This is a genomic window from Actinomadura madurae (assembly GCF_900115095.1).
Lineage (GTDB): Bacteria > Actinomycetota > Actinomycetes > Streptosporangiales > Streptosporangiaceae > Spirillospora > Spirillospora madurae.
The window spans coordinates 572,812-630,482 of the sequence record NZ_FOVH01000003.1 but is presented as its reverse complement, the minus strand read 5'-3'; the positions used below and the strand labels follow the sequence as shown (position 1 = coordinate 630,482).

The following is a 57,671-nucleotide window of genomic DNA, read 5'->3' as shown; positions in this document are numbered from 1 at the left end:
GGTCGTGGAGCGCCTCGTCGACCGACTGCCCGAGCCGCAGCGCGTCCGCGGTGCGGCGCAGCTCCTCTCCGGCCGGGTCCGCCAGCTCGTCCGCCGCGATCTCGATGGCGGTGCGCATGACGAGACCGGCGTGCGTGGCGTTGGACAGCACGCGCGCGAGCTCCGGGAGCTGGGCGATGAACTCCTCCTTGCGCCGCTCCTCCCGGCGCCGGACGTAGGACAGGAAGGCGAAGCCGACGCCGATCGCGGCGGCGATCCCGAAGAGCGGCGCCATCCACTTGCCGATGAGGAAGATCGCGAAGGCGCCGGTCGCGGACATCAGCAGCACGAACGTGGACACCCGGATCCGCATCCCGGACGCCGCCAGCCGCCGGGCGAGCGTCTTGCCCATCGCCGTGCGGCGGATGATCAGCTCCAGCCGTCCGAGCAGGCCGGTCACCTTCTCGTCGGTGACCATCGCGGACCGGGCCACCAGGCGGCTGCGCTGGCCCCAACCGATCACCAGGTCGCCGATCCCCCAGACCGCGAGGGCCAGCGTCAGTACCAGCAGCGCCAGGATCACGGGCAGTGGAAGGCTCACCGCGCACACTCCCTCGTCGGTTCGTCGATGCGGGTCATGGGCTCACCCGCGGTCCGCTGCCGTTCAGGCCGCCCCCGTGGACGTGACCGCCGCCGTTCCCGCGCTGCGCGAACATCGGCGGGACGCTCTCCCCGGCATGGAACATCCGGGTGAGCAGCGCCTCCGGCAGGGGAATCGGCTGGAACGTCCCGCGGACCACGCGGTCCGCTCCGATCGGCTCGGGCACGAAGCGCATCACGGGCTGCAGCTTGAACTGGTCGCGCCGGGCCGGGTCCACCACGGCGACCTCGGTGATCCGGCGCGACCCGTCCGGGCCGCGGCTGAGCTGGACCACGCAGTCGATCGCGCTGGCGATCTGGTCGCGGATCGCCTCGAACGGCAGCTTGACGTCGCTCATGCTGGCCAGGGTCTGCAGGCGGTGCACGGTGTCCTCGGTGGAGTTGGCGTGCACCGTCACCAGCGAGCCGTCGTGACCGGTGTTCATCGCCTGGAGCATGTCGAGCGTCTCGCCGCCGCGGACCTCACCGACGATGATGCGGTCGGGACGCATCCGCAGCGCGTTGCGGACCAGGTCGCGGATCGTGATCGCGCCCTTGCCCTCGATGTTGGGCGGGCGCGACTCCAGCGGGATGATGTGCTCCTGCTTGAGCTGGAGTTCCGCGGAGTCCTCGATGGTGATGATGCGCTCGTGGTCCGGGACGAACGCCGACAGCGCGTTCAGCATCGTCGTCTTCCCCGTGCCGGTACCGCCCGAGATGACCAGGTTGAGGCGGGCCCGGACGAAGGCGGACAGCAGCATGCCGGTGGCCGAGTCCATCGACTCCATGCCGACCAGTTCCTCGATCGAGTAGGCGCGCGGGAAGCGCCGGATCGTCAGGATCGGGCCGACCAGCGACAGCGGCGGGACGATGACGTTGACGCGCTCCCCGGTCGGCAGCCGCGCGTCCACCATGGGGCTCGACTCGTCGACCCGGCGGTTGACCTGCGCGACGATCCGGTCGATCGTCTGGTAGAGCTGCTCCTCGCTGGCGAAGCCGCCGTCCAGCCGGTGCACCCGGCCGGCCCGCTCCACGAAGATCGCGTCCGGGCCGTTCACCATGATCTCGGTGACGCTCGGGTCGGCGAGCAGCGGCTCCAGCACGCCGAGGCCGAGCGCCTCGTCCACCACCCGGCGGATCAGGTTGGCGCGCTCCCCGGCGGCGAGGACGGGGCCCTCACGGGTGACCAGCAGCCCGACGACCTTCTCCAGCCGGGCCCGGCGCTGCGCCATCGTGAGCCGCGCGAGCTCGTCGAGGTTGATCTCCTCCAGCAGGCGCTGCCGCCAGTGCTGGACGGTGTTCCTGCTCGTCCGGTCGTTGGCCGACCGGTCGTCTTCGAGACGATCCTTCAGTGCCATCTGCTATCCCAGCGGCATGGTGACGGTGCGGGTCACGGTGTAGTCGAGGGGGATGCCCTTCCAGATGATCGGAAGCTTGGCCTCCACGTGGCAGTAGACGGCGTCGCCGTCGGCCACCTTGGTCCTCCCGCCCTCGATCTTGTAGTCGTTCAGCCAGGCCGGCCGGACGCTGTTGGCGTACTGGACGCACAGGCCCGGCTCGTACCGCTGGCCGGCCTCCCGGGCCCCGGTGCGCGCGATGTTCTCCACGCGGGACACGGTGGTGAACGAGACGTACGCCTGGAACGCGAGGAAGATGACGAAGAACGCGAGGGGCACCGTGCCCGCGTACTCGAGCGCCACCGCGCCGGAGTCGCCCCGGCGCCGGAAGTCGTGCGCGGCCACGTGCGTCACCCCTCACCCTCGTCAACGATCTTGGTTCTGGTCTGGATGCCCCACGAGCTGCGGAGCCCGGGGATCAGGATCGGGGTGTCGATGGTGACCACCGCGTAGCCGTTCACGACGTTGATCGTGAGGTGGTCGCGGTCCTTCCAGTCGCCCCTGATGCGGCTGATCGCGCGGCGCCGCACCTCCTCCCGGTTGGCCCTCGCCTCCGGGGTGTCGCGCTTGTCGTAGCCGATCACGGCCACCGCCCGCGCGGCCTCGTTCGCCGCGTGGCTCGAGTAGGTGGAGGTGAGCCCGACCAGCACGACCTGCCACACCAGCAGGAACACCAGCATGATGAGCGGGAACAGCCCGGCGAACTCCACCGCGGCGGCGCCGCGGTCGCCCGACTTCTGCAGCGGCACCGGGTGGGCCGCGTCCGGCGCGGGGGCGGCGCCGAGCAGGCCGAGGTCCGCGGCGGCCTTGCCGATCGCCTTGCGGAAGTCGGAGTTCTTGACCGCGGCGGGCGACCCGGTGTTCGCGGCCTCCTCCAGCGCGCGGAAGCCCGCCGGCACCGTCACGCCGCGCAGCGGCGAGCCGACCATCTTCTTGGCCAGGTCGGGCTGGATCTCGTTGCGCCTGTCCTGCCGCGTCAGCAGGACGCTCAGCTCCTCCTCCTTGCGGATCGCGAGCCGCGCGAACATCCGCGCGAGCCGCCGGGCGGAGCGCAGCGCGGGCACGTCCGGCGTGGCGACGATGACCGCCTCGTCGGCGAGCTCCACCGCCATCGCGTTGGCGTCGGCGAGGTGCGTCCCGCCGTCCACGATCACGATGTCGTACCGGGACCGGACCACGGTGAGGATCTGGCGCACGGCCCGCGCGGAGATCTCCTCGGCGTCCTCGCCGTGCCCGGGCGCCAGCAGCAGGTGCGGGCCCGACGGGTGGACGAACAGCGCCTCGGCGACCACCGCGCCGTCCAGGTCGCCGGCGGCCGCCGCGAGGTCGGCGATGCTGTGCCGGTGCTGGACGTCCAGGTAGCCGGGGATGTCGCCGTTCTGCAGGTCCATGTCGACCAGGCAGACCTTCTGCCCCACGCTGCTCGCGGCGATGGCGAGATGGATCGCCAGGGTCGTCGTGCCGACGCCGCCCTTGGCGCCGCACAGCGTCACGAGCCGGGCCAGCCGGCCGCTCTGCCCCGCGACGTCGGCGCCGGTGAAGTGGCTGCGCATCGTGCGCGACCACTCCGCCGCCTGGTGGATGCGGCTCTGCAGCTCCGACAGCGTCGGCTCGTTGGAGATCACGCCGCGGGCGCCGGCGGCCATCGCCCCCGACAGGGTCTCCGCGGTCGCCTCGTCCGCGATCAGGATGACCGCGAGCTGCGGCTGCCGGACGACCAGGTCGCGGATGAGGTCCAGGGCCGGCAGCGGCCCGAGCCCCTGGTGCACGAGCACCACGTCGAGCTGCGGGACGGTCGCGACCGTGCTCGCGAGATGGTTGGACGACGCCTCGACCGCGATGATCTTGATGTCCGGAAGCTCGCGGAACTGGCCGGTGAGCGAGGCGGCGAGATCACGGTCCTCGACGCCGAGGAGGACTTGGATGGTCATGCGGCCTCACCTCGCCGGGACGGTTTCGCAGACCGGCGGGAGCTTGACGCCGTCGACGCCCGTCCCCGATCCGCCGATGAGGGCGAGCCTGATCTTCTCGGCGAAGCTCTCCTCACGGGTGAGCTTCAGGCTGTCCGCGGCGCTGAGCGCGAACGTGATCGGCACCTGGGACTCCGTCACCGAGCTGTTCTTGGCGTCCTTGACCTGCGTCTCCTGGCCGATCTGGATGACCCGGGCCGCCCTGACGATCCGCGCCGCGCAGGACTGCTGCGCGTTGCCCTTCTGCGCCTGGTAGGTGGCGTAGATGTCGACCGGCATCCCCTCGTGGACCTTGCCGGCCACGCCCGTCTCCGCGTCGATCATGATCGCGATTTCGCGCTGGCCGGGCTGCAGGGTCGGGCCCGGGACGATCATCCCGGTCTGCAGGAAGGACCCCGCCAGGAGGTCGGCCGCGGCGACCTTTCCCTCCAATTGGGACAGGTCGGTCACCATCGTGTTCGGCGACCATTTCTTCGGCACCTGGATGCGGTTGAGGTCGTCCGCGGTCACCGGGCTGAAGGCCGGGATGTTGCGCTTGAGCTGGAGCACGTCGGTCTTCACGCCGACCTCGGCCCGAACGGAGCCGACATATCCGATGATGCTGATGAACACGGCAACGGCGCCGAGCGCAGCCAAGATCATCAGCAGAACTCCACGTCGCTGGCGCGGGTTCATGGGACTCGCTTTCTCATCAGGGGGTCGGGAGGCTTTACCGGCGGGGCTGCGGCCGGAAGGCGACGGTGCCGGTGCGCCACTCGTCGTCGGGGGTCGGCATCCGCTCGGGCGGGGGGTCCGACGCCGCGGACCGTGGGGGCTGGGAGTCGTTCAGGAGCGTTTCGATGGACGTCGTGTGCTTGGATGGACGCGCCTCATCGTCGGCGGGTTCGGTCGTTTCCGTTTTTCCCGTGGGATTTTCCGTTCCGCCGGTCCGATGATCACCGGGCGCGGCGGCACTGCCCCATGAGCCGGGAGGCATCTGCACGCGCGTGCGGTCCGCCTCTTCGATGGTGTCCACGCCCGATTCGGGGGCGTCATGGCCCCTCGCGCCCAGGTGCGGACCGACCGGCGCCGCCAGGACGGGTTCCCTGCGGGCCGGTGCGGGCGAGTCTCCGGCGGCCTGAGCCGGGGAGGCCGCCCGCGGATCGCGGGGCTGGGACGACTGCGGCCGCGGAGGGTGCGGGCCCGGCGGCGGCGCCGGCTGCGGACGCCCCTGACGGTGCGGGACCTGCGGTCGCGTGGGCGGCGCCTCCACGTGGTCGGGCTGGACCGGAGACGGGGGCGTGGTCGGGGGCGTGTTCGGGGGCTGGGCGGCCGGCGGCTGGACCGGCTGGGGAGCCGGCGGCTGGACCGGCTGAGGGGCCGACTGCCGGAACGCCGGCGGCCGGGGCTGGGGTTGGGGTTGCACCGGTGGCCCGGGCTGGGGCTGGACCGGCGGCGGGGACTGCGACGGGGGCTGCGACGGCCCCTGCGACGGCCCCTGGGGGGCGGCCGGCGCGTGCGCCGTCTGCACCATGAAGCAGAAGGGGCACTCGGGCAGGGCGGTCGGTTCGCCGCACCAGCCGCACGGCGCGTACAGCGAACCGGCCAGCAGGCTCTGCAGTGCCTGCGGATGACCGCTGAACGCGACGAACTCGGTGTACTTCTTCGTGCCCCAGTACTCCGCGCTCAGCGGCTGGGGCGCGACGGCCGTCACCGAGGCCGCCCCGAGCGTCGGCCGCAGCCTGTTCTGCAGCCAGTCGAGGTCGCCGTTCACGTCGCCGTACAGCATCAGAACCGGGTCGGCGGGCCGGAACATCTGCTCCACCACGGGCTTGGCCGAGCTGATCCGGTGCACCGCCGCGTGCGGGGTCGTCGACACCGCGAAACCGGCGCCGGGCAGGTACGACGAGACGTGCGCCCCGAGACCGGTCTTGATGTGCTCCATCCGCGCCACGCTGTTCACCCACGCGCCCGCCTGCACGTTCTCGCAGAGCCGCTGGGCCAGGCTCGCGAGGACGCCCGGCCTGGCATAGGACGACGCGAACGCCAGCTGGTCGGCGATCAGCGACAGCGCGAGCGGCGGGACGTCCAGCGCCAGTCCGGCGATGCGGTCGGTGAGCATCGCCGATCGCGCCAGGCGGACCAGCCGCTGCGCGCCCGTCTTCTTCCAGGCCGGATAGAGCACCAGCACGGTGCCGCGCTGCCGGATGGCGTGCGCCATCTGGTCGATGAAGGCGGGCGGGCCTCCGTCGTCCGGTCCGCCCGTGCTCACCCGCTGGGCCACGGTGGCCTGCAGAATGCCCGTGCTGGGAAAGTCACCGACCAGCACCACCGCAGTCACGGGCGCCTCGGATGATCTTCGGGCTTCACCGGGGGGATCCCTTCCGTCCTGAACAGCGGACCAGCGACAGACGACCTATTCGCCCGATAACGAGTACGCTGACAATAGTCACCACAGTTGTCACCACTCAAGCGATTAGTCCTTCCGGCGGGGGTGACCCACATTCAGGCCGGGAGCATCGCATTGTTCGATGCCTCAGGCATTGCCCAGGTTCCCCTGAGCGGGTGACGAGTTCGAGGAATCTCAAGGCGGCCACCTTGACATGGGACGGTCGCGGGGTGCCACCCGCGCGACCCCGGCCGGGGGGCGACCTGCGGCGGCCCGGGTGCACCCGGACCCGAGTGGAGCGTGCCACTTCACATCCCGAGAGCACCGTCACCTGGCCATTCTCCCGAAGGTGCGGTAGCTGATCAACGACGGCCCGAAAGTCCACAGTCGGCCAGAGAATAGGTCCTAGGGCCCTGGACATGGGTCCCCCAATCCCTTCTCGTCAAGAATTAGTTGAAAATCGTTCGTCTTGTTGTGACCGGTGAGACGCATGGGAATTCCGGGACTCGGTGATGGCGAGTGCCGGGCCCTTGCCGGAGAGGGATTCCCGGTGTAGTGCCCAGGGGCCGCGGCCCACCGCCGCCGCGCGGCCCGGCCGGCGCGTCCGCCGGGTGACAAGGGCCTGTCCCGGCCGTCCATGACGCCGGGCGCGTGGCGTCCGTTCCGGCGTGGGAACGGGGGCAGGCTCTAGAGTCTTCCTGTAGGCGCCCCTAACTGGAGACGACGGCGATGACGCACCCTTCAGATCCCGGTCAGCCCTCGCGCCCGCCGGCGCCCGGAGGGCCGGGCGGCCCCTACGGCCCCCCGCCCGGGGCGCAGCCCTCCGGCCCCGGTCCCGGCCCTGGTCCGGGCCCCGGCCCCGTCCCGCGTCCGGCCGGCCCGGCGGACCCCGGAGGGCCCGCGGCGGGGCCCCAGTACCAGCAGCAGGGGTGGGCCCCTCCCCCACCGGGTCCGGAGCGCAAAGGGGTGCTGGGAGCGCTCTTCGACCTGAGCTTCGACCACATGGTCACCGTCAAGGTGGTCAAGATCATCTACCTGCTCTCGCTGGTCCCGTACACCATGCTGGCGCTGCTGCTGGCCGGGTACGGGCTGGACTGGCTGGACCAGGGCTCGGCGTTCGGCTACCTGCTCATCCTCACGGCCCCGTTCCTGTGGTTCTTCCTGCTGCTGGCGACCCGCATCGTCCTGGAGTTCGTCATCAACCAGTTCAAGATCAGCGAGTACCTGCGCGCCATCAAGGACAAGCGCTAGACGGGACGGCCAGTGGACCAGTACGGACCAGGCTCCGGCGGCACCCCGCCGCGGGACACGCACCGCGACGCCGGGACGACGCGGCGGGACGCGCGGGTGCCCGGCCCGCGGGGGGCGTCGGAGACCCGGCGGGAGGGGGCGGAGCCCGGCGACCCGCTGATCCGGCTCCCGGCCGTGCTCGGCGAGCGGTACGCGGTCGTCGCGGAGCTGCCCGTGCAGGGCGCCGAGTCGGACCTGCTGCTCGTGCGGGACGAGCAGGGCGCCGACTTCGTGGCGAAGATCTTCCGCCGCGGGTACCGCGCCGACCGGGAGGTGTGGGCGAAGCTGCCCGCGCTGGACTCGCCGCACGTCCTCCGCATCCTGGAGACGGGGCACGCGGACGGGCGCGACTACGAGGTCGCCGCCTACGCGCCGGACGGCAACCTGCGGACGCTCATGCAGGAGGGACCGCTTCCCGAGGGCACGGTCGGCGAGATCGCGGCGCAGCTCGCGGCCGGGCTGGCGGCGCTGCACCGGGCGGGGATCGTCCACCGGGACCTCAAGCCCGAGAACGTGCTGGTCCTGTCGGCCGAGCCGGTGCGGCTGGCGATCGCCGACTTCGGGCTGAGCAAGGTCCTCGACCAGAGCGTGGTGTTCGCGTCGTCGTCGCGGACGCTGGCCTACGCGGCCCCGGAGTCGCTGTCGGGCCAGGTGTCGCCGGCCCGCGACTGGTGGTCGCTCGGCATGATCGTCCGGGAGCTGGCGACCGGCCGGGCGCCGTTCCAGGGGTTGAGCGAGACCGTCGTGGTCGACCATCTGGCGACGCGTCCCGTCAGCGCGGACGAGGTCGCCGATCCGAGGCTGCGGCTGCTGTGCCAGGGGCTCCTGACCCGCGACCCGCGCAGGAGGTGGACGGGCCGGCAGGTCCAGGAGTGGCTGGACGGGGGGTCGCCCCAGGTCGCCGAGGAGAGCGTCCAGGCGGACACCGGCGACGGGCTCCCCTTCCGAGGACGGCGCTACTCCGACCGGGGCGAGCTGGCCCGCGCGCTCGTCGACGACTGGGACCACGCCGCGCAGTACTTCTTCGGGCGCGGCGAGTCGGGCGAGGCATGGCGGAGCCTGCGGGAGTGGCTCGCCGAGGTGCCGGACGACAGCCGCATCGGGCTCGTCGACGGCCACCTCATGACGACGCTGCCGCCCGACGTGAAGCTCCTGCACCTGGTGCGGTGGCTCGACCCCGCGCTGCCCCCGCACTTCCTCGGGCGGCGGATCACCGCCGCCGACCTGCCCGGCCTGGCGGCCCTGGCCGCGGATCCGCGGCATCCCGACCACCGCGCCGCCTGCCTCATCGGGCGGGCCCTGTGGGAGCACCACCTGCTGCACGTGCTGGCAGGATTCGCGGGCGGCGAGGATCTGCCCCGCGCCGACGACCAGTGGCGCGCCCACGTGCCGGCGTGGGACGACCTGGCCCGCTGGCTGCGCGACCAGGAGGCCACCCCGGCGGGCCTCGCGCGGCGGCTGCCGGACGCCGAGGCGGAGGAGCCGCCGGTCGTCCTGCTCACGCTGCTCGCCCTGGCGGCGCGCCCGGCGGAGACCCACCGGCTGATCGCCGAGGGCGCGGAGCGGGCGCGGGCGTCGGTCTCCGGGCGGGTCCCGTGGTTCGCCTGGATGGCGGACGGGGCCGGCGACGACCCGCTGCGGCTGCTCGCGGTGACGCGCGCCGCGCCCGAGGCCGTCATGGAGAGCGAGTCCCAGGCCCGCGAGCGGCTCGCCGCCGAGCAGCGCGACGAGGCGCTGCGCGGCCAGTGGGCCGACCGGGAACGGCGGCGGCTCGCCGGACGCAACGCGGCCGTGGCCAAGGCCGTCCTGCTGACCCTGCCGTTCCTCCTTCTCTGGCTCGTGGGGAGCTGGGTCGTCGGTTCCCTGTTCGGCGGTGGAGGCGACGACAGCGGGACGACGTCGGTCGGCCTGCACACCTCGTCCTCCGGGCTCTCCTTCGGCGTCCTCGCCGTTCTCTCCGTGCTCGCCTGGGGGGTGCAGTGCGGCAGCGAGGTGATGGTCGCGCGCACGCAGGGCGCGGACTACCTTCCCGAGGGGCCGTGGGCGATGCTCTCCGGCATCCTCGGCGCGGGCGGGCGCGGGCTGTCCAAGGCGTCCCAGACGATGTCGGGCGCGGCGCAGCGCACCGGGCGGCGCGGCTGCGGGTTCCTGCTCATCGCCGGGGTCGTTCCGCTGCTGCTCGTCCTTCTCCTCATCGCGGCGGTGACGTCGATCGCGAGCCCGCTGTGGGTGCTCGCCCTCGTCATCGCCTCCGCCGCACACGCCGTCGCGGCGGGGGTGCGGCTGCACCAGTGGCGGCGGGCACGGACGAACGGAGGGGCCCCTTGAGCAGCGGGATCGACGCGGACATCGCCCTGGACGCGGCGGTCGTGCTCAGCCTCGGCATGAACCGCGTCCTCGGCCACGGCGCCGGGCTGGCCGGGCGCGGCGCGGAGGCGCTGGCCGCGCTCGCCGCCGGGCGGGCCGAGGCGCGCGCGGCCGCCCTCGCCGAGGTGGAGACGCACGAGCGGGCGCTGCGGGAGGCCGTGGAGCGCAACGCGCGCATCGCCGCGCTGGCCGGGACCCGCGCGAAGATCGGCGCGGACGTCGCGGTGCCGGACGCGCTCGACCTGGCCGACCGGTCCCCCGAGGAGCTGACGGCCTGGTGCGCCGCCACCGACCCCGTCCTGGACGAGGCCGAGCGGCGCCTGTCCGAGCATCTCGCCGCGCAGGTCGGCACGCAGATCTTCGAGGTCCCCGCGGAGGGCCTCCAGACCGGCACCGGACGGGACGCGCCCCCGCCACCGCGGGAGGACGTCCGGGAACACCTCGAACGGATCATGGCGCGGCTGCTGCCCGACGCCGGGGAGGCCGAGCGGCGGGCCGTGGTCGAGGCGGCGCGGCTGCTGGCCGGGATCGGGACGCCGGAGGAGGCGGAGGACGTCCTGCAGGAGGTGCGGCTGCGGATCCAGGCCGCGAACGACCGCGTCCGGGAGCGCCGGGACGAGGAACGGCGGCGGGCGGCCGAGCGGGACGCCGCCGAGCAGGCCGAGGCCGAGCGCCGGTACGTGCTCGGATCGATCACCGCCGCGTTCGAGGACATGGGGTACGAGGTGCAGGCCGGGTTCGAGACGCTGACGGCCGAGGACGGCACCGTGACGCTGACGAAGGGCGCCTGGCCGGACCACAGCGTGCGGATGCGCGTCGACGACGCGCACGTCCGGGCGTCGATGGTGCGCGAGCGCCCCGCCGAGAGCGAGGACGACCGGCGGCTGGACGTCGAGCGGGAGCGGGAGTGGTGCGAGGCGTTCGAGGCCGCGCGGGCGCGCCTGGCGGACGCGGGGATCCGCTCGGACGTCGCCTGGCGGCTGGACCCGGGCGTGCGTGAGCTGCCGGTTTCGGAGGGGGCACGGCAGACTAGGGGCCGTACCGGCCAACGCGAACGCTCCCGCGAGCGTCACAAGTGAGATGCAGGGGTGCCGGCAGGTGGGAGTAGAGCGGGCATGAGCATTGATTCGCCGACCCTGGGGGGGCGGTTGCAGGGTTGGCCGCCGTTCATCCGCGAGCTGGACGCGACCCTGTCGGTGCACTCGCAGTACGTGCTGTCCGGGAACCTGTACGACAGCTTCCTGGCGCCGCCGACGGAGGGCGGCGGCCCGGCGCGGCTGCTGCCGCTGCGCGGGCTGCTGTGGGAGACGCTGCGGTCCAGCGGCGCGTCCTGCATGGTCGTGTACGACCCGGTGGACGGCGTGCAGGTCTACCCGGAGGGGTCGGACGAGGCGGCGCAGGCGGCCGAGACGCTGATCGGCAAGATCAAGGCGGACGAGAAGCCGTCGCTGGAGGGGCTGACCCGGCACCTGGCCGCGGTCGCCCGTCCCAAGGAGAACGTGCGCGCCGCGTTCGTGATCGACTCGGCGTCCCGGATCGCCCGCACCCCGACGGACCTGGAGCCGGCCGAGCGCGACTTCTTCCGGTTCGCCGCGAAGCTGTCGCGCACCGCCCGTCCCGTCCGGGTGACGGGGCCCCGGCCGAAGCCGCTCTACAACCCGATCATCTGGCTGGTGGAGCGGCCGGGCGACCTGCCGCCGTGGCTGACGGCCGACAACGACACCATCCGCGAGATCACGATCCCGCGGCCGCACCTCGGCGACCGGCAGGAGACGGCGCGGCTGCTGGCCCGCGCGTTCGGGATCAGCGACGTCGGGTCCGACGAGGTGGCGGCGGCGGCGTGCGACGCGTTCGCCGAGCAGGCCGACGGGCTCACCCTGCAGTCGATGATCGAGGTGACCCGGCTGGCGAAGGAGCGCAACGTCGACCTCGCCGACCTGCCCGACGCGGTCCGCACCTACAAGCTCGGCGTCCTCGACAACCCGTGGAGCCGCGGCCATCTGCGGCGCCGGGTGCTGGAGGGGGAGAAGCGCGTCCCCGAGCGGGTGATCGGGCAGCCGCAGGCGGTCACCAAGACCCTCGACATCCTCAAGCGGGCGGTGCTCGGGCTGTCGGGGGCGCAGGCGACCCGGTCCGGCAGCCGCCCGCGCGGCGTGCTGTTCTTCGCCGGCCCGACCGGGACCGGCAAGACGGAGCTGGCCAAGGCGATCACCGAGCTGGTGTTCGGGGACGAGTCGGCCTACCTGCGCTTCGACATGAGCGAGTTCTCCGGCGAGGGCTCCGGCGACCGGCTGATCGGGTCGCCGCCCGGGTACGTGGGCCACGAGGCGGGCGGCGAGCTGACCAACGCCGTCCGCGAGGACCCGTTCCGGGTGATCCTCTTCGACGAGATCGAGAAGGCGCACCCGCGGATCCTGGACAAGTTCCTGCAGATCCTGGAGGACGGCCGGCTCACCGACGGGCGCGGCAACACCGTGCACTTCTCCGAGTCGATCCTGATCTTCACCTCGAACCTCGGGATGTTCGTGCCGGGCCGGGACCTCACCACCCGCGACGGGTCCGGGTACACGCCGCCGGACCGTGTGCAGAACATCACACCCGGGATGGCCTACGACGAGGTCGAGCAGCGGATCAAGGGCGCCGTCGCCGACCACTTCACCGAGGTGCTGAACCGGCCGGAGCTGCTCAACCGGTTCGGCGACAACATCGTGGTGTTCGACTTCATCTCCGGCGAGGCCGCGCACAAGATCTTCGACCTCCAGTTCGCGAACATCTGCCGGCGGGTCACCGACGAGCACCGGCTCCTCCTCGCGGTGAAGGGGGACGCCCTGCAGACGCTCCGCGCGTGGTGCACCGAGGAGCTGGACAAGGGCGGGCGCGGCATCGGCATGGCGCTGGAGTCGCACTTCGTCAACCCGCTGGCGCGCGCGCTGTTCGACCGGGAGCTCGTCCCGGACGAGAAGATCACGGTGACCGGGATCCGGCGCGAGGGCAGCATCGTCCATCTGGACCTCCAGTGAGCCCGGAACGCGCGGGACGGGCGGGCGGCGTCGGCGGCGCGGGGGGCGGGGCGGCCGGGGCGGGCGCCGGAGAGACGCTGCTGCTCGCCAAGGCGCACTATCCGGTGACCACACTCGGCCCCGGCACCCGGGCGGGCATCTGGACGCAGGGCTGCACGCTGCACTGCCACGGCTGCCTGTCGCGTGACACCTGGGAGGCCGACCCGGGTAGGGCCGTGCCGGTCGAGGCGGTTCTAGGATGGCTCGCGTCCCTGCCGGAACCGGTCGACGGGGTGACCATCTCGGGCGGTGAGCCGTTCCAGCAGCCGGCCGCACTGGCCGCCCTGCTGCGCGGTATCCGCACGTGGCAGGACACCCGCGGCCGTGAGACGATTGCGTTGGACATATTGGTTTACAGCGGATATGTCTACTCTCGGCTCTCGCGCACCACCGAGATGCGCGAGATCCTGGGCATGTGTGACGCCGTGATCACCGGGCCGTACGTCGACCGGCTCAACCCGGGGGGGCGACACTCCGGGGAGGGCTCTCTACTCTGGAGGGGGTCGGCCAACCAGCGCGTCGTGCCGCTGTCCCCGCTGGGACGCGAACGGTACGAAGCGGTGGCCGGCGTCGGGAACACTGGAGAAGGAAGAGGGCCCCGAGTACAGGTGTCCGTGGACGAAGGGCCGGAGGGAAGGCGGGTGTACTACATCGGGATCCCGCGAAGAGGGGACATGGAGCACCTCACGTCGAGGCTCGACCGCGCCGGGGTGCGCTCGGGGGATGTGTCATGGCGACCTTGAACTGTCCGGTCTGTGACGAACCGTTCCAGCCGGGCGATCTGCTCTGCATGAGCTGCGGGGCCAACCTCGCGCGCGCCGGTGGCGGCGCGCCCCAGCCGGGTCCGGGCGGGTACGACCAGCAACGGGTCCCCCCGCCGCCGGGTCCGCAGCAGGGCCAGCCGTACGGCGCCCCGCAGCACGGGCAGCCGCAGCACGGCCAGCCCCAGTACGGGCAGCCTCAGCAGGCCGACCCGTACCAGCAGCAGCCTCAGCAGCCATCCGCGCAGCAGCCGGACCCGTGGGGCCCGCCGCAGCAGCAACAGCAGCAGCAGCAACCGGACGCCTGGGGGCCGCCCATGCCCCAGCAGCAGCCCGCCGAGCAGCAGGGGCAGGGCCAGTACGGACAGCCTCAGTACGGCGGGCAGCCTCAGTACGGCGGGCAGCCCGAGCAGGGGCAGGGGCAGTACGGACAGGGCCAGCCCGGTCCGGGCCAGCACGGAGGGCCGCCCCAGCCGCAGCAGCCGCAGGACCCGTGGGGCATGCCGCAGCAGCAACAGCAGCAGCCCCAGGACCAGTGGGGCGCTCCGCAACAGCAGCAGCCTCCGGCTCCCGACCCCTACCAGCAGCAGCCGCAGCAGGACCAGTACGGGCAACCGCCCCAGCAGGACCAGTACGGCCAGCCGCCCCAGCAGGACCAGTACGGGCAACCGCAGCAGCAGGACCAGTTCGGGCAGCCACCGCAGCCGCAGTACGGCCAGCCGCAGGAGCAGTACGGCGTCCCGCAGCCCGGTCCCAACGACCAGTTCGGCGGCCCGCAGCAGCAGCCGCAGTACGGCCAGCCGCCCCAGCCTCAGATGGGGGGCCAGCCGCCGCTGCCGCCGCACGGCCGTGAGGCGACGCTGCTGCCGCACGAGCAGAACCAGCAGCGCCCGCCCGCGCCCGACAGCACGGCGTTCATGTGCCCGTACTGCGAGGCCGTGCTGAGCAACCCCGGCGCCGCGCAGTGCGACTCGTGCCTGCGTCCGCTGCCGCAGAAGGGCACGCCGGTCCTGCGCGTCCAGTTCCCCACGGGCGAGCTCAAGGTCTCCGTCGGCCAGCACCTGGTGCTCGGCCGGGACGCGGGCCAGTCGCCGGTGGCCGCCACGTTCACGCAGTACGACAACGTGTCGCGGCGCCACTCGACGGTGTGGCTCGACCCGTCCGGGACGGCCTGGGTCCGGGACGAGGGCTCCACCAACGGGACGTTCGTCAACGGCGAGCGCCTCCCCCGCGGCGTGGAGGCCCCGCTCCGCGACGGCGACCAGCTCCGCCTGGCCGCCGACGTCACCGGGACCGTCCAGCTCAACTGACGGCCCACCACGGCGAACGGCGGCCCCGGGGATCATCCGATCCCCGGGGCCGCCGCCGTCGCGCCCCTGTGCACGCGAACGGGGGCCGTCCGGTACCAGACGGCCCCCGCCCCTTCGGCGTTCGGTCGGCCGGAAAGCTCGGTCCGCCGCGGACAGCCGGAACGTCGGTCCGCCGTAACGCCTGGTCTCTAGGTCAGCCGGCCCGCTTGGTGCGGGCGCGGGTGCGCTCGCGCTCCTTGGCGTCCAGCACGACCTTGCGCAGCCGGACGGCCGTCGGGGTGACCTCCACGCACTCGTCCTCGCGGCAGAACTCCAGCGCCTCCTCCAGCGACAGGTGCCGCGGCGGGGTCAGGCGCTCCAGCTCGTCGCCGGTGGACGACCGCATGTTCGTGAGCTTCTTCTCCTTGGTGATGTTGACGTCCATGTCGTCGGAGCGGGAGTTCTCCCCGACGATCATGCCCTCGTACACCTCGGTGGTCGGCCCCACGAAGAACGTGCCGCGCTCCTGCAGGTTCGTGATCGCGTACGCGGTCGCGGCGCCGGTCCGGTCGGCGACCAGCGACCCGGACGGGCGGGTGCGCAGCTCGCCGAACCACGGCTCGTAGTCCTCGAACACGTGGTGCGCCATGCCGGTGCCGCGCGTCTCGGTCATGAACTCGGTGCGGAACCCGATCAGGCCGCGGGCCGGGACGAGGAACTCCATCCGGACCCAGCCGGTGCCGTGGTTCGTCATGTGCTCCATGCGGCCCTTGCGGACCGCCATCAGCTGCGTGACCGCGCCGAGGTGCTCCTCGGGGATGTCGACGGTGAGCCGCTCGACCGGCTCGTGCTTCCTCCCGTCGATGGTCTTCGCCACGACCTGCGGCTTCCCGACGGTCAGCTCGTAGCCCTCGCGGCGCATGTTCTCGACGAGGATCGCCAGGGCCAGCTCCCCGCGGCCCTGCACCTCCCACGCGTCCGGACGCTCGGTCGGCAGCACCCGGATCGACACGTTGCCGACGAGCTCGCGGTCCAGCCGGTCCTTGACCATCCGGGCGGTGACCTTGGTGCCCTTCTCGCGCCCGGCCATCGGCCCGGTGTTGGTGCCGATCGTCATGGAGATCGCCGGCTCGTCCACCGTGATCAGCGGCAGCGGGCGCGGGTCGTCCGGGTCGGCGATGGTGTCGCCGATCATGATCTCCGGGATGCCGGCGATCGCGATGATGTCGCCGGGACCGGCCGCCTCGGCCGGCTTGCGGGCGAGCGCGTCGGTCATCAGCAGCTCGGTGATCTTCACCCGCTCGATGCTGCCGTCGTGCCGGCACCACGCGACCTGCTGGCCCTTCTTGATCGTGCCGGCGTGCACCCGGCACAGCGCGATCCGGCCGAGGTAGCTGGAGGCGTCCAGGTTCGTCACGTGCGCCTGCAGCGGCGCGTCCGGGTCGTAGGCCGGCGCCGGGATCGTCTCGGTGATGACCTTGAACAGCGGCTCCAGGTCGCCCGAGTCCGGCATGGCGCCGTCGGCGGGCTGCTCCAGCGACGCCCGCCCGGCGCGCCCCGACGCGTACACGATCGGGAAGTCGATCTGGTCCTCGTCGGCGTCGAGGTCCATGAACAGCTCGTACGTCTCGTCCACGACCTCGGCGATGCGGGCGTCGGGGCGGTCGGTCTTGTTCACGACCAGGATCACCGGCAGCCGCGCGGCGAGCGCCTTGCGCAGCACGAACCGGGTCTGCGGGAGCGGGCCCTCGCTGGCGTCCACCAGCAGGACGACGCCGTCCACCATGGACAGCCCGCGCTCGACCTCGCCGCCGAAGTCGGCGTGGCCGGGGGTGTCGATGATGTTGATCGTCAGCCCGTTGTGCTTCACCGCCGTGTTCTTCGCGAGGATGGTGATCCCCTTCTCGCGCTCCAGGTCGTTGGAGTCCATGACACGGTCGTCGACGTCCTGGTTCTCGCGGAAGGCCCCGGACTGCCAGAGCATGGCGTCGACCAGCGTCGTCTTGCCATGGTCGACGTGGGCGACGATCGCGACGTTCCGGAGGTCGTCGCGCGTGGAGATGGGCATGCGGGTTCGCCTTGCGTGAGAGTTCGGGAGTGGCCGCCGACACGCGGCGAACCCATTCTACTTGGCCGTGCGTACCACCCACCACGAGCCGCTCGCACCACCGACACCACGAGCCCCGATTGGCCAACTTTGCTCATCCTTTGTAATCTGCCCGAGATCCGGTCGTCAGGAGTCCCACCCCCCGGGACTGCGGCCGGGACGCCGAATCTCCCGGCACGGGAGAACCGGGGACCCAGGTCCCTGGGGTGAATCGACGCACGCGTCGTAGGGCGACTCCTGGCCCGAACCCGTCAGCTAACCCGGTAGGCGTACGAGGAGAGGAGAACACCGGCTTGGCACCGGATCCCCGCAGGTGGCGGCGCATCACGCCCGCCACCGCCGCCACCCTGCTCCTGATCGGACTCGGCGCCGCCGCGCCCGTCACCGCCCACGCCGCGCAGCCCTTCCGGCTCGCCGCCGCGCCGAGCGCACCGAGCCCGACGCCGACGACGGAGAAGGGCCTGCGCAAGAGCCTCGACGCGCTGAACGAAGAAGCCGAGATCCTCACCGAGAAGTACAACAAGACCCGCGTCGACTTCGGCAAGGCGCGCAAGGCCGAGCAGGCCGCCGCCCAGGAGGCGCGACGCCTGCGCGCCCTCGCCGAACCCGCCCGCCAGCAGCTCGGGCGGATGGCCGCCGCGAACTACATGGCCGGCGGCCCCGACGTCATCTTCGGCGCCGGCGGCTCGGCGGAAGGCCTCTCCGACCGCGCCTACCTCGCGCAGAACCAGGCCACCGCCGTCCTCGCGCTGAAGAAGCAGATCGACCAGGCCGACGCCGCCCAGCGCACCGCCGAGGCCAGGACCGCGCAGGTCAGGAAGGCCTGGGAGGACGCCAAGAAGGCCCGCGCGGCGGCCAAGACCAAGGTCGCCGAGGTGATGAAGCGCCTCGACAAGCTGACCACCACGCACGTCCGCGACCCCCGCAGCGGCCTCACCGCCACCGTGAAGGGCTCCGGGCTCCCCGCGAAGATGGCCCGCAAGGCCCTCACCAAGCTCGGCAGCCCCTACGTGTGGGCCGCCGCCGGCCCCAACAGCTTCGACTGCTCCGGCCTCGTCGTCTGGGCCTACGCCCAGGTCGGCAAGTCCGGGCTCCCCCACTACACCGGCGACCTCTTCGGCCTCGGCACCAAGGTCTCGCGCGGCGCCCTGCGCTCCGGCGACCTCGTGTACTTCGGCAGCAACCTCCACCACATGGGCATCTACCTCGGCGGCGGCAAGTACCTGCACGCCCCGCAGACCGGCGATGTGGTGAAGATCTCCAACATGTCGGACCGCTCCGACTACGCGGGCGCCAACCGCATCTCCTGACCTACAGGGACCTCCCGCGGCGCGGTGGGAGGTCCCTGTACTGTATTTTTTGCTTTTTTCTCCTCCTTCGGGCCTGGCGGCCCTCCATCGTCGATAAAAGCGGGCGATCGCTGGCATCGCTCCGGCTCGCCTTGCGGCTCGCTGCGCGATCAGGTTCTCGCTTCGCTCGCACCTGCCTTCGGACGCGATCGCGGCCCCCAGGTTGTCGCATGGTTGCTGTGAGGGCTGAGGTCGGTGCAGTAGTGGGTGCCGGCGGTCACGCTGGTGCGGGTGATTTCGATCGCTTCGGCTCGCCTTGCGGCTCGCTGCGCGAGCTTGTTCTTGCTTTGCTGGGGGGTTAGGGGGTCAAGCCCTGGGCGGCTAGGGCTTCTATTACTGGGCGGTCGCCTGGGAGCCAGGGGACGTCGTAGAGCTCGGGTGGGGTCAGCCAGCGGAGGGCCAGGTGCTCCAGGGGGCGGGGTTCGCCCTCGGTGATCCTGGCGGTCCAGACGCGCAGGACGCTGCGTTCGCTCAGGCGCCAGTCGCCGCCGATGCGGCGGCCCAGGCTCACCTTGACGGCGAGTTCCTCATGGCATTCGCGGACCAGGGCGTCCTCGTCGGACTCGCCCGGGTCGACCTTTCCGCCCGGCAGCTCCCAGCCGCCCGCCATGTGCGGGGGCTCGGACCGCTGCGCGCTCAGCAGCCGCCCATCCGAAATGATCGCGGCGCCGACGACCACGAGGTCTATTGGGACCAGCTCCTCTCGCTACCGTTCGGTGACGGCGGCCCCGCCGACCAGCCGTGTGGACTCCCGGACGATCTCCTCCAGGTGGTCGCCGTGCGCCCCGCGCCAGTAGACCTGCCCGCAGTCGGCGCAGCGGCCGTAGACGTCGTAGCTGCGGCGCGTTCCGTCCCGCAGGTGGCGTTCGACCTCCTGCTTGTCGACCGGGACGAGTTCGCCGTTGCAGGCGGTGCAGCGGGTCCAGGGGGACAGGGCGGGGGCGAAGCGGTCGAGGAGGTCGCGGAGCTGGTCGTCGGGGCGGGAGCCGCGGACGTAGGCGCCGAACCACAGGGCGCGGCGGCGGAGCAGGCCGCGGTCCTGGGTGAGGAGGACGCGGCGCTCCTCGTTGGCCTGGACGACCAGCGCCGGGTCGTCCATGTCGTTGTGGTAGGCGGTGTCGAGGCCGAGCAGGCGCATGCGGCGGGCCAGGGTGCCCAGGTGGACGTCGAGGAGGAAGCGGGGGGCGGCCTGGTCCGGCTCCAGCGGGACGGGCTGGGGACGGGGCACCGCGGCGACCGTCACCTCGGCGCCGGCGGGGGGCCGGGCGGCGGGGTCCGCCGGCTCGCCGTCGACCGTCATCGGGCCGGCCTCGGGCAGCGGGACGCCGAGCGACTCGACGACGTGCCCCAGCGTCGACGTCCCGTCATGGGCGACCCGGCGCACGGCCTCCCGCCGGGCGGCGGGCAGGAACATCAGCAGTTCGTCGGCGACGCGGATCGTGATTTCGGGGTCCACGCCGCTCAGCATGCCATGTGCCGTTGAGATTCCCGCCGCCTTATTCGGGGTGGGGTCCCTGTGTCAGGCGCTCCGCCGAGTCCTCCAGGGAGGTCAGGAGGGACGGGACGTCCTGGTTCAGCAGTGCTCCCCCGCGCTTGACGACGCGGCCGCCGACGAGGACGGTGTCGACGCTGCGGGTGTCCGCCGAGAGGACGACGGCGGCGACGGGGTCGTGGGCCGCCGCCATGCCCGGCGTGTCGGTGCGGAGGATGAGGAGGTCGGCTTGCTTGCCCGGCGTCATCGATCCTGTGACGTCTGCGAGCCCCGCCACTTCGGCGCCCTCGATGGTGGCCATTCGCAGGGCGTCGGCGGTGGTGAAGCCCAGGCCGGCGCCGTCCGGGCGTCCGCGCTCCAGGACGTAGGCGGTCCGCATCAGGCTGAACATGTCGCCGGGGCCCGAGATGACCGTGTCCGCGCTGAGGCCCGTCGGGACGCCGGCGGTCCGGGCTCGGCCCGTGGGGGCCTGGCCGATGTCCAGGGCGGCCTCGATCGCGGGAGAGACGGACACGGTCCCGTTGTTTCCGGCGATGCGCTTGAAGTCGTCGTCCGTGTAGAAGTTGGCGTGCACGTAGGTCGTGGGGTGCTCGATCAGTTTGTTGTCTTCGAGGAACGCCAGCCCGTGTGCGGCGCCCTCGGCGCTGTGGCCCATGTGCACGGTGACCGGCAGGCCGAGGTCGCGGGCCGTCCGCCATTCGGCGAGTGCGCGCTCCTCGCCTGCGATCTCGGGGCCCAGCGCCGCCAGCGCCATTGCCATCCCGCCGGAGTACTCCCGGTGGACGCGCCGGGTCTCGGCGTCGAGGTCGCCGTCGCCGCCGTAGCAGTAGCCGAACACCGCCCTGATGCCGGACGCGCGCAGTGCGGCGATGCTCGCGTCCGTGTGGGCGGGGCCGAGCTGGATGTGCGACCAGTCGACCAGCGTCGTGATGCCGGAGTCCAGGCATTCGAGCGCGCCGGCGAGCGTCCCGGCGTAGACGTCGTCCGGGCGGTAGCGGGGCGCCAGCTCGCCGAGGACGCGGGCCAGGTAGGCGGGGAGCGAGCCGTCGGGGAGGATCGCGCGGAGCGCCGCCTGCCAGGTGTGGCGGTGCGTGTCGACGAAGCCCGGCATGACGATGCGGCCGGTGGCGTCGATCGTCTCGGTGCCGGCGGGGGTGGCCAGTTCTGGGCCGACCGCGGCGATGCGGCCGTCCTCGATGAGCACGTCGGCGGTGCCCAGGACGGTGGGGGCGGGCGCGGTGTCGATGACGAGGCCGTTCGTGATGAGGAGTGATGTCATGTGTGAAAGCTTATGGCTTAGCTTTTTCAAAAGCAATTGGGTGTCGGTAGTCTTGGTGCGTGCAGGTGGATGAGGGCGCGCGCAGGGACGACATCGACGCGGTGGCCGAGACGTGGCGGCGGGACGGGCTGACCGAGCCGCTCATCGCGATGCTGGAGCTCGGCAAGCGCGCCGGGCGCATCGCCACGCTGGTGCAGCAGGCGCTGCGGGGGCCGCTCGCCGAGCTCGGCCTCACCTACGCCGAGTTCGAGGTGCTGACCGTGCTGCGCCGGGAGGGCGAGCCGTACCGGCTGCGGCCGAGCGAGCTCACCCGGTCGGCGTTCCTCACCTCGGGCGGGACGAGCAACGTCCTCCAGCGGCTCCAGAAGGCCGGGCTCGTGGAGCGCGAGGCCAACGCCGGGGACGCCCGCAGCCGGTTCGTCCAGCTCACGGACGAGGGGCTGCGCGTCACCGAGCAGGGCCTCGCCGCGTCCGGCGCGGCGCACGAGGAGGCCATGGCCGGGGTGCCGCCGCAGGACGTCCGGGACGCCGCCGACGCGCTGCGCGAGATCCTGCTGGTCGTCGGCAAGCGCCGGTTCCGGTGAGCCCGGTCAGCCGCCCGGCTGCCGCACGGCCAGCTCGGAGACCTTCTTCTTGAAGTCGGGCCGCGCCAGCGGGCGGGTCACCCCGACCCAGTCGGACCGCTTGTAGGACTTCACGCCGATCGCCGGCACGCACGTCGAGCAGCTCGCCACGATCATCTTGCCGTTCCCGATGACCATGCCGACATGGCCGGGGTTGTTCGCCGACGTGCCCGGTCCCGAGTCGAAGAACACCAGGTCACCGGGCTGCTCCTTGCCCTTGCCGACCTTCACGCCGAACGGCCACTGCTGGAACGTCGTGCGCGGGATGTTCAGCCCGACCTGCCGGTACGCGGCCTGGATGAGGCTGGAGCAGTCCCACGCGTCCGGCCCGTTCGCGCCGAACACGTACGGCTTCCCGCGCTGCGCCATCGCGAACTTGATGATCTGCTGGACGATCCCGCCGACGTTCGCCGGAAGGTCGTTGTCCTCGCAGTTGATGCCGTTCGCCTGGACGACCTTGAAGTCGCCGCCGACGTACCGCTTCGCCCAGTCGAGGACGAGGTCCACGTAGTCCCACGAGTGGTTGTACTGGAAGATCGCGGTCTTCATCCGCTGCGGGGCGCCGTTGTGCTTGAGGTAGGCGGCGGCCGACGGGATCGCGTCCGCCGGGTCGTAGCGGTCCTTCTTGCCGTCCCGGTTGCCGTCGACCCCGAACTCCTTGAACGTCGCGGCGAGGAACTGCATGGGACCGCCCGCGCCCGCGTAGTTCTCCCCGCTGCCGACGCCCGGGAGCGTCGACCTGCCGTGGTCGGTCTCGACCTTGCCGATGCCGGCCAGCACGTTCCACGGGATGCCGTACTTCTTGCCGGCGTCCTGGTAGAGGCTCAGGAAGTTCGAGGGGACGGCCTTCGCGTCGTTCGCCGCCGCGGGCTGCGCGCCCGCGCCCGCGGTGTCCACGCAGTTGCCGTCGAGCCCTCCGCCGAAGAGGTACTGGCTTCCGGAGAACAGGATCGGGACGGACACCAGCGCGACGAACATCGCCACGGCGACGCCGAGGGCGCCGCCGAGCAGTATCCGGCGGGGGCTCATCCGGTGTCACCCGCCTGGCCGGCGTCGGCGGGCGCGAAGGCGTACACCTTGAGCGAGCCGCCGTCGCGCGCCACCGTCACCGCGTACTGCTCCTTGTCGGTGCTCGTCTTGCCGCCTTTGGTGACCTGCTGCGTGCCCGTCACGAGGAAGATGAGCGAGTTGTCCTCGATGTTGCGGACCTGGTCGAGCGACGCCGACCCCCGCGCGACGAGCTGCTCGCGGCGGCGCTCCTCCAGGATCCCGGGCGTCGCCGCACCCTGCGCGAGCCGCTCCTCCAGGTCTTCGGTGGCCAGGCCGGACAGGCGGCTCAGGAAGATCTCGGGGGTCTCGTCGTAGCGGTACGTCCCGTAGGCGGCGACGAACCGCTGCGCCATCTCGGCGGCCGTGGCGAACTCCTGCCGGGAGAACGGCAGGAGCCGGTAGATGTCGAAGTCGCCGGGGTTGACGGTGTTCTGGATGCCCGGCGGGGGCGATGCCGGGCCCGACGGGCCGGCCGTCGCGGACGGGCGGGCCTCCGGCTCGTCGTCGGGCTCGGGCGCCGCGACCGTCAGGTAGACGCCGACGGCGGCGAGCACGACGACGAGTCCCGCGAACAGGAGCTTGCGCCGGCGGTCGGTCAGGTTCATCACTCGTCCCGTTCCGGCTCACCGGACGGACGATCGACCGGGCGCAGCCAGAACGGGATCGGCGGGCCGTCCTGCGAACCGCCGCGGCCCCACAGCGGCGGGGGCGTGCGCCGGGCGCCGGGCTCGGGACGCGACGGCGCGCCTCCGGAACCTCCGGAGCCGCCGAACACGCCGCGCTGCCGGGGGACGTTCGGCGCGGACCCGCCACCACCGGAGCCGCCGCCATTGCCGCCACCGGAGCCGCCGGAGCCGCCGTTGCCGCCGCCGCCCGCGGATCCGCGGCCGCCGGAGGAGCCGGACGAGCGCCCGCCGCCGGTGAACCAGCCGCCGCCACCGCCGGAGCCACCGTTGCCGCCGCCACCGCCACCGCCGGTGACGCCGCCGCCGTTTCCGCCGCGTCCGGTCCAGGAGGTCGGGCGGACGGTGCCCTTGCCGGAGCCCGTGCCGCCGGACGGCTTGCCTCCGCCGGGCTCACCGCCCGCGTCGCCGCCCTTCGCGACCGTGACGCCGCCGGGCCGGGTGGCCGCCGCCGTGCCGTCGGACCGGCGGTCGCCGGACACGCCCGCCCGGGACGGCAGGTTCAAGGGCGGGGCGCCCCGCCGGGACCGCCCCTGCTGCGCCGCCGCGGCGCCGCCCCGGGGCCGCGCGGCCAGCACCGGCGCGTCCTCCGGCGACTGGTCCTCGCCCGCCCCGTTGCCGAGCCGGTCGGCCGCCGCCGCGGTGCCTACGCCGCCCTGCGTCCCGGCGGCGATCGGGACCGCGTCCTTCTCCGTCCTGCGGAGCATCTGGTACGCGTTCGCGCCCGGAATCGTGTTGATCGTGTTCTTGCGCGCCTGCGCGACCGACTTGTTGAGCTCCGCCTCGCTCTTCTCCCGCGACCCGACCGCCGAGTAGCCGACGGCGGAGAACAGGTGCTGGAACGGCTTGCGGTACACGAACGCCGCGAAGGTCACCAGCGCGATGAGCAGGATCTGCAGGCCCCACGGCAGCGTCTCGCCGAGGATCAGGCTGTACGCCCACAGCAGCAGCGAGAGCACACCGATCAGCGCCGCCTGTTTCAGCAGCATGGACAGCAGCAGTTCGAGCCATCGGACGGCGATGACCCGCCCGATGCCGGGATGTATCCCGATGCCGAGGAAGATCGGACCCGCGACGAGCAGCAGCAGGAACGCGATCTTCACGACGATCAGCGCGGTCGCGATGACCATGATGAGCAGCCCCGCGACCAGTGCCGCGAAGAGAGCGCCGAACGCGACCGCCAGCCGGTTCTGCCAGTTCTTGCCCTGGAACAGCGAATACGTCTCCGGATGGTTGTCCTTGATGTTCTTGGTGACGTCCTTGTAGGCGTCGGCCTTCTTCCCCAGGTCGACCTCGTTCTGGCCGTACGTCTCCGGAAGGTCGACCGCCTGCGACCACAGCAGCTTGTCGGCGTTCTCCTTCACGACCTTCGCGTTGGGGTCGGTGGTGCCGAACTCACCCTGCAGCCACGGCTTGCAGACCAGCGCCACCCACAGCGCGTTCGCGTTGGAGGTCGTCGAGTCGAGCTTCTGCGACACCGCCGGATCGGGTCTGCCGTTCGGGACGGGAATGCACGTCCCGCCCTTGGTGTCGCTGTGGGGCAGCGCCGCGTTGAACGCGGCGCTCGTCGCCTCGGACACCTTCGTCCCGAGGGTGGTGAAGTCCGCGGGCCGCGCGATCAGCCAGACCAGCCCGACCATCGCGGCGACCATCCAGACCACGCCCTCGGTGACCTTGCTGGCCCGCTTGCGGACGAGGCCCCACCAGGCGAGCCACATCGCGCCGAGGATGACCACCCACGACCAGTAGCGCGCGTTGAACGTCTTGCCCATGTTGGTGATGACACCGTCGACGGTGTCCTTCAGCCAGCCCAGCAGGGACTCCGACGCAGCCGCCTGGTAGACGCTGATCGTCGTCCGGTCGATCGCCCGGACGACGGTGAACGTGGTGTTGGCGAGCGCGTTGCCCATCAGCGACATCGCGTCCGAGCAGCCCATGTCGACCGCGTACCAGCTCTGCCCCGCCATGCCGTACCGGTCGTAGTAGGTCAGCTGCTCCGGCTTGGACTTCTGCAGCTTCTCGTCCGGATAGTCGGGCGGCTTGATCATGCCGTCCGTCCCCGAGCCGTACTGCTCGGGCGGCGGGTTGTCCGCCGGGCGGCACGCGTCGTTCGGCGTCGGGAGGCCCGGATTCGGGATCGACGCGGACGCGGGCGCCAGCGGCCCCACCATGAACAGCGCCATGAAGACCAGCAGCAGCACCGAGCGGCGGGTCCGCGGCCGGCGGCGGCGGACCCGGCGGTGCGGACGGTCGAGCACGCCCGGGTCGAGCCCCTCGCCGGGCGAGCGCTGCAGGCGTGCCATCCGGTCGCGGGTACCCCTCATCGGCCGACCTCCTCGACCTCGGCCCCCGCTGCGGTCAGTTCGGACGTGCCCGGACGGGACCGGGTCGGGTTGGTGTCCAGCCAACGCTGCAGTTCCTCGGAGATCAGGTCGACGCCGATGCGCCCCGCACGGCCGTCGAGGTCACGGAAGATGCATTCGCCGTTGCCGAGGTTGCGCAGCACGGCCTTGTGCTCGTCGGACGCCTCCACCCCGAGGAGCGACATGACGTTGCCGACCTCGACCCGCTCGGTGGAGCGGAACGAGAACACCGACGACAGGCAGTTCGTCACCTGTTCGTTCAGCAGGTCGCCCGCGTTCTGGGAGACCAGGATCAGCGCGGTGTTGCGGGAGCGCCCCATCCGGGACACCTCCGGCACCAGCTTCGCGCCCTCGGGCGTCGAGGTGATCGCCCACGCCTCGTCCAGGAAGATGGCCTTGGGGAGCCGCCGGTCGAGGCCGTGCATGAGGCGCCGCGCGAACTGCGACACCAGGTACATCAGCGCCACCGACAGGCGCTGCTCGTAGGAGTAGTCCTCCCGCGAGATGGTGACGTCCGGCAGGGTGAGCCCGCCGAGCGTGAAGACCGTCGTCCACCCGGCGGTGTCGATGCGCTCGCCGCCGGACGGGTCGAAGCACAGCCGCGCGAGCCGCATCTCCGACATGGAGCGCAGCACCGCGCCGAGGTTCTTGGACGCGGGATCCTCCGCCGCCTCCAGATGGTCGACGACGCGTCCGAGCGACGGCCGCTCCCCGTTGGCGACCGCGCCGACCGCCTGGATCATCGCGGACTCGCGCTCCTCCGACATCCGCGGCAGCAGCAGCCGCAGCGTCTCGGTCGCCATCGTCTTCATCGTGGCGAGGTCGTCGCCGAACGAGAACGGGTCGAGCAGGCCGGGCGCCGCCGACCCGAGCGGCAGGATCCGCGCCTTGCGGCCGCGCGCCTTCAGCAGCTCCACCAGGGACTCGGCGTCGCCCTTGGGGTCGATCGCCGCGACGGTGACCCCGCGCAGCGCCATCTGGTAGATCAGCAGCAGCGCGAGCGTGGTCTTGCCGCCGCCGGGCTCGCCGGTGATCGCCACGGCGGTCGGGCGGTTCCGGGCCGCCGCGACGAGCGGGTCGAAGTGCACGATGGACCGGGCCCGGCCGAGCGTCTCGCCGATGTACGGGCCGATCCACCCCTCGGCCTCATCGTCCGGACGGTCCCCGAGGTCGACGGTCGCGATCGGCATGCCGCCCGCGATCGTCCGCAGCGGCTGGCGTTGCGCGTAGGCGTTCAGCCGGATCTGGTCGCCGGGCAGCGACTCCAGGAACAGCGAGAACTGGTCGCCGGTCGAGTTGACGACGTCGATGCCGATGTCGCGGTAGTGCTCGACGACCGCGTCCACCCGCTGCGCGAGCAGCTCCTCCGTCGGCGCGGACACGATCAGCCGGTGCCACCCGTACACGAACGGCAGCCGCTCCTTGGTGATGCCGTGCTCCAGCATCCGGGCCGCGTCGATCTGCTCGGCCAGCGCGATCGGCGCCTCCGCGCCCGCCTCCCGGATGTGCTGGTCCATGTCGCGGGCGTGCGCCAGCTTCCGCGAGACGTCCTTGGACGCCTTCGCCGGCGGGATCAGCTTCATCCGCGCGCTGATCTCCACGGGGAACGGGAGCGCGTCCGAGTAGTGGAACCAGGGCTCCCCGTCGGGGAACGGCATCATGTCGGGGAACCGGGCGAACGACAGGTACGCGACATAGGACGTGGCCGTGGCGCCGCCGCCCGCGCCCGTGAAGTTCGGCTGCTCGACCCGCAGGTACGAGCGCCCGTTGTGGATGGCGCCCTCCACCAGCGACTCGATCTCGCCCTTCCCCCACGTCCTGCGCGGTACGGCCGACGGCGGCGGGTCGGCGAGCGACCCCGTCACCGCGTGCTGGAACAGCCACGCCACCTCGGTGGACGTGGCGTGCCGCGCGTAGAGCGCGGACCCGCCGAGCGCGCGCCCGATCCGCTCGGCCTGCTCCGTCCAGCGCCCGATCTCCTTCTTGTCGATCGCGTCGTCGTGCACGCCGAGGACGTTCTCGCTCTTCTTGTAGAACCCCATCAGCTGCGACAGGACACCGCCCGACAGGTGCGCGCCCATGCCGCGCGGGCCGAGCCGGACCCCGAGGTAGACCTCCTTGGTCCAGAAGTCCTTGGCCCACACGTGCGCGTAGGTCTCCTCCAGGTACTCCCGCCACCCGGGGCCGCCGTCGGACGTCCGGTCCAGGGCCAGCGCCCACTCGGCGGCCGGGTACGTCCGGTGCGCGATCCGCAGGTGCACCTCGGCGTCCTGCATCCGGATGCCCGCGAGCGCGATGGTGATGTTGGTGGCGAGCGCCTCGCGCTCCTCGCCCGTCGTGAACTCGTACGACACGGTGGGCAGCCGGAAGTACGCCCAGGCGGCGGCGTCGGTGAGCAGCACGCGGTCGTCGAAGTACCGCACGGCCAACCGGCTCGACTTGCTCATGCCGCCCTCCTTCCGGCCCCTGATTCTCCCGGCGTACGGAGGGCCGCGCAGGGTTGTCCGGGAGAGTGTTGACCATCCGGACGGTCATGAACGTCAAGCGTGTCCGCCAGGAATGCCCGGCTCGCCGTGCTCTCCGCTAGGTGCCCGCGAGGGGCGCTCATCGGGTGGCCTCCTGCTCCTGCTGAAGCTCCTGGTAACGCTCGGGCATGACGGTGAAGCCGCCGGCCACGACGCCGGCGAGGGCAAGATAGGCACGCCGCGTCGGCGTGCGCAACGACTTCAGCTCGTTGCGCGGCGCGCGGTCCATGCTCAGGTGATCATCCCACGGGATGCGCACCAGCGCCCGGCAACGCCCCCGCGCCACGGCCTCGGCCTGCTCGACGTCGTCCATGCTGCGGCGGCTCACCCCGTTGATGACGGTCACGGCGCGCGAGCGCAGCTCCTCGTACCCGTGGCCGTCCAGCCACTCGAACGTCATCGCGACCGCGCGCGGCGCGTCGGCGCTGGCCGGCGCGACCAGCACGATCTGGTCCGCGTACGGCAGGACGCGCGCGACCACGGCCGCCGCCGCGTCCAGCATCGTCACCGAGTAGAACCGGTCGAGCGTGCGGATGGCCAGCGCGTAGTCGCGGTCGTCCAGCGCCTGCAGCGGGTTCTTCCCGGCCGCGATCACGTCGAGCCCCGACTTGGCCTGCGAGGTGTACCGCCGCATCGCCGTGAGGCTGTTGACCTGGTCGGCGCGCGTGATGAGCCCCGTCAGCGTCTCGTTGGTGTCGCTGCGCGTCCGCCGCGCCAGCGCACCGGGACCCGGATTCACGTCGATCGCCACGACGGGCTCGCCGTTGTGCTGGGCGAACGTGTGCCCGAGCATCAGCGCCGTGACGGTCTGCCCCGCGCCCCCGGTGCACCCGAGCACCACGACGTGCCGCGTCCCGTGGAACGGCTGCTGGATCCGCTGCTGGAACTCGGCGTCGATCTCGCCGTGTCCGCCGCCGACGGCGTGGATGAGCCGCCGCAGCCCGCCGCTGGTGACCTCGTGCTCGGGCCCCGGCGGCGTGATGGCTGGCCCGGACGGCGGCGGCGCCGGAGGCGGCGGCAACGGCCGCGGCCGGACGGGCGAAGCGGGCTGGGACCGCACCTCGCGCGGCGGCGCCTCCTCCTCCACCGGCGGCGGGGCCGGAGGCTGGACCGGCGTCCCCTGCGCGGCCGGAGCCCCCGCATCGGGGACCGGGGGCCACATGAGGTTGTCCGTGACCGCGGGCCGCAACGGCTTGGAAAGCCCCTTGGACCAGGGCCGCGGAGGCTCCCGCAGAACCCCCTGCTGCTCCTGCGCCCGAGCCACCTGCTGCTCGGGCCGCGTAGGACGAGCAGACGGGCGGGTCTCCCCAGCACCCGAACGCGCACCCTCGTCCTCCGGCCTCTCCGCCTCGCCGCCAGACCGCGCCTCCTCGCTCGGGCTCGCGGAAGGCTCCTGCGCAGACTGCTCCTGAGCACGCTCACGCTGCTCTTCAGGGCGCTCGGGCTGCTCCTGCGCGCGAACCACCTGCTGCTCAGGACGCGTGGGACGAGCAGACGGGCGCGTCTCCTCGCCGCCCGCATGCGCAGGCTGAGCCTCCGGCTCACCACCCGGGCTCGCGGCCTGCTCCTGCTCCGGCGCGGGCCTCGGAGGCCACACCGTCTCAGCACTCGGCACAGGCGGGCGTCCTTGCGGCTGCTCGGGCTCCTGGGCGTGGGCGGGTTGTTGCCGGGAGTGGGCGCCGAAGGCGCCGGGGACCATGGGGATGTCGGGGCGGGTCGCGTGGGGGCGCGGGGTGGACGGGGTGTCGCGGTGAGTGGCTCGGTGGCCCGCGACCTTCTTGTCTCCGGGCTCGCCGTTGAACGTCTCCTCAGCGGGGGTCACCCAGCGGACGCTCGGGGCGGGCTGCGGGACGGGGATGTCGGGACGGGTGTCGGGGGGTGCCTCGGCCTGCCAGACCTCGGCGGGCGCTCCCGGACGGCGGACGCCGGAGGCGAAGGCGCGCTTGCCGGAGCCGGGGGCCGCCGGCGGGGGCGCCTCCAGCTGCGGGGTGGCCGGGGGGTGCTCGATCTCGGCGGCGACGGGGAGGACGTCGTCCTCGTGGGAGATGTCGCGGGTGGTGCGGCGCCAGGCCTTGGGGGGCACGGCCGGTTCGCGCTGCGCGGCGTACTCCACCAGGGACGGGGGCGCGGCGGCGGCCGCGGGGCGCGGTACGACCGGGGCGGGCGCGGCGGCGGGCGGGGCGATGGGGACGGGCTCGGGGTCCCGGGCGCGGCGGCGGGACTTGATCGCGGCACGTTCCATCGCGGCGGCCGGGGCGGGGGCCTCGGCGCGGCGCCACACGCGGGCCACGATGACGACCTCGCGGGGTTCGCGGATCGGGGTGAGGCGGCACCACGTGCGGGGTTCGGAGAGGTAGCGGCTCTGGGAGAGCAGCAGTTCGGTGAGCCGCTTGCCCTCGATGACGGGGCGGGTCGCCATCCAGGTCAGCACGCCCGGCGGGACGATGTACAGGACGTGCCAGGGTGACTCGAAGGGGATCCCGACGACTCTGAGCAGCACGATCCAGGGCACGAACACACCGAGGAACACGCCGATCTGGACCAGCGGCAGCGGCATGGGCAGCCGCAGGTCGTACAGCTTGTAGAGCCGCTTCTCGATGCGCCAGATGTTCGTGTACGTGGGTAGATCCACGCCCCTACTCCCCTAACTGCGCGAGCGCCGTGCCGCCTGCCGACCTCCGGGCGAGGTCAGGAGACGTCCACGCCGAGGGCCTTGGCTATCGCCTTGGCCGTGGTCTCGATGATGTTCGGCACGTAGAAGACCACCCCGATTCCTATCGCCAGCACGATGAATTGGACGAAACGCGTGATTTCTCGGGTGAACAGGAAGAAGATCGCGACAATGGAGACGATCACAAGGAACAGCGGGCCGAATATCTGGCGGAGCCAGTCGGCGAGCTGGTCGGTTTTCAGTTCGTCGTCGGGCGCCGCCAGAAGTTCGTGCGGAATCGACGCCATGATGTGGTGCAGCATCGACTGGCTACCTTCCTAGGTCGGCGGACTCGCTGGGGGTGTTGGTTTTCAAATCGCGGCCTCTCATGACGCGTTCGGTTCCGTGGTGCCGCGAATGTCCTGGACGAGCCAGGTGGCGCCCTTCTTGACCATGGCGAGCTGGTAGCTCTGCTCCAGTTCGCCGCCGCCTCCTCCGGCCGGCTGCCACACCACGGTCGCGGTGACGGTCCGCTCGCCGCCCGGTCCCTTGGGCGCGACGACCTCCTTGACCTGCACGAAGGTGACGGAGTTGGCGAGGCCCGCGATGGTCGTCCCGTTGGAGAAGCGGGACAGGGCCTCCTGGTTCCCCCGGGCGTACTCCTGGAAGAAGGTGCCGAGGAAGGGCTGGAGTTCGGTTTCGAGGGCGGTGTCGCGGTCCTGGACCCCGCCCTGGGGAAGCTGCGCCTTGGTGGGCGGGGGAAGCAGGGCGGGGCGTGCGGACACGACCAGTGAGCCGCTCTTGTCGGCGTACACGGGAACGGCGAGGCGGAGCCATCTGTCGGCCGTCCGGGCGAGGAGCGTCACGGTCGCGTTGTTGGCGTCGCGGGCGTCCACTCCGGCGACCTGCACGGACTGAACCTGCATCTTCCCGACGCCGTTCCAGCCGAATTGGGCGTCGGCGCCGTCGGGCAGGAAGGTCCGCATTTGCGCCTCGCGGGCGGGGGCGCTCTTCTGGTCGAAGTTGAGATAGACGTTCGCGAACTGGAGCGCGAACGCGCCCGCGGCGCTGGACGGGAATCCCGCGTTCTTCGCGGGCTTGGACGCGGCCGGCGCCCCGCCGGAGGTCTCGTCGGCGGTGAAGCGCTCGAACGGGGCGCGGACGCCGTTGACGAGGATGACGATGATGAGCGCCCAGAGCACGGCGCGCCCGACCCAGACCCACCAGCGCCCGCCGGAGCCGCCCCAGCGGCCGCCTCGCGTGCCGCCGCGCCCGCCGCCGGACCGTCCCCGCTCGGGCAGGTCCCACGGGTCGGCGGACGAACCGAGCGCCCGGCCGGGCGCCGCCGTCTCGTCGACTACGGCGGTGTCACGGCCGCGTCCCACGGCCGACCTGCGAGCCATCCTGCCTCCGCTCGCGCCTCGCCCCCGGTCGGCGCGGTCCTGTGTTCCTGGTCTTGGTCCGGTGGTCCTTTCTGAACCCACCTCGGGCCCAGGGTAACCACGGGCGTCAATTGTTCCAGCGCATCCCAGCCAAGCACAGCCCCGGCACGCGGTTGTGGATAATGCAATCCACCTCAGCAGGAACAGGGAAGATTGCCAAACGGTGACGATCCCCTATCCAAGGCTCCGAACAGTGCGCAGGTCCAGGTACCGGACAAGCGCGGCGACTCGGAAGTTGCTTGGTTACCGGCTGGCGACGGCGACCGCAATCTGTTCCCGAAATACTCCGGCAAAGTGGCGCAATCGCGACATATCACTACAAAACGCCAGCTCAGTGGCCACGCGGGCCTCGTTCGGCCCCGCTGTCGCCAAAATCACACACGTCACGCCCACCGGCGGCCCGCGTCAGACGTTGAAGCGGAACTCCACGACGTCGCCGTCCTGCATGACGTAGTCCTTGCCCTCCATGCGGACCTTGCCGGCGGTGCGGGCGGCGGCCATGGAACCGGCGGCGGTCAGGTCGTCGTACGAGACGATCTCGGCCTTGATGAAGCCGCGCTGGAAGTCGGTGTGGATGACGCCCGCGGCCTCCGGCGCGGTGGCGCCCTTGCGGATCGTCCAGGCCCGCGCCTCCTTCGGCCCGGCCGTCAGGTAGGTCTGCAGGCCGAGGGTGCCGAAGCCGATCCGGACGAGCTGCGACAGGCCCGGCTCGTCCTGCCCCATGCCCTGGAGCAGTTCGAGGGCCTCGTCGTCGGGCAGCTCGATCAGCTCCGCCTCGATCTTGGCGTCCAGGAAGATCGCCTCGGCGGGCGCGACCATGTCGCTCAGGCGCGCGCGCAGGGCCTCGTCGGTCAGCTCGCTCTCGTCGAGGTTGAAGACATAGAGGAACGGCTTGGCGGTGAGCAGGTGCAGCTCGCGCAGGAGCGCCAGGTCGATTCCGGCCTTCTCGGCCCCCGCGAACAGGGTGACGCCGTCGTCCAGAAGCTTCTGCGCGGCGTTGACGGCGTCGACGACGGCGAGCTTCTCCTTGTCCTTCTTGGTGCGCGCCTCCTTGTCGAGGCGCGGCAGCGCCCTCTCGATCGTCTGGAGGTCGGCCAGGATCAGCTCTGTGTTGATCGTCTCGATGTCGCGGGACGGGGCCACGTCGCCGTCGACGTGCGTGACGTCCGGGTCCTCGAACGCCCGGATGACCTGGCAGATCGCGTTGGTCTCCCGGATGTTGGCGAGGAACTTGTTGCCGAGCCCCTGCCCCTCGGACGCGCCCTTGACGATCCCGGCGATGTCGACGAACTCCATCGTCGCCGGGATGATCTTCTGCGAGCCGAAGATCTCCGCCAGCACGGCCAGCCGCGGGTCGGGCACGCCGACCACGCCGACGTTGGGCTCGATGGTCGCGAACGGGTAGTTGGCGGCCAGCGCGTCGTTCTTGGTCAGCGCGTTGAACAGCGTGGACTTGCCGACGTTGGGCAGCCCGACGATTCCGATGGAGAGGCTCACGGCCGTCAAGTTTATGGGCGCCGGCGCACCCCTCGGGCTGCCCGGAACCTCCGGTGGGCCTCCCGTTGGTGAACAGTGGGCCAAATGCCCGTGACGCGGGGCGGCCCGGCGCGTCGCGGTCGCCGATCGGCGCCGCGCTGTCACGATGAACGGATGGACCTCGCGCTGTTCGCCGGACTCCTCGTCGGCGCCGTCTTCGGCGCCGTCGCCGGATACGCGCTCGCGACGAGCCGGCAGGGCGCGCTGATCGCGCGGGCGCGGGCGGCCGAGGAGAAGCTCGCCTACGCCGAGGAGCGGATGGCCGAGCACTTCGAGAACCTGTCCGCGAAGGCGCTCGACGCCAGCAACCAGCGGTTCCTGGAGCTGGCGGACGCCCGGCTCAAGGCGGCCGGGATCGAGGCGGCCGGGGAGCTGCAGCGGCGGCAGCAGGCGGTCGAGCACCTCGTCGCGCCGCTCAAGGAGACGCTCGCCAAGGTCGAGGAGCAGCTCCGCGAGGTGGAGACGGGCCGCCGCGAGTCGCACGCGATGCTCGCCAAGCAGGTCGACTTCGTCCGGCAGAGCTCCGACCAGCTGCGCCGCGAGACGCAGTCGCTCGTCCGCGCGCTGCAGCGTCCCGAGGCCAGGGGACGCTGGGGCGAGCTGCAACTGCGCCGCGTCGTGGAGCTGGCCGGGATGGCGCACCACTGCGACTTCGACGAGCAGGCCACGTCCGCCACGGTGGACGGGACGGTGCGTCCCGACATGGTGGTGCGGCTGGTGGGCGGCAAGAACATCGTGGTCGACTCGAAGGTCTCGCTGGCCGCGTACCTCCAGGCCGCGGAGAGCGGCGACCCGGTGCGCCTGGACGCGCACGCGCGGCATCTCCGCGACCACGTCGACCGTCTGGCGGCCAAGTCGTACTGGCAGGCGTTCAGCCCCTCGCCCGAGTTCGTCGTCCTCTTCATCCCCGGCGAGGCGTTCCTCGCGCCGGCGCTCGACCGCGACCCCGGGCTGCTGGAGTACGCGATGCGCCGCCGGGTGCACATCGCCACGCCGACCACGCTCATCACGATGCTGCGGACGGCGTCCTACGCGTGGCAGCAGGCCGCCCTGTCGCGCAACGCCCGCGCCGTCTTCGACCTGGGCAAGGAACTGTACGAGCGGCTGGGCACGATGGGGCAGCACGTCGACGAGCTGGGCCGCGCGCTGACCGGTGCCATCAAGTCCTACAACCGGACGGTCGGTTCCCTGGAGACGCGCGTGCTCGTCAGCGCGCGCAAGCTGAACGAGCTGGGCGTCGTCGACGACGGGCTGGACGGCCCGAACCCCGTCGAAGAGAGCCCCCGCGCGCTCTCCGCGGCCGAGCTGACCGCGTACGACGAACCCTTCGGCGCCGGCGGCCATCTCCCCGAGGAGGAAGGGTCTCAGCCGGACCCGGCCGCGGAGGCGGTAGGTTTCGGCGGGCGGGCCATCCCCGAGCCGAGTGATCGGCGAAAGAGGTGGCGATGACTTCATCGACGGTACGCGACGCGCCCGGCGGCGCCTCGCCGGCCCCAGGGGGTCCAGTGAGTCGGCAGCGCGGTGTCTCGTCCCGGTCGCGGTCGGCCGGCCCGATCACGCTGACGGGGCGCGGCGGCATCGTGGTCATGTTCGGCGCCGGCGTGGTGTGCGGGCTGCTGTCGCGGTGGCTCGGCGTGGGACTGCTCGCCGGCGCGGGGTTCGCGATCGGCTGCGCGCTCGCCGCGTTCGCCACCCGCCCCGCCGACCTCCTCACGCTCGTCGTCAGCCCGCCGCTGGTGTTCTTCGCCGCCACGGTGACGGTGGTGTTCGTCACCACGCTCGGGAGCGGCTCGCTGCTGCGCGGCATGACGGTCGGCCTCCTCACCGCGCTGGCGGCGACCGCGCCGTGGCTGTTCTTCGGGACGGTCCTGGTCGTCGTGATCTGCCTGGCCCGCGGCCTCATGACGAACGTCAGGGAGCTGCAGGACAAGCTGATCGGGGTCCGGCTCTTCGAGAAGGAGGAGAACGAGAACCCCGTCCGCTGGGACGAGTCACCGGCCACGACGCAGGAGCGCCGCCGCACCCATCACGGCGACGTGGACTGACCGTGCAAAGCTCCCGCGGTGATCAGACGGGCGTGATGCGGAGGTCCTTGCGGAGCTCCTTCGGAAGGGAGAAGCGCATGCTCTCCGGCACGGACTCGACCTCCTCCGCCTCGCCGAAGCCGCGGTCGGCCAGCCAGGCCAGCACCTCCTGGACCAGCTCGTCCGGGACGGACGCGCCGCTCGTGACGCCGACGGTCGTGACGCCCTCCAGCCAGGCGGGGTCGATGTGCTCGGCGTAGTCGACGAGGTAGGCGTCGTCGGCCCCGTGCTCCTTGGCGACCTCGACGAGCCGCACGGAGTTGGAGGAGTTCGTCGACCCGACCACGATCACGAGCTGCGACTGCGCCGCCATCTCCTTCACGGCGACCTGCCGGTTCTGCGTCGCGTAGCAGATGTCGTCGGACGGCGGGTCCATCAGCTTGGGGAACCGCTCGCGGAGCTTCTCGACCGTGGCGATGGTCTCGTCCACCGACAGTGTGGTCTGCGACAGCCACGCCACCTTCTCCGGGTCGCGGACCTTCACGTTGGCGACGTCGTCGGGGCCGTCGACGAGGTGGATGTGGTCGGGGGCCTCGCCGGTGGTGCCGATGACCTCCTCGTGGCCCTCGTGCCCGATCAGCAGGATGTCGTAGTCCTGCGCGGCGAACCGGACGGCCTCCTTGTGGACCTTGGTCACCAGCGGGCAGGTGGCGTCGATGGTGCGCAGGTCGAGGCCCCGGGCCTCCTCGTGGACGACGGGCGCGACGCCGTGCGCGGAGAACACGACGATGGAGCCCGCGGGGACCTCCTCGGTCTCGTCGACGAAGATCGCGCCCCGCTCTTCCAGCGTCTTGACGACGTGCACGTTGTGGACGATCTGCTTGCGGACGTAGATCGGCGCCCCGTACTTCTCCAGGGCGATCTCGACCGTCTCCACGGCCCGGTCGACGCCCGCGCAGTAACCACGCGGTTTGGCGAGCAGGACACGGCGCTGGCTGTTGGCGGTCATGGCTCTATCGTACGAGTGGCCACGCTGTGACCCACTCCACGGCCCTTTTGGACAGAAATCCACTAACCCGGGGTGACCGCCATCGCACCCATGGGGCAGAGTGAGTTTCGACGAGACGAGGCAGGAAGAGGAAAGTCCGATGACGAAATCGCCGCGCCGCCTCAGGGAGCAGGTCCGCGACACGGTGGGCGAGCAGGTCCGGGACCTCCCGCTGCACGCCGTCCGGCTGGCCATGTTCGGCGTCGGCCGGGCACTGCTGCTCAGTGACCGGGTGACCAGGGACTACAAGGAGATCACCGAGGGCGGCGGCGTCAAGCCGGTGATCGGGCGGCTGCGCGAGGACGTGCAGACCACGGCCGAGAAGGTCGTCGGACGGGTCGTCGAGCGCGTCCGCGGGGACGAGCCCCAGCCGAGGCCGGAGCCCGCCCGCGGGAGCGGAGGCGGGCAGGCCGCGGCGCGGCCGGCCGCCGAGGAGATCTCGGTCGGCAAGCCCGGCGCGTCCACCGCGCACACGCCGAAGCACGCTCGTCCCGGCCCGTCGAAGCCGCCGAAGCCCGCCAAGCCCGGCGCCCTCGGCAGGCACCACGTCCGGACGGCGGAGGAGTCCGGCCCCGTCGCGCGGCCCGCGCCGAAGCCGGTGCCGTCCGAGCCGGAGCCGGAGCCCGCGCCGCAGGCGCGGCCCGCACCGAACCCGAAGCCCGCCGACGCCAAGCCCGCCGAGCCCAAGCCCGCCGAGCCGAAGGCCGAGGAGCGCAAGGCCGAGAAGGCCACCGAGGCCAAGGCAGACAAGGCAGACAAGGCAGACAAGGCGGGCAAGACGGCGTTCGAGCCGAAGCCGGAGACCAAGCCCGCGGCGCCCGCCGAGGCCGAGCACCTCGCCGCCGACCTGCCGGTCCCCGACTACGACAGCGCATCGCTCCCGCAGCTGCGCGCCCGGCTCCGCGGCCTGACCGTCGACCAGGTGAAGCTCCTGCGCGAGTACGAGAGCAAGCACGCGGGGCGTGAGGACGTCATCCGCATGTACGAGCGCCGCATAGCCAAGCTCAACGGCAACACCTGAGCCACCGAGAGAAAGCCCCGGCGACCGCTAGAACTCAAGCCGCCGGGGCTTTCCCGTGCCCGCGCGGCCGACGTCCGGTCAGGGTGCGCCGAGGAGCTTGTCGAGTGCGGGCAGCGCGGCGGCGACCGCGTCGCGCTCCTCCTTGGTCAGGTCCGCGAACCGCTCGGCGAGGAAACCGATGCGCTGCTCCCGCCCCGCGGCGAGCCGGTCGCGTCCCGCCTCGGTGAGCCCGGCGGTCACGACGCGGGCGTCGGCGGCGTCCCGGCCGCGCGTGACGAGCCCGTCGCGTTCGAGCCGGTTGATCTGCGCCGTCATGGTCGGCAGCCGGACGCCGTGCTCGTCGGCCAGCTCGGTCATCCGGCGCGGGCCGTGCTCGAGCGAGCCGAGCACCGACAGCTGCTGGCTGGTGATCGGCTGGTCGGCGCTGACCCGCCGCAGCATCAGCACGACATGGCGCAGGCGCCGGTTGAGCTGCTCGGCGAGCTCGCGTTCGGATGCGGTCACGGTCTCTCCTCGTGTCACTCGGCCGATCCGGAGACCGGCCTGCTCTTGGTCGCGCGGCGCCCGCCCGCGCGCATCGGTCCGCACCGTAGGCTGCCCGCATGGCGATGGAGACCACGGCCGAATCCCCGGTTCCGGTGCGCACCGTCCTGCAGGCGGTGAGCGGGTGGATCGGGAAGCTCGGCCGCATCTGGGTCGAGGGCCAGATCACCGACCTCAACGCCCGGGGCGGGACGGTCTACATGACGCTCCGCGACCCGGTCGCGAACATGTCGGTGCGGGTGGTCGGCCCGCGCGCGGTGTTCGAGGCCGCCGGTCCCGCGGTGACCGACGGGGCCCGGGTCGTGGTGCACGCCAAACCCGACTTCTGGATCAACCGGGGGACGTTCTCGCTCAGCGTCCTGGAGATCCGGCCGGTCGGCGTCGGCGAGCTGCTCGCCCGCCTGGAGCGGCTCAAGCGGGTGCTCGCCGCCGAGGGGCTGTTCCGGCCCGAGCGCAAGCGCCCGCTGCCGTTCCTGCCCGGGAAGGTCGGGCTGATCTGCGGGCGCGACTCCGACGCCGAGCACGACGTCCTGCAGAACGCGCGGCGGCGGTGGCCGGCGGTGACGTTCCGGGTGGAGAACACCGCGGTGCAGGGCTCGTACGCGGTCGGCGAGGTCATGGAGGCGCTGCGCACGCTGGACGCCGATCCCGAGATCGATGTGATCATCATCGCGCGCGGCGGGGGCGCGATGGAAGACCTGCTGCCGTTCTCCGACGAGGCGCTCGTCCGGGCGGTCTCCGCGGCCCGTACCCCGGTGGTCAGCGCGATCGGGCATGAGCAGGACGGCCCGCTCCTGGACCTGGTCGCGGACGTGCGCGCGTCCACCCCGACCGACGCGGCGAAGAAGACCGTCCCGGACGTGCGGGAGCAGCTGCAGCTCGTCCGGCAGCTGCGCGACCGGGGCCGGCGGTGCCTGTCCGGCGCGGTGGAGCGGGAGCTTGCGTGGCTGCGGTCGGTGCGGTCGCGGCCCGCGCTGGCCGACCCGGTCCGGGAGGTCGAGCGGCAGTCCGAACAGGTCACGGCCTTGCGCGACCGGGCGCGCCGGTGCCTGTCCGGGGCGCTGGACCGGGCCGGGGACGAGCTGTCGCACACCCGCGCCCGGCTGCTCGCCCTCTCCCCCGCCGCGACGCTGGAGCGCGGGTACGCGATCGTCCAGCGGGAGGACGGGTCGGTGGTGCGGGAGTCGGCCGCGGTCAAGGACGGGGAGGGCCTCACCGTCCGGCTGGCGGACGGCCGCCTCGGCGTGACCGTGTCCGAGCGGGCGGGGTCGTAGGGTGGGACGGGTGGCGGACAAGGAGACGGCCGACAAGCCGTCGTACGAGCAGGCGCGGGACGAGCTGGCCGAGGTCGTCAAGCGGCTGGAGGCGGGCGGGCTCACGCTGGAGGAGTCCCTGAACCTGTGGGAGCGCGGCGAGCGGCTCGCCGCGATCTGCGAGGAGTGGCTGGAGGGAGCCCGCGCGCGGCTGGCCGCGGCCCTCGACCGGCCCGAGAACGGCGACGCCGCCGCACCCTTCTAGTCCTCTCCGGGGTTCAGGAGCCGGGCGTGGCCGTCGCGGACGGGGTCAGCTTCCCGTCCTTCTTCTGCGGCCGCAGGGAGGCGGCGAGGACCGCCAGCTCCTCGTAGGACGCGGTGCCCGTCACGACGAGGCTGACCCCGTCCGGGAGGGTCCGGGCGAGCGAGTTCGCCTTCTTGTCCTTGCGGTGGTACGTGCTCCACGTGACGCCGTTCACCTGCCGCGTGCCGGTCGGCTTGCTGCTGTTGGTCATGCGCGGGACGTACTCGGACGCCTTCTCGTCGCTCTGTTCCAGCGCCGCGTACTCGTCGCCGGGCGTGACGAAGCCGAGGTGCCACGCGACGGGCTTCCGGCCGCCGGAGTCGAGCCCGGACACCCCCGAGCTGGTGGGACGCCACCGCGGGCCGAGGTTCTCCGGCGAGTACACGGTGAACGGCGCGTCGTTGCGCATCGCCCACAGCTGCGAGCCGTAGTCGACGGTCGGCAATACCTCCTCGTTGCTGCGCGGCGTGATGACATAGATCGCCAGTACCAGCAGCAGGCACGCCCCCATTGCCATGGCGAAGCCGCCGAGGCCCGTGGTCAGCCGCTTGTGCACGCCGGGGCTGACCTGGACCACGGGGCGTCCCGCCGGGGTGCCCTGGTCCGGCGCCGCGTCGCCCCGGGGCGGCGCCTCCTGCTCGCGTGTCGCGTCCTGCTCGGTCACCCCTCCAGGATCCCCCACGGTCAGCGCCGCTCCGTACCGGGGTTCCTGATCGTGCCGACGATGGCCATGATCTCGTCGGCGAGGCGGCGGGCGGCCTGCTCGTCGTCCAGCAGCGCGATCTCCGACACCGCGCCCGCCATCGCGCCGGTCAGCACCGTGACCAGGGCCTCGTCCACGCCGCCGTCGGCGGTGTGGAACAGGGCGGCGTTGCGGCGCGCCCACTTGTTGAGCCGCTGCCGGTTGACGCGGTCGAACCCGGGCGGGCCGTCGCCGGAGATGAACAGCCGCGCGACGTCCCGCTCGTCGAGGCAGCCGTCCAGGTAGGCGCCCGCGCCCGCGATGAACTGCTGCATGGGGTCGGTCTCGCCCGCCTCCCGGAGGGCGTTGATCGCCTCGCGGGTGCGCTCCTGCTGGCGTCCCTGGAAGTCGTCGAACAGCGTCAGGTACAGGTCGGCCTTGCCGTTGAAGTGGTGGTAGAGGCTGCCCACGCTGGCGCCGGCCTTGGCGACGATGTCGGTCACCGCGGCCTGGGCGAAGCCCGACTCGCAGAAGACGTCCCTCGCCGCGGCCAGCAGGGCGCCGCGGGTGGCCGCGCCGCGGTCGGAGGTGCGGGCCGGGACCTCGCCGGACCCGGCGCCCCCGTTCTGTACCGCCCCACCGGACGAGACGTCGATGTCGCTGCTCATGACGCCAGAGATTACGCCCTCTCCCAGGGGGAAACGATCCCTTGCCCGCGCGACCGTCGAAACCCGGCTCCGCACCGTGCATGTCCGACCGTGTTCCACCGGTGCCGGAAGCCCGGCGGCCCGGCTGGTCTGGTCCAATTTGTGGCCTGCCGTCCGGTCCCCGGAGAATCCGAGGCACCACCGACCGAAGGGGCTGCTTCGCATGTCCGAAGAGACCACCGTCACCTCCCCGCTCGAGACCGAGCCGGCGGCGCCGGACCGCAACCTGGCGATGGAGCTGGTCCGCGTGACCGAGGCCGCCGCGATGGCCGCGGCCCGCTGGGTCGGGAGGGGGGACAAGAACGGGGCCGACGGGGCCGCCGTGAACGCCATGCGCCAGCTGATCAACACGGTGTCCATGCAGGGCGTCGTGGTGATCGGCGAGGGCGAGAAGGACAACGCGCCCATGCTGTTCAACGGCGAGGAGGTCGGGGACGGCTCCGGCGCGGAGTGCGACGTCGCGGTCGACCCGGTGGACGGGACGCGGCTCACCGCGCTCGGCATGAACAACGCGATCGCGGTGCTCTCGGTGGCGCCGCGCGGGTCGATGTTCGACCCGTCCGCGGTGTTCTACATGGAGAAGCTCGTGACCGGCCCGGAGGCGGCGGACGCCGTCGACATCGAGCGCCCGATCGCCGACAACATCCGCGCGATCGCCCGCGCGAAGGGCTCCTCGCCGCACGACGTGACGGTCTGCATCCTGGACCGGCCGCGGCACGAGGGCATCGTCAAGGAGGTCCGGGAGGCCGGGGCGCGGATCAAGTTCATCCTGGACGGCGACGTGGCCGGCGCGATCATGGCGTCCCGCCCGGGGACGGGCGTCGACCTGCTGCTCGGCATCGGCGGCACCCCGGAGGGCATCATCGCGGCGTGCGCGATCAAGGCGCTCGGCGGGGTGATCCAGGGCCGGCTGTGGCCGCAGGACGACGAGGAGAAGCAGAAGGCCGCGGACGCCGGGCACGAGCTGGGCACGGTGCTCACCACAGACGACCTGGTGACGTCCGACGACGTGTTCTTCGCCGCGACGGGCATCACCGACGGCGAGCTGGTCGACGGCGTCCGCTACAGCAAGGGCACGGCGGTCACGCACTCGCTGGTCATGCGGTCCCGCAGCGGCACGATCCGGACGATCTCCAGCGAGCACCAGCTGAACAAGCTGCGCGCCTACAGCTCGATCAACTTCGACACGGCGGTGTAGGGCTACCGGCCGCGCGTGAGGCGGTTGCGGACGCGGGTGCGCAGCGGGAGCTTCGGCGCCCGCGCCCGCACCGACCCGAAGATCATCGTGCCGGCCACCTCGATCGTCGGCCCCTCGGACGCGGGCCGGGCGCGCAGGTCGCGGGTGGTGAGGACGGTGCGGCCGGTGACGTCCACGCGGACGCCCTCGGGGACGAGCAGCCGGATCCGGCCGCCGAGCACCATGGAGTCGAGCACGATGTGGCGGCGCTGCAGGACGGCCTCGCGCAGGTCCAGCTCGACCGTCCCGAACAGGGCGAGGAGCGGGAGCTTGACCGGGACGACCCAGCGCCCCTCCCGGCGGGTGCGGCCGAAGAAGACCGACACCGGCCGGTCGTCGACGAGGATCGGCTGCGCCTCCTCGGGGCTGAGGTCGCCGGTGAGGCCGGTCAGCTCGCCCAGCGTGCGGGCGGCGTACGCGCGGGAGGTGCGCTCGGAGTGCTCCTCCATGGTGAGCCGCCCGTCCGCGAGGGCCTCGCCCAGGACGGCGACGACGCGTTCCCGGTCGGCATCGGACGCGCGCAGGTCGCGCACGCGGGTGACCTTCTCGGCGGCCGGGCGATGGGGGACGTCCACAGGTAGAGGTTAACCTCCGGCCGGAACCCGGCCGGAGGAAAACAAGTGGGGTTTTGTCCCGCCCCCTCCCTAGTGTGAGGTGTATGACCCTGCAACGTGCCCAGCTCGCCGACGCCCGCGAGGGGGCCGGCACGGCGGCGATCAGTCTCCGCGGTGTGGTGAAGCGGTTCGGTGACTTCACCGCCGTCGACGGGCTCGATCTCGAAGTCCCGGCGGGCGTCTGCCTGGGGTTGCTGGGCCCGAACGGCGCGGGCAAGTCGACGACCATGAAGATGCTGACCGCGCAGGCGATCGCCACCGAGGGCAGCATCCACGTGCTCGGCTTCAGCGTCCCGCGCGAGTCCAAGCGCGCGCGGGCGGCGATGGGCGTCGTCCCGCAGCAGGACAACCTCGACGAGGAGCTGACCGCCCGGGAGAACCTGGAGGTGTTCGCGCACCTGTACCGGGTGCCTCGGGCGGCGCGCCGCCAGGCGGTCGACGACGCGCTGGAGCTGGCGCACCTGACCGAGCGGCAGCTGACCAAGGTGGACGACCTGTCCGGCGGTATGCGTCGCCGGCTACTGATCGCCCGCGGGCTGGTGCACCGTCCCGCGCTCGTGCTGCTGGACGAGCCGACCGTTGGTCTGGACCCGCAGGTGCGGGCGGAGCTGTGGGGGCTGATCGACGGGTTGCGCGCCGGCGGCACCACCGTGCTGATGTCGACGCACTACATCGAGGAGGCCGAGCGCCTGGCGGACGAGTGCGCGCTCATGTCGCACGGCCGGGTCATCGCGCGGGGCTCCCCCTCGGACCTGGTCGCCGAGTACGCGGGCGAACGGGTCGTCGAGCACTACGGGCCGCCTGATCGGCTGACGGAGGTGGAGCGGCTCGCCCAGGCCGCGGGGCTGCCGACGCGCCGCACCGGCCCCTCGGTGTCGGTGCTGAAGGCGGAGACGATTTCGCCCTCGCTGGAGGACGACCTGGGCCCGGACGGCGTCCGCCGGGCCGCCAACCTTGAGGACGTGTTCGTGGTTTTGACGGGGGAGCGCGTCGAGTGAGTGTTGACGTTGAGCGGGCGCCGCGGCTGCGGCGGTTCGAGATGGCGCCGGTGCGGGGCATCTGGCGGCACGAGCTGGCCCTCTACAAGCGGTACTGGAAGTCGCAGTCGTTCGCCTCGATGGTCGAGCCGACGTTCTTCCTGCTGGCCTTCGGCTACGGGTTCGGCTCGATGGTCGCGGTGATCGGCGACTACCGGTACCTCGACTTCGTCGCGACGGGCGTCGTCGGGACGGCCGCGCTGTTCACCTCGGTCTTCCCGGGCATGTTCAACGGCTACATCAGGCGCGTGTTCCAGCACACCTACGACGGGATGCTGGCGGCGCCGGTGGACGTCCACGAGCTGGTGACCGCCGAGGCGCTGTGGATCGCGGCGAAATCGGCGGTGTACTCGTGCACGCCGATCGTCGTGGCGTTGTTCTTCGGCCTGGATCCCTCGCCCGGGATGCTGCTGGTGCCGATCGTGACGTTCTTCACCGCGCTCGGTTTCGGGCTGTTCGGCATGTGGACGTCCTCGGTGGTGCCGTCGATCAACTCGTTCGACTACGTGATCACCGGTGTGGTGACGCCGCTGTTCCTGATCGCCGGGACGTTCTTCCCGATCGAGGCGCTGCCGGGGTGGGCGCAGAAGGTCTCCTACTTCAACCCGCTCTACCACTGCGTGGAGCTGGTGCGGGACGCCGTGTTCGGGCTGCACCCGCTGGCCGACCTCGGGCACCTGGCCGCGCTGGTGGTGTTCGCCGGGCTGATGTGGCTGATCGCCGTCCGCGGCATGCGCGACCGCCTGATCGACTGACCCGGCATTGACGCGTCATTCTGGGGGGCAACTCCCAGACCCCCGGCATTGACGCGTCATTCCGGAGGGCAACCCCCAGACCCCCGGCATTGACGCGTCATTCCGGAGGGCAACCCCCAGACCCCCGGCATTGACCTGGTGAGTAACCTGTCCCTACGCTGACGCGAATCTTTCTCACGTTGCGCAGGTCAGAGAGGTCGGGGCCGCATGAGCCAGGGCACCACCGCGCGGGACCGCCAGGCGCGGTTCGCCGCCTACACGGCGTTCGCCGTCCAGGGGCTCTGCTTCGCCTCCCTGGTGACGCAGGTCCCGCAGATGCAGAAGGCGCACCACCTGAGCGACGCCACGCTGTCGCTGGTGCTGCTGATGGTGCCGCTCATCGCGGGGGTGGGCAGCGTCGCGTCCGGGGCCCTGTTCCAGCGGTTCGGCAGCGGCCCGGTGCTGCGGGCGTCCCAGCCCGCCGTCGCCGTGACGATCGCGCTCATCGGCCTCACCGGCGACAACGACGTCGCGCTCTACGTCGCGGTCGCCGCGTTCGGGCTGTTCGTCGGGGCGGTCGACGCGTCGATGAACGCGCAGGCGATCGCGGTCGAGCGCCGGTACGGGGTCAGCCTGATCACCGGCTTCTACGCGGTGTGGAGCGTCGCGGGGATCCTCGGGGGGCTGTGGGCGTCCCTCACCAACAAGCTCGACCTGTCGCTGTTCACCGGCTTCGCGATCGCCGCAGCCGTGGGCGTCGCCGCCGCGCTCGCCACCGGTTCCCGCCTCTACCGCCGCGCCGAGGAGGGGGACGGGCCGACCGCCGCGGAGCTGAAGGCCGCCGGGCGCCGCGTCCCGTGGCGTCCGATCCTGGTGGTGGGCGCCGCGATGGCCGTCGCCTACCTCGCGGACTCGGCGATCTCCAGCTACGGCGCCAAGTACCTGGACGACGAGTTGTCGGCTAGCGACTGGGTCGCGCCGCTCGGCTACGTCGCCTACCAGGTCACGATGGTGGTCAGCCGGGCCGTCGCCGACCTCGCCGTCCGCCGCTCGGGCGCCGTCCGGGTGGTCCGGATCGGCGGGCTGGTCGGCATCGTCGGCATGTTCGGGGTGGTGGTGGCGCCGAACGCGGCCTTCGCGATCGCCGCGTTCGCGCTCGCCGGCCTCGGCCTCAGCGTGATCGCCCCGGTGTCGTTCTCCGCCGCCGGGCGGGTCGACCCGACCGGCCTCGGCGTCGCCGTGGCCCGGGTGAACATCTTCAACTACGTGGGGTTCGTCCTCGGTGCCGCCGTGGTCGGCGCGATAGCCCCGCTCAGCGCCGACCACGGCCTGCGGCTGGCGTTCATCGTCCCGTCCGCGCTGATCCTGGTCGTCTTCGTCACGGCCAAGGGCTTCGACCCGGAACCGGTCAGGGGCGCCCGGCCGGACGCCCCCGCCATGGAACGCCCGGTGGCCTGACCACCGGGCCCGCCACCCCCTACAGGATCACGCGTCTTCCAGGGCCTGGAGAGCCCGTTCGCCTTCGGCCTGGGCCTGTTCGGGGCTCATGTCCTGCAGGGCGCGGCTGAGCGCCACCTCGGCGGCGTCGGCCGCCGCCCGCAGGGTCACGGCGTGCTCCTGTGCCCGTTCGAGGTCGCCCAGGCCCACACAGTCGAAGGCCACCTGCGCGTCGTGGCCCGCCATCTTCAGCTGCCGCGCGGCCTCTTCCAGACTCATCCATACCTCCTACACCAGGGATGCTGGTCCTACCCCCCGGCACCGTGCGTAACCGCTTGACCCAGCAGTTGCGCCGCCTTGACCAGGCGAGGCTCGGAGAGCCGGGCGTAGCCGAGGACGAGCGCGGGCGGCGCGCCGGCCGCGCGCTCGGGCGACCACATGGGCCGGCCCCCCGCGACCGCGACCCCGAGGTCCGCGGCGCGCGCCACGATCTCGTCCTCGTCGCATCCGTCCGGGAGTTCCACATAGAGGTGGATGCCCGCTGACACGCCGCGAACCATCGCGCCGGGAAGATGTTCGCGCAGTGCCCCGGCGAGGGCGTCGCGCCGGGCCCGGTACCGGCGCCGCACGGTGCGCAGATGCCGGTCGTAGCCGCCGCCGGCGAGGAACTCGATCAGCGCGTGCTGCTCCAGGACGGGCGCCCCGAGGTCGGTGTGCACGCGGTGGTCCCGCAGCCGCCCGGCGACGGACGGCGCCGCGACGGCCCAGCCGAGCCGGAGCGCGGGCGCCAGGGACTTGCTGACCGAGCCGAGGAGGACGACCCGGTCGGGGTCGACGCCCTGCAGGCAGCCGACGGGATCGCGGTCGTAGCGGAACTCGGCGTCGTAGTCGTCCTCCAGGATCAGGCCGTCCACGCCGCGCGCCCAGGCGATCAGCTCGGCGCGGCGGGCCGCCGACAGCACGACGCCGGTCGGGTACTGGTGCGCGGGGGTGACCAGGACGGCCCGCGCGCCGGAGGCGGCGAGCGCGGCGACGTCCAGGCCCTCGCCGTCCACGGGGACGCGGACGACGCCGATCCCGGCCGCCGCCAGCATCGGCAGCTGCCGGTCGCTGGTGGGGTCCTCGACGGCGAGCACGGTGTGCCCGTCGGCGCGCAGCAGCGCGATCATGGCGGACAGCCCGTGCGCCACCCCGTTCATGATCACGACCCGGCCGGCGTCGGCGTGCGCGGCGCGCACCCGGCCGAGGTAGGACGCCAGCTCGGCGCGCAGTGCGGGGACGCCCGCGGGGTCGGGGTAGGTGAGGGCGTCGTGCGGCAGGGTGCGCAGCGCCGCGCGGGCGGCGGCGATCCAGCGCTCGCGGGGGAAGGCCGACAGGTCGGGCTGGCTCGGCCACAGGTCGTACCGCACCTGCGGGCCGGGCGGGGGCTCGCCGTGCGGTGAGGGGGCGGGCGGCCGGTCCGGCGGCAGGGCCTCGTCGTCGGGACGCGCCAGCGGCGCGATCCGGGTTCCGTCGCCGCGCCGGGCGATCAGGAAGCCCTCGGCGGTGAGCTGCTCGTAGGCGGTGACGACAACGCCGCGGGACACGTCCAGGTCGCGCGCCAGGTCGCGGCTGGACGGCAGCCGTGTCCCGGCGGTCAGCCGGCCGGACCGCACTGCCGCGCGGAAGCCGGCCGCGATCTGCGCCGCCAGCCGGCCGGCGGACCGGTCGAGGGGAAGATGAAGGTCGGTCACATGACACTCAGCGTCAGTGGGGAGCCCGGACGTCACGGGCACCCTAATGGTCCACGATTCAGCGTATCGATTGGCACTGTGTCATGTACCAAGCGGCTTCTAGCGTTCCGTTCATGAACAGCTCACACAGGCGTGGCACGGTCGGCGCGGGCGCCGCGATGTTCTTCGTCGGCACGCTGACCGCCGTCTCGGCGACCATCTCCGGCTATCCCGTCTTCGGCGGTCAGGCGGTCCGGTACGCCGTCGCCGCGCTCGTCCTGCTGGCCGTGGCCCGGTTCACCGGGCGGCCGGCCCGCCGGCCGTCCGCGCGGGACTGGCTCCTGCTGGCGGCCCTGGCGGCGACCGGCCTGGTCGCGTTCAACGTGTGCATCGTGGCGGCCACCGCGGACACCAGCCCGGCCACGATCGGCACGGTGATCGCGACCGTCCCGATCGTGCTGGCGCTGGCCGGGCCGCTGCTGGAGGGCCGCCGCCCGGCGCCGGCGATCATCGTGTCGGCGTGCGTGGTGGCGGCCGGCGCCGGCCTGGCCAGCGGGTTCGGCGGCGGCAGCGCCCGCGGGCTGCTGCTCTCGCTCGGCGCGCTCGCGGGCGAGGTGTGCTTCTCGCTGCTGGCCGTCCCGCTGCTGCCGCGCCTCGGCCCGCTGCGGGTCTCCGCCTACTCCGCCGCGCTCGCCGCCCCGATGCTGCTGGCGGCCGGCCTCGTCACCGACGGGACGGCGGCGCTGCGCGTCCCGACCGCCGCCGAGCTCGCGGGCTTCGCCTACCTGTCGGCCGTCGTCACCACGATCGCGTTCCTGCTCTGGTACGACGCGATCGGCCGGCTCGGCGCCGACCGCGCCGGGCTGTTCGCGGGCCTGATCCCGGTCAGCGCGGTGATCACGACGGTCGTGCTCGGCATCGACCGGCCGGGACCGGCCGACCTGGCGGGCGCCGCGCTGGTCGCGGCGGGCGTCGTGGTCGGCCTGCGCAGCCGGGTCGCCCCCCGTGAACCCGCGGTTCCCGAGCCCGTAACCTGTGAGGCGGCCCCCATCGGAATCGCGCGAGGATCTGCCTGAGATGCCTGAGTTCTCCTACACCGACCTGCTGCCGCTCGGCCCGGACGACACCGACTACCGGCTGCTGACCTCGGACGGGATCTCCACGTTCGACGCGAACGGGCGGACGTTCCTGCAGGTCGAGCCGGAGGCTCTGCGGCTGCTCACCGAGACCGCGATGCGCGACGTCGCGCACCTGCTGCGCCCGGCGCACCTGGCGCAGCTCCGCCGGATCCTGGACGACCCCGAGGCGTCCCCGAACGACCGCTTCGTCGCGCTCGACCTGCTGAAGAACGCGGGCATCGCGTCCGGCGGCGTGCTGCCGATGTGCCAGGACACGGGGACGGCGATCGTGATGGGCAAGCGGGGCCAGCACGTCCTCACCGACGGCGCCGACGAGGAGCACATCTCCCGCGGGGTGTACGACGCCTACACGAAGCTGAACCTGCGCTACTCGCAGATGGCGCCGGTGACCATGTGGGAGGAGAAGAACACCGGTTCCAACCTGCCCGCGCAGATCGAGCTGTACGCGGCCCCCGGCGACGCCTACAAGTTCCTGTTCATGGCCAAGGGCGGCGGCAGCGCGAACAAGTCGTTCCTCTACCAGGAGACCAAGGCCGTCCTGAACCCCAAGCGGATGATGTCCTTCCTGGAGGAGAAGATCCGCTCGCTGGGCACGGCCGCGTGCCCGCCGTACCACCTGGCGATCGTCGTCGGCGGGACGTCGGCCGAGTACGCGCTGAAGACCGCCAAGTACGCCTCCGCGCACTACCTCGACACGATGCCCACCGAGGGCTCGCCGCTCGGGCACGGCTTCCGCGACCTGGAGCTGGAGCTCCAGGTGTTCGAGCTGACGCAGAGACTCGGGATCGGCGCGCAGTTCGGCGGCAAGTACTTCTGCCACGACGTGCGGGTGATCCGGCTGCCGCGGCACGGCGCGTCCTGCCCGGTGGCGATGGCGGTGTCGTGCAGCGCCGACCGGCAGGCCCTCGCCAAGATCACCGCCGAGGGCGTGTTCCTGGAGCGGCTGGAGACCGACCCCGCGCAGTACCTGCCCGAGACGACCGAGGAGCACCTGGACGACCAGGTCGTGCGGATCGATCTGAACCGCCCGATGGCGGAGATCCGCGCGGAGCTGACCAGGTACCCGGTGAAGACGCGGCTGTCGCTGACCGGCCCGCTGGTCGTCGCCCGCGACATCGCGCACGCCAAGATCAAGGAGCGGCTGGACGCTGGCGAGCCGATGCCGCGGTACATGCGCGACCACGCCGTCTACTACGCGGGCCCGGCGAAGACGCCGGAGGGCTACGCGTCGGGCTCGTTCGGCCCGACCACGGCCGGGCGCATGGACTCCTACGTCGAGCAGTTCCAGGCCGCCGGGGGCTCGCTGGTCATGCTGGCCAAGGGCAACAGGTCGAAGCAGGTCACCGACGCGTGCCGGGAGCACGGCGGGTTCTACCTCGGGTCCATCGGCGGCCCCGCCGCCCGGCTCGCCCAGGACTGCATCAGGAAGGTCGAGGTCCTGGAGTATCCGGAGCTCGGCATGGAGGCCGTCTGGAAGATCGAGGTGGAGGACTTCCCGGCGTTCGTCGTGGTGGACGACAAGGGCGAGGACTTCTTCGCCGACACCACCGGCCCCGTCCTCACCATCGGCCGCCGCTGACGTCCGGCGGCGGCCGGCGGCGCGCCCGCGGCGGCCGCCGCCCCGCGTCCGTCCAGGGTTTCTGGCCGGTAGGTCACAGTATTGGGCCAAAATCGGCGTTGGTCATGAGGTCTCCCGGATGACCGGCTGGCCACTCCGGTATCTTTTCCGCCATGTCTCAGTCAGAGCGCCTCGTTCTAGCGACGCGCTACCGGCTGGTCTCGGAGATCGGTCAGGGTGCCAACGGCACCGTGTGGAGAGGGCACGACGAGCTCCTCGATCGCGCCGTGGCGATCAAGGAGCTGCGGCTCCCCGAGGACCTCTCCGAGGACGACCGGGTGGTCTTCTACCGCCGCACCCTCCGGGAGGCGCGCGCGCCCGCACAGCTGCGCACGCACTCCATCGTCGAGGTGTACGACGTGGTCATCGAGCAGGGCCGTCCCTGGATCGTGATGGAGATGATCGAGGCGCCCAGCCTCGAGCAGCTCATCGAACGCTCGGGACCGCTCCCGCCCGACCGCGTCGCGCACATCGGCCGCGCCCTGCTGGACGCGCTGAACACCGCGCACAAGGCCGGCATCGTGCACCGCGACCTCAAACCGAGCAACGTCCTGCTGGACGGGGACCGGGTCGTCCTCACCGACTTCGGGCTCGCGTTCTCCTCCGGCTCGGCGAGCCTCACCAAGACGGGCCACTTCATGGGCTCGCCCGCCTACGTCGCGCCGGAGGTCGCCGCCGGGGACAAGGCCACCCCCCGCTCCGACCTCTGGTCGCTCGGCGCGACCCTGTACGCCGCGCTGGAGGGCCGCCCGCCGTTCGAGCGCGAGAACGTGATGGCGACGCTGTCCGCGCTGGCCAACGAGTCGCCCCCGGCCCCGCAGAACGCCGGCGCCCTCGCGCCGGTGATCAGCGGGCTGCTGGAGAAGAACCCGACCCGCCGGCTCAGCCACGCCCGCGCCGTCGACCGGCTCGAACGGGCCATGGCGGGCCCGCGCTCCGGGCGCCGGGCCCCGACGCCGCGCTACCGGCTGATGGTGGTGATCGGGCTCATCGGCGCCACCGTCGCCTCCTGCGGCATCGGCGCCACCGCGCTCATCGTCGGCATGATGCGCGAGAGCCCGGGGCCGTCCCCGACCGCCTCGTCGTCCAGCCCGGCGGGCACCAGCCAGGTCGCCGCGCCCCCGGGCGTGGGGTCCAGCACGCTGGTCGTCCGCGCCCGCAGCGACTCGTGCAAGATCTTCGTGTCGGTGCCGGGCAACGCGATCACCGTGCTCAGCGACGAGACGCTGCGCCAGGGCGAGGCGCGCCAGTACGACCAGCCCCGGATCAACGCGGTGATCTACGACGCGTCGGCCTGCGACGTCTGGGTGAACGGCACGCAGAAGCCGACCGGCAAGCCCGGCGAGCGCCAGAACTACACGCTGAACAAGGAGTGATCCGCCCCTCACCCGGGAATGCGTGAGCCACCCGGCGGGCTGCCATGGACGACGGCGGCCGTCCGCGCCGGCCGAGCGATGCCGGCCAAGCGATGTCGAGTGGGAGGCGTTCCATGAGCGAGCAGGGATTCCGGGTCGAGCACGACTCCATGGGCGAGGTCCGGGTGCCGGCCGCGGCCCGGTGGCGGGCGCAGACGCAGCGCGCGGTGGAGAACTTCCCGATCTCCGGGCGGGGCCTGGAGGCCGCGCACATCGCCGCGCTCGGCCAGATCAAGGCCGCGGCGGCGACGGTGAACGCCGAGCTCGGCGTGCTCGACGAGGACGTGGCCGCCGCGATCACCGAGGCCGCCCGCGAGGTCGCGGACGGGCGCTGGAACGACCAGTTCCCCATCGACGTGTTCCAGACCGGGTCCGGAACGTCGTCCAACATGAACGCCAACGAGGTCGTGGCGACGCTGGCGCAGGAGCGGCTCGGCCGCCCGGTCCACCCGAACGACCACGTGAACGCCTCCCAGTCGTCCAACGACGTGTTCCCGTCCTCCATCCACATCGCGGCGACCGGGGCCGTCCTGAACGATCTGATCCCCGCGCTGAGGCATCTGGAGGCCGCCCTGGCGCGGAAGGCCGAGGAGTTCCGGGACACGGTGAAGTCGGGCCGCACCCACCTGATGGACGCGACGCCCGTGACGCTCGGCCAGGAGTTCGGCGGATACGCCGCCCAGGCCGCGCACGGCGTGGAGCGGCTGGAGGCCGTCCTGCCCCGGCTGGCGGAGCTGCCGCTCGGCGGCACCGCGGTCGGCACCGGCATCAACACCCCGGAGGGCTTCGCCGCCCGCGTCATCGCGGAGATCGCGCGGGCCACCGGGCTGCCGCTGACCGAGGCCCGGAACCACTTCGAGGCGCAGGGGGCGCGGGACGGCCTGGTGGAGGCCAGCGGCGCGCTCCGCACGATCGCGGTGAGCCTCCACAAGATCGCCAACGACCTGCGCTGGATGGGGTCCGGGCCGCGCGCCGGGCTCGCCGAGATCCGGCTGCCCGACCTGCAGCCCGGCTCGTCGATCATGCCGGGCAAGGTGAACCCGGTGATCCCCGAGGCGGTCGCGCAGGTCGCGGCGCAGGTCGTCGGGAACGACGCGGCGGTCGCGTTCGGCGGCGCGTCCGGCAGCTTCGAGCTGAACGTGATGCTGCCGATGCTGGCCCGCAACGTGCTGGAGTCGGTCACCCTGCTGGCGAACGTGTCGCGGCTGCTCGCGGACCGGTGCGTGGACGGCATCGAGGCCGACGAGGAGCGGATGCGCGAGTACGCCGAGTCGTCACCGTCGATCGTGACGCCGCTGAACCGCTACATCGGGTACGAGGAGGCGGCGAAGGTCGCCAAGCAGGCGCTCAGGGAGCGCAGGACGATCCGCGAGGTCGTCCTGGAGCGCGGCCACGTGAAGGACGGGAAGCTCACCGTCGAGCAGCTGGACGAGGCGCTCGACGTCCTCCGGATGACCGGATCGTCCGGGCGCTGATCGTCGGGGCGCCGGCGGCCTCGCGCGTCCCAGGAGCCCCGCAGGGCGCCCGGGACGCGCGAGCCAGGGTCAGTACCAGCCCGCCGACTGGAAGTGCGACCAACCGCCGCACGGGGTCTTGTAGCGGCTCTTGATGTAGCCGAGGCCCCACTTGATCTGCGTGGTGGCGTTGTTCTGCCAGTCGGGTCCGGCGCTCGCCATCTTGGAGCCGGGCAGGGCCTGCGGGATGCCGTACGCGCCCGACGACGGGTTGGCGGCGTGGGTGTTCCAGCCGCTCTCCCGGTCCCACAGCTTGACCAGGCAGCCGAACTGGCCGCTGCCGGTGAAGCCGAAGCCCGGCATCAGCTTCTTGGCGATCTCCTGCGCCTCGCCCTTCGGCACCGGGTCGCCGGCGGGGGCGCCGCCGCCGTCGCCCTTGTCCTTCTTGGGCGTCTTGGTGGGAAGCGGCTTGCCCTTGGGGCGCAGGGACGGGGCCTTCTGCCCGTCCTCGCGCGCGGCGCGGGAGGCGCGCTCCAGCGCCAGCTTCTTGCGCTGCTGCTCCAGGACCTTCGGGTCGACCTTCGGAGCGGGGTCCGCGAGCTGCTTGCTCGCCTGGACGGTCTGCGTGCCGTCGTCGCCGCCGCCGGTGAACGCGAACGCGGCGACCGCGCCGCCGCCGAGGACCACCGCGGCGCCCGTGACGACCGCGGCGATCCGCATGCCGTTGCGCCCGCCCGCGCCGCCCTTGCGGGCCGCCGCGCGCGGCGCGGGGCCCTGCGGGTTCGAGGCGATCTCGTCGCGGCCGCCGCCGGCGGAGGCGCCGGGGCGCGGCGGTTCCGGGACGGGCTGGAACCCGAGCGTGTCGCCGGCGGGGGCGCCGCCCCGGGCGCGGTCGGTGCCGGCGACGCGCACGTCGTCCTCGTGCGGGGCGTGGGAGCCCTCCACGGTGGGGGACGCCGCGGCGGGGCCGGGGGCCGGGGCGGGCGCCTGCATCGGCGTCCGGGGGTCGAAGCTCTGTCGATCGTCTCGCCTAGGGGACCCGGGACGGTCTCCGTACAAGGCGGTCCTTCCGACGGTCGCACGCGCATGGACACGCGCACGAACTGTTTCCACCCTCGGCCCTCCAGGCCGCCGGGAGGCCGGGCGGCCCCCGGGCCGGACCGGTGCCGTGCCCGTCGCGCGGTGGTTCAGGGGGGCCGCGCTCCGGCCGGGCACCGTTCGGGGGTGCTTACGGGGAGACACAATGCCCGAGGCCGAGGGAGGCTCCGCAACCGAAACGAGATGAATGCGGCTCGTGGGACGGTTGTCAACCCGTCCCTCTGATCACCGAAACCGCAAGCGGACCAGGGGATCCCGGACATTCAACCCTGGGGTGTGACGTTCATCACAACTCTACGGTACGGGGTTTAATGATCACGCTCCGTAGGAGATCTCACCCGTTGTCCCGAGACGCGGAACCCCGGCGGCCCGTCCGAGGGCCGCCAGGGTTCCCGCGCCGTCCTCAGAGGCCTGCTCCCTGTGGGGGCGGACCCCCACACCCCCCGAAGGGCTGAGCGCCGTCCTCCGCTCCGCCGGAGCTCCGCTCCGGACGTCGCTCAGCCGACGTCGCCCAGCATGTCGGTGACCAGGGCGGCGATCGGCGACCGCTCCGACCTGGTCAGCGTGACGTGCGCGAACAGCGGGTGGCCCTTCAGCCGCTCCACCACCGCCGCGACGCCGTCGTGCCGCCCGACCCGCAGGTTGTCGCGCTGCGCCACGTCGTGCGTCAGCACGACCCGCGATCCGGCGCCGATCCGCGACAGGACGGTCAGCAGCACGCCCCGCTCCAGCGACTGCGCCTCGTCGACGATCACGAACGCGTCGTGCAGCGACCGCCCCCGGATGTGCGTGAGCGGCAGGACCTCCAGCATGTCACGGTCCACGACCTCGTCGATGACCTCCGGGGTGGTCACCGCCGACAGGGTGTCGTAGACGGCCTGCGCCCACGGCGACATCTTCTCGTTCTCCGACCCCGGCAGGTATCCGAGGTCCTGGCCGCCGACCGCGTACAGGGGGCGGAACACCACGACCTTGCGGTGCTGGCGGCGCTCCAGCACGGCCTCAAGGCCCGCGCAGAGGGCGAGCGCCGACTTCCCGGTGCCGGCCCGGCCGCCCAGCGAGACGATGCCGACGTCCTCGTCCATCAGCAGGTCGAGCGCGATCCGCTGCTCCGCGGACCGGCCGCGCAGCCCGAACACCTCGCGGTCGCCCCGCACCAGCTTCACCGACTTGTCGGGCTGGACGCGGCCGAGGGCCGACCCGCGCTCCGACAGCAGCCGCAGGCCCGTGTGGCACGGCAGGTCGCGCGCCTCCTCCAGGTCCGCGGTCCCCGCCTCGTACAGCTCCTCCAGCGCCCCGCCCGGGACCTCCAGCTCGCGCATGCCGGTCCAGCCGGACTCCACCACGGCCAGCTCGGCGCGGTACTCCTCGGCGGCGAGCCCCACCGCGGACGCCTTCACCCGCATCGGCAGGTCCTTGGAGACCAGGACCACGTCACGCCCCTCGCGGGCCAGCCACGCCGCCACCGACAGGATCCGGGTGTCGTTGTCGCCGAGCCGGAACCCGTCCGGCAGGACGCTCGGGTCGGAGTGGTTCAGCTCGACCCGCACCGTCCCGCCCTGGTCGCCGACCGGCCCCTCGACCGCCACGGGCTCGTCCAGCCGGCCGTGGCGCAGGCGCAGGTCGTCCAGCGTGCGCAGGGCCTGCCGGGCGAAGTACCCGAGCTCGGGGTGGTGCCGCTTGGCCTCCAGCTCGGAGATGACGACGATGGGGAGTACGACCTCGTGCTCGGCGAACCGGGTCATCGCCCCCGGGTCGGCGAGCAGGACGCTGGTGTCGAGGACGTACGTGCGCCTCCCTTCGGAACCGCCCGCGAGGGGCGTTCCAGCGGTGTTCCCGGACGGGCCGGGACGGCGCGCGGAGGTTGTGGCCACTCGATCTCCCTGATCATGGGGGAACTGCCGGTGGCGCGCAGGTCCGCCGCAGGGGCGGTGGTCCGCGGAGGACGGTCAGGTACCGTAGCGCCGGTGCCGCGCGGCGTAGGAGCGCATGGCCCGGAGGAAGTCGACCTTGCGGAAGTCCGGCCAGTGGACCTCGCAGAAGTAGAACTCCGAGTGGGCGCTCTGCCAGAGCATGAAGCCGGAGAGACGCTGCTCCCCCGAGGTGCGGATGACCAGGTCCGGGTCCGGCTGGCCGCGCGTGTAGAGATGCTCCGCGATGTGCTCCACGTCGAGGACCTCGGCGAGTTCCTCGATGCTGGTGCCACGGCTCGCCTGCTCGATGAGCAGAGAGCGCACCGCATCAGCGATCTCACGCCTACCTCCATACCCAACCGCGACGTTCACAATCAGGCCGGGTGCGTCGGATGTGGCCTCACCGGCATCTTTCAGGACGCGGGCGGTCTTGTCGGGCAGCAGGTCGAGGGCGCCGACGGGC

Annotated in this window: 50 protein-coding genes and 1 riboswitch (2 of these 51 only partly in view); of the genes, 21 read left to right on the top strand and 29 right to left on the bottom strand. The window is 72.4% G+C overall.

Annotated elements, in window-relative coordinates; genetic code table 11:
- The 6 genes from BM339_RS12305 to BM339_RS49760 form a co-directional block, all read right to left on the bottom strand.
- Positions 1-580: the 5' portion of a type II secretion system F family protein gene (locus BM339_RS12305; protein WP_024934129.1), read on the bottom strand. It extends 350 nt beyond the left edge of the window; 580 of the gene's 930 nt are visible here — the first part of the coding sequence; the start codon lies at positions 578-580; its stop codon lies beyond the left edge, outside the window.
- Between the two features lie 34 nt (positions 581-614).
- Positions 615-1,976, bottom strand: coding sequence for a TadA family conjugal transfer-associated ATPase (locus BM339_RS12300; RefSeq protein WP_021594671.1), 1,362 nt, complete (start codon positions 1,974-1,976; stop codon positions 615-617).
- A 3-nt stretch (positions 1,977-1,979) separates the two neighbouring features.
- Entirely contained in the window at positions 1,980-2,369 is a 390-nt protein-coding gene (locus BM339_RS12295) for a TadE/TadG family type IV pilus assembly protein (RefSeq protein ID WP_075020883.1), read from the bottom strand.
- Positions 2,366-3,946 (bottom strand): CpaE/TadZ family protein, encoded by a 1,581-nt coding sequence (locus BM339_RS12290; RefSeq protein ID WP_021594669.1) that lies wholly within the window; start codon positions 3,944-3,946, stop codon positions 2,366-2,368. The genes BM339_RS12295 and BM339_RS12290 overlap by 4 nt, the downstream gene beginning before the upstream one ends.
- 6 nt (positions 3,947-3,952) lie before the next feature.
- Positions 3,953-4,627, bottom strand: a complete 675-nt coding sequence (cpaB, locus tag BM339_RS12285) for a Flp pilus assembly protein CpaB (RefSeq protein WP_021594668.1) — start codon at positions 4,625-4,627, stop codon at positions 3,953-3,955.
- Positions 4,628-4,694: 67 nt separating this feature from the next.
- A complete protein-coding gene (locus BM339_RS49760) occupies positions 4,695-6,305 on the bottom strand; it encodes a hypothetical protein (RefSeq protein ID WP_177287678.1) in 1,611 nt (536 codons plus the stop codon).
- A 1,014-nt stretch (positions 6,306-7,319) separates the two neighbouring features.
- Here BM339_RS49760 and BM339_RS51265 point away from each other — a divergent pair.
- The 5 genes from BM339_RS51265 to BM339_RS12250 are packed head-to-tail and all read left to right on the top strand — an operon-like array spanning position 7,320 to position 13,812.
- Entirely contained in the window at positions 7,320-7,604 is a 285-nt protein-coding gene (locus BM339_RS51265) for a DUF4282 domain-containing protein (RefSeq protein WP_052357981.1), read from the top strand.
- A gap of 12 nt (positions 7,605-7,616) precedes the next feature.
- Complete coding sequence (locus tag BM339_RS12265; RefSeq protein ID WP_075020881.1) at positions 7,617-9,971, top strand: serine/threonine-protein kinase; 2,355 nt, start codon at positions 7,617-7,619, stop codon at positions 9,969-9,971.
- Positions 9,968-11,089 (top strand): transcriptional regulator, encoded by a 1,122-nt coding sequence (locus tag BM339_RS12260; protein ID WP_024936698.1) that lies wholly within the window; start codon positions 9,968-9,970, stop codon positions 11,087-11,089. Before BM339_RS12265 ends, BM339_RS12260 begins: the two co-directional genes overlap by 4 nt.
- 36 nt (positions 11,090-11,125) lie before the next feature.
- Entirely contained in the window at positions 11,126-13,030 is a 1,905-nt protein-coding gene (locus tag BM339_RS12255) for an AAA family ATPase (protein WP_024936699.1), read from the top strand.
- On the top strand, positions 13,027-13,812 hold the full coding sequence (locus BM339_RS12250) for a 4Fe-4S single cluster domain-containing protein (protein ID WP_256255314.1): 786 nt from the start codon (positions 13,027-13,029) through the stop codon (positions 13,810-13,812). Before BM339_RS12255 ends, BM339_RS12250 begins: the two co-directional genes overlap by 4 nt.
- On the opposite strand, the gene BM339_RS49755 is transcribed toward BM339_RS12250, so the two are convergent.
- Positions 13,716-14,675, bottom strand: a complete 960-nt coding sequence (locus BM339_RS49755) for a hypothetical protein (protein ID WP_161791065.1) — start codon at positions 14,673-14,675, stop codon at positions 13,716-13,718. The genes BM339_RS12250 and BM339_RS49755 overlap by 97 nt on opposite strands.
- Between BM339_RS49755 and BM339_RS49750 the strand changes: the two genes are divergently transcribed.
- Entirely contained in the window at positions 14,646-15,140 is a 495-nt protein-coding gene (locus BM339_RS49750) for an FHA domain-containing protein (protein WP_161791066.1), read from the top strand. The genes BM339_RS49755 and BM339_RS49750 overlap by 30 nt on opposite strands.
- Before the next feature lie 193 nt (positions 15,141-15,333).
- On the opposite strand, the gene typA is transcribed toward BM339_RS49750, so the two are convergent.
- Positions 15,334-17,187 (bottom strand): translational GTPase TypA, encoded by a 1,854-nt coding sequence (gene typA / locus BM339_RS12240; RefSeq protein WP_021598480.1) that lies wholly within the window; start codon positions 17,185-17,187, stop codon positions 15,334-15,336.
- Between the two features lie 189 nt (positions 17,188-17,376).
- Positions 17,377-17,512: riboswitch (cyclic di-AMP (ydaO/yuaA leader) on the top strand.
- A gap of 7 nt (positions 17,513-17,519) precedes the next feature.
- Here typA and BM339_RS12235 point away from each other — a divergent pair.
- Positions 17,520-18,536, top strand: coding sequence for a C40 family peptidase (locus BM339_RS12235; RefSeq protein WP_021598481.1), 1,017 nt, complete (start codon positions 17,520-17,522; stop codon positions 18,534-18,536).
- A 337-nt stretch (positions 18,537-18,873) separates the two neighbouring features.
- On the opposite strand, the gene BM339_RS12230 is transcribed toward BM339_RS12235, so the two are convergent.
- The 3 genes from BM339_RS12230 to BM339_RS12220 are packed head-to-tail and all read right to left on the bottom strand — an operon-like array spanning position 18,874 to position 21,346.
- Positions 18,874-19,263, bottom strand: a complete 390-nt coding sequence (locus tag BM339_RS12230) for a (deoxy)nucleoside triphosphate pyrophosphohydrolase (protein WP_075020880.1) — start codon at positions 19,261-19,263, stop codon at positions 18,874-18,876.
- Between the two features lie 18 nt (positions 19,264-19,281).
- Positions 19,282-20,043: a Mut7-C RNAse domain-containing protein gene (locus tag BM339_RS12225; protein WP_083597563.1), complete on the bottom strand. Its 762-nt coding sequence runs from the start codon at positions 20,041-20,043 to the stop codon at positions 19,282-19,284.
- 28 nt (positions 20,044-20,071) lie between these two features.
- Complete coding sequence (locus BM339_RS12220) at positions 20,072-21,346, bottom strand: amidohydrolase family protein (RefSeq protein WP_021598486.1); 1,275 nt, start codon at positions 21,344-21,346, stop codon at positions 20,072-20,074.
- 59 nt (positions 21,347-21,405) lie between these two features.
- Here BM339_RS12220 and BM339_RS12215 point away from each other — a divergent pair, with 59 nt between their 5' ends.
- On the top strand, positions 21,406-21,930 hold the full coding sequence (locus BM339_RS12215; RefSeq protein ID WP_143118375.1) for a MarR family winged helix-turn-helix transcriptional regulator: 525 nt from the start codon (positions 21,406-21,408) through the stop codon (positions 21,928-21,930).
- 6 nt (positions 21,931-21,936) lie between these two features.
- Here BM339_RS12215 and BM339_RS12210 read toward each other — a convergent pair whose 3' ends face one another.
- From BM339_RS12210 to ychF, 8 genes are all read right to left on the bottom strand, one after another.
- Positions 21,937-22,998, bottom strand: a complete 1,062-nt coding sequence (locus BM339_RS12210) for a C40 family peptidase (RefSeq protein ID WP_021598488.1) — start codon at positions 22,996-22,998, stop codon at positions 21,937-21,939.
- Positions 22,995-23,624 (bottom strand): hypothetical protein, encoded by a 630-nt coding sequence (locus tag BM339_RS12205; RefSeq protein ID WP_021598489.1) that lies wholly within the window; start codon positions 23,622-23,624, stop codon positions 22,995-22,997. The genes BM339_RS12210 and BM339_RS12205 overlap by 4 nt, the downstream gene beginning before the upstream one ends.
- Positions 23,624-26,026: a type IV secretion system protein gene (locus BM339_RS12200; protein ID WP_083597562.1), complete on the bottom strand. Its 2,403-nt coding sequence runs from the start codon at positions 26,024-26,026 to the stop codon at positions 23,624-23,626. Before BM339_RS12200 ends, BM339_RS12205 begins: the two co-directional genes overlap by 1 nt.
- Positions 26,023-28,512: an ATP-binding protein gene (locus BM339_RS12195; RefSeq protein WP_021599590.1), complete on the bottom strand. Its 2,490-nt coding sequence runs from the start codon at positions 28,510-28,512 to the stop codon at positions 26,023-26,025. Before BM339_RS12195 ends, BM339_RS12200 begins: the two co-directional genes overlap by 4 nt.
- Before the next feature lie 157 nt (positions 28,513-28,669).
- Entirely contained in the window at positions 28,670-31,222 is a 2,553-nt protein-coding gene (locus BM339_RS12190; RefSeq protein ID WP_075020878.1) for a TcpE family conjugal transfer membrane protein, read from the bottom strand.
- 56 nt (positions 31,223-31,278) lie between these two features.
- Complete coding sequence (locus BM339_RS12185) at positions 31,279-31,563, bottom strand: hypothetical protein (protein WP_021600158.1); 285 nt, start codon at positions 31,561-31,563, stop codon at positions 31,279-31,281.
- A 63-nt stretch (positions 31,564-31,626) separates the two neighbouring features.
- Positions 31,627-32,643 (bottom strand): conjugal transfer protein, encoded by a 1,017-nt coding sequence (locus tag BM339_RS12180; RefSeq protein ID WP_075020877.1) that lies wholly within the window; start codon positions 32,641-32,643, stop codon positions 31,627-31,629.
- A 444-nt stretch (positions 32,644-33,087) separates the two neighbouring features.
- Positions 33,088-34,179, bottom strand: coding sequence for a redox-regulated ATPase YchF (gene ychF / locus BM339_RS12175; protein WP_021595356.1), 1,092 nt, complete (start codon positions 34,177-34,179; stop codon positions 33,088-33,090).
- A gap of 153 nt (positions 34,180-34,332) precedes the next feature.
- On the opposite strand from ychF, the gene BM339_RS12170 reads away from it, so the two are divergent.
- Positions 34,333-35,667, top strand: coding sequence for a DNA recombination protein RmuC (locus tag BM339_RS12170; protein ID WP_075020876.1), 1,335 nt, complete (start codon positions 34,333-34,335; stop codon positions 35,665-35,667).
- 56 nt (positions 35,668-35,723) lie between these two features.
- The gene (locus BM339_RS12165) at positions 35,724-36,263 is read left to right on the top strand and encodes a DUF6542 domain-containing protein (protein ID WP_021595358.1); all 540 of its coding nucleotides are present in this window, start codon (positions 35,724-35,726) and stop codon (positions 36,261-36,263) included.
- 22 nt (positions 36,264-36,285) lie between these two features.
- Here the strand turns inward: BM339_RS12165 and BM339_RS12160 are convergent, their stop codons facing one another.
- A complete protein-coding gene (locus BM339_RS12160) occupies positions 36,286-37,251 on the bottom strand; it encodes a 4-hydroxy-3-methylbut-2-enyl diphosphate reductase (protein WP_021595359.1) in 966 nt (321 codons plus the stop codon).
- A 139-nt stretch (positions 37,252-37,390) separates the two neighbouring features.
- On the opposite strand from BM339_RS12160, the gene BM339_RS12155 reads away from it, so the two are divergent.
- Positions 37,391-38,311: a DUF8129 domain-containing protein gene (locus BM339_RS12155; protein ID WP_075020875.1), complete on the top strand. Its 921-nt coding sequence runs from the start codon at positions 37,391-37,393 to the stop codon at positions 38,309-38,311.
- A gap of 78 nt (positions 38,312-38,389) precedes the next feature.
- Here the strand turns inward: BM339_RS12155 and BM339_RS12150 are convergent, their stop codons facing one another.
- Positions 38,390-38,815, bottom strand: coding sequence for a MarR family winged helix-turn-helix transcriptional regulator (locus BM339_RS12150; RefSeq protein WP_021595361.1), 426 nt, complete (start codon positions 38,813-38,815; stop codon positions 38,390-38,392).
- 98 nt (positions 38,816-38,913) lie between these two features.
- On the opposite strand from BM339_RS12150, the gene xseA reads away from it, so the two are divergent.
- Positions 38,914-40,128, top strand: a complete 1,215-nt coding sequence (gene xseA, locus BM339_RS12145) for an exodeoxyribonuclease VII large subunit (RefSeq protein WP_021595362.1) — start codon at positions 38,914-38,916, stop codon at positions 40,126-40,128.
- Positions 40,129-40,138: 10 nt separating this feature from the next.
- Positions 40,139-40,372: an exodeoxyribonuclease VII small subunit gene (locus BM339_RS12140; protein ID WP_021595363.1), complete on the top strand. Its 234-nt coding sequence runs from the start codon at positions 40,139-40,141 to the stop codon at positions 40,370-40,372.
- A gap of 13 nt (positions 40,373-40,385) precedes the next feature.
- On the opposite strand, the gene BM339_RS12135 is transcribed toward BM339_RS12140, so the two are convergent.
- Together BM339_RS12135 and BM339_RS12130 are read right to left on the bottom strand one after the other, a co-directional pair.
- Positions 40,386-41,075, bottom strand: a complete 690-nt coding sequence (locus BM339_RS12135) for a DUF4245 domain-containing protein (protein ID WP_256255313.1) — start codon at positions 41,073-41,075, stop codon at positions 40,386-40,388.
- Between the two features lie 20 nt (positions 41,076-41,095).
- Positions 41,096-41,761: a TetR/AcrR family transcriptional regulator gene (locus tag BM339_RS12130; RefSeq protein WP_021595365.1), complete on the bottom strand. Its 666-nt coding sequence runs from the start codon at positions 41,759-41,761 to the stop codon at positions 41,096-41,098.
- Positions 41,762-41,963: 202 nt separating this feature from the next.
- Between BM339_RS12130 and glpX the strand changes: the two genes are divergently transcribed.
- Positions 41,964-42,998, top strand: a complete 1,035-nt coding sequence (glpX, locus tag BM339_RS12125; protein WP_021595366.1) for a class II fructose-bisphosphatase — start codon at positions 41,964-41,966, stop codon at positions 42,996-42,998.
- Positions 42,999-43,000: 2 nt separating this feature from the next.
- Here the strand turns inward: glpX and BM339_RS12120 are convergent, their stop codons facing one another.
- The gene (locus BM339_RS12120; RefSeq protein WP_083597561.1) at positions 43,001-43,612 is read right to left on the bottom strand and encodes a DUF1707 SHOCT-like domain-containing protein; all 612 of its coding nucleotides are present in this window, start codon (positions 43,610-43,612) and stop codon (positions 43,001-43,003) included.
- Positions 43,613-43,695: 83 nt separating this feature from the next.
- On the opposite strand from BM339_RS12120, the gene BM339_RS12115 reads away from it, so the two are divergent.
- The 3 genes from BM339_RS12115 to BM339_RS12105 all read left to right on the top strand — a co-directional run bounded on the left by BM339_RS12115 (position 43,696) and on the right by BM339_RS12105 (position 46,880).
- The gene (locus tag BM339_RS12115; protein WP_021595368.1) at positions 43,696-44,649 is read left to right on the top strand and encodes an ABC transporter ATP-binding protein; all 954 of its coding nucleotides are present in this window, start codon (positions 43,696-43,698) and stop codon (positions 44,647-44,649) included.
- Positions 44,646-45,443 carry an ABC transporter permease gene (locus BM339_RS12110; RefSeq protein ID WP_021595369.1) on the top strand — a complete coding sequence of 266 codons (798 nt, stop codon included), beginning with the start codon at positions 44,646-44,648 and terminating at the stop codon, positions 45,441-45,443. The genes BM339_RS12115 and BM339_RS12110 overlap by 4 nt, the downstream gene beginning before the upstream one ends.
- Before the next feature lie 207 nt (positions 45,444-45,650).
- Positions 45,651-46,880: an MFS transporter gene (locus BM339_RS12105; RefSeq protein WP_075020873.1), complete on the top strand. Its 1,230-nt coding sequence runs from the start codon at positions 45,651-45,653 to the stop codon at positions 46,878-46,880.
- A 27-nt stretch (positions 46,881-46,907) separates the two neighbouring features.
- Here BM339_RS12105 and BM339_RS12100 read toward each other — a convergent pair whose 3' ends face one another.
- Positions 46,908-47,138: a hypothetical protein gene (locus tag BM339_RS12100; protein WP_075020872.1), complete on the bottom strand. Its 231-nt coding sequence runs from the start codon at positions 47,136-47,138 to the stop codon at positions 46,908-46,910.
- Between the two features lie 29 nt (positions 47,139-47,167).
- Positions 47,168-48,592 carry a MocR-like pyridoxine biosynthesis transcription factor PdxR gene (gene pdxR / locus BM339_RS12095; RefSeq protein WP_075020871.1) on the bottom strand — a complete coding sequence of 475 codons (1,425 nt, stop codon included), beginning with the start codon at positions 48,590-48,592 and terminating at the stop codon, positions 47,168-47,170.
- Positions 48,593-48,705: 113 nt separating this feature from the next.
- Here pdxR and BM339_RS12090 point away from each other — a divergent pair, with 113 nt between their 5' ends.
- From BM339_RS12090 to BM339_RS12075, 4 genes are all read left to right on the top strand, one after another.
- Positions 48,706-49,647 (top strand): DMT family transporter, encoded by a 942-nt coding sequence (locus BM339_RS12090; protein ID WP_021595373.1) that lies wholly within the window; start codon positions 48,706-48,708, stop codon positions 49,645-49,647.
- A gap of 1 nt (position 49,648) precedes the next feature.
- Positions 49,649-51,289, top strand: a complete 1,641-nt coding sequence (locus BM339_RS12085) for a fumarate hydratase (RefSeq protein ID WP_021595374.1) — start codon at positions 49,649-49,651, stop codon at positions 51,287-51,289.
- A 152-nt stretch (positions 51,290-51,441) separates the two neighbouring features.
- Positions 51,442-52,704 carry a serine/threonine-protein kinase gene (locus BM339_RS12080; RefSeq protein WP_024936573.1) on the top strand — a complete coding sequence of 421 codons (1,263 nt, stop codon included), beginning with the start codon at positions 51,442-51,444 and terminating at the stop codon, positions 52,702-52,704.
- Positions 52,705-52,817: 113 nt separating this feature from the next.
- The gene (locus tag BM339_RS12075) at positions 52,818-54,218 is read left to right on the top strand and encodes a class II fumarate hydratase (protein WP_021595376.1); all 1,401 of its coding nucleotides are present in this window, start codon (positions 52,818-52,820) and stop codon (positions 54,216-54,218) included.
- A gap of 69 nt (positions 54,219-54,287) precedes the next feature.
- Here BM339_RS12075 and BM339_RS12070 read toward each other — a convergent pair whose 3' ends face one another.
- The 3 genes from BM339_RS12070 to BM339_RS12060 all read right to left on the bottom strand — a co-directional run.
- On the bottom strand, positions 54,288-55,190 hold the full coding sequence (locus tag BM339_RS12070) for an aggregation-promoting factor C-terminal-like domain-containing protein (RefSeq protein WP_244938429.1): 903 nt from the start codon (positions 55,188-55,190) through the stop codon (positions 54,288-54,290).
- A 602-nt stretch (positions 55,191-55,792) separates the two neighbouring features.
- Positions 55,793-57,169 (bottom strand): PhoH family protein, encoded by a 1,377-nt coding sequence (locus tag BM339_RS12065; RefSeq protein ID WP_021596920.1) that lies wholly within the window; start codon positions 57,167-57,169, stop codon positions 55,793-55,795.
- A 75-nt stretch (positions 57,170-57,244) separates the two neighbouring features.
- Positions 57,245-57,671, bottom strand: the final stretch of a protein-coding gene (locus BM339_RS12060) for an isoprenyl transferase (RefSeq protein WP_081842795.1). 461 nt of this gene lie beyond the right edge of the window; the window shows 427 of its 888 coding nt (coding positions 462-888); its start codon lies beyond the right edge, outside the window; it ends in the stop codon at positions 57,245-57,247.

Coding starts and splice junctions, on each gene's coding strand:
- BM339_RS12255 (WP_024936699.1), top strand. CDS start 11,126: ATGAGCATTGATTCGCCGACCCTGGGGGGGCGGTTGCAGGGTTGGCCG.
- BM339_RS12115 (WP_021595368.1), top strand. CDS start 43,696: ATGACCCTGCAACGTGCCCAGCTCGCCGACGCCCGCGAGGGGGCCGGC.
- BM339_RS12155 (WP_075020875.1), top strand. CDS start 37,391: ATGACGAAATCGCCGCGCCGCCTCAGGGAGCAGGTCCGCGACACGGTG.
- BM339_RS12100 (WP_075020872.1), bottom strand. CDS start 47,138: ATGAGTCTGGAAGAGGCCGCGCGGCAGCTGAAGATGGCGGGCCACGAC.
- BM339_RS12210 (WP_021598488.1), bottom strand. CDS start 22,998: ATGAGCCCCCGCCGGATACTGCTCGGCGGCGCCCTCGGCGTCGCCGTG.
- BM339_RS12300 (WP_021594671.1), bottom strand. CDS start 1,976: ATGGCACTGAAGGATCGTCTCGAAGACGACCGGTCGGCCAACGACCGG.
- BM339_RS12130 (WP_021595365.1), bottom strand. CDS start 41,761: ATGAGCAGCGACATCGACGTCTCGTCCGGTGGGGCGGTACAGAACGGG.
- BM339_RS12160 (WP_021595359.1), bottom strand. CDS start 37,251: ATGACCGCCAACAGCCAGCGCCGTGTCCTGCTCGCCAAACCGCGTGGT.
- typA (WP_021598480.1), bottom strand. CDS start 17,187: ATGCCCATCTCCACGCGCGACGACCTCCGGAACGTCGCGATCGTCGCC.
- BM339_RS12075 (WP_021595376.1), top strand. CDS start 52,818: ATGAGCGAGCAGGGATTCCGGGTCGAGCACGACTCCATGGGCGAGGTC.
- glpX (WP_021595366.1), top strand. CDS start 41,964: ATGTCCGAAGAGACCACCGTCACCTCCCCGCTCGAGACCGAGCCGGCG.
- BM339_RS12205 (WP_021598489.1), bottom strand. CDS start 23,624: ATGAACCTGACCGACCGCCGGCGCAAGCTCCTGTTCGCGGGACTCGTC.
- BM339_RS12200 (WP_083597562.1), bottom strand. CDS start 26,026: ATGAGGGGTACCCGCGACCGGATGGCACGCCTGCAGCGCTCGCCCGGC.
- xseA (WP_021595362.1), top strand. CDS start 38,914: ATGGCGATGGAGACCACGGCCGAATCCCCGGTTCCGGTGCGCACCGTC.
- BM339_RS12170 (WP_075020876.1), top strand. CDS start 34,333: ATGGACCTCGCGCTGTTCGCCGGACTCCTCGTCGGCGCCGTCTTCGGC.
- BM339_RS12080 (WP_024936573.1), top strand. CDS start 51,442: ATGTCTCAGTCAGAGCGCCTCGTTCTAGCGACGCGCTACCGGCTGGTC.
- BM339_RS12105 (WP_075020873.1), top strand. CDS start 45,651: ATGAGCCAGGGCACCACCGCGCGGGACCGCCAGGCGCGGTTCGCCGCC.
- BM339_RS12220 (WP_021598486.1), bottom strand. CDS start 21,346: ATGACATCACTCCTCATCACGAACGGCCTCGTCATCGACACCGCGCCC.
- BM339_RS12225 (WP_083597563.1), bottom strand. CDS start 20,043: ATGCTGAGCGGCGTGGACCCCGAAATCACGATCCGCGTCGCCGACGAA.
- BM339_RS12290 (WP_021594669.1), bottom strand. CDS start 3,946: ATGACCATCCAAGTCCTCCTCGGCGTCGAGGACCGTGATCTCGCCGCC.
- BM339_RS12090 (WP_021595373.1), top strand. CDS start 48,706: ATGAACAGCTCACACAGGCGTGGCACGGTCGGCGCGGGCGCCGCGATG.
- BM339_RS12185 (WP_021600158.1), bottom strand. CDS start 31,563: ATGCTGCACCACATCATGGCGTCGATTCCGCACGAACTTCTGGCGGCG.
- BM339_RS49750 (WP_161791066.1), top strand. CDS start 14,646: ATGGGGGGCCAGCCGCCGCTGCCGCCGCACGGCCGTGAGGCGACGCTG.
- cpaB (WP_021594668.1), bottom strand. CDS start 4,627: ATGATCTTGGCTGCGCTCGGCGCCGTTGCCGTGTTCATCAGCATCATC.
- BM339_RS12180 (WP_075020877.1), bottom strand. CDS start 32,643: ATGGCTCGCAGGTCGGCCGTGGGACGCGGCCGTGACACCGCCGTAGTC.
- BM339_RS12085 (WP_021595374.1), top strand. CDS start 49,649: ATGCCTGAGTTCTCCTACACCGACCTGCTGCCGCTCGGCCCGGACGAC.
- BM339_RS12070 (WP_244938429.1), bottom strand. CDS start 55,190: ATGCAGGCGCCCGCCCCGGCCCCCGGCCCCGCCGCGGCGTCCCCCACC.
- BM339_RS12195 (WP_021599590.1), bottom strand. CDS start 28,512: ATGAGCAAGTCGAGCCGGTTGGCCGTGCGGTACTTCGACGACCGCGTG.